We start from the raw sequence: 57,671 nt of genomic DNA on the forward strand, positions 1-57,671 counted from the left end.
CAGCGGAATCCTTTAATGCCAAAATTAAAGCGTTTAGAATGCAACTTAGAGGTGTAAGAAATAAAGAGTTCTTCCTGTTCAGATTAACTCAAGTTTATGCTTAGTCCCCAACTTTTGTACTTGATCCGATTTTTGCCCTTTAAAAATAAGTGACTCCACCAGGATTCGAACCTGGATCTAAAGTTTAGGAAACTTTTGTTCTATCCCTTGAACTATGGAGCCTTTGCATAAAACAAAAAAGACCTTACATTTCTGTAAAGTCTTTGTTTGCTCCTCAGGCTGGGCTCGAACCAGCGACCCTCTGATTAACAGTCAGATGCTCTAACCAACTGAGCTACTGAGGAAGGTTTTGTTTCGCTTTTGCGAGCGCAAAGATATATATTATTTTAGTTCTCGCAATACTTTTTAAAAAAAATTTTAATTAAAAATCGCTTTATAAATATCATTGCCATTTGCAAACAACACTAAGGCTATTAAAATAAAGAAACCAACCATTTGGGCATACTCCATAAACTTATCGCCCGGCTTTCTTCCAGAAACCATTTCGTAAAGTAAAAACATCACGTGGCCGCCATCCAAGGCCGGAATAGGCAACAAGTTCAACACACCCAACATAATCGACAAAAAGGCTGTAATGCTCCAAAATGCTTGCCAGCTCCAAAAACTAGGGAAGATATCGTAAATGGCCTTAAAGCCTCCTACGCCTTTGTAAGCCCCTGTACTTGGCGTAAAAATAGCTCCTAATTGGTCCCAATATGATGCCACACGTTCTTTGGCTTTATGCATTCCAACCGGAATAGCTTCAAAAAATCCGTAATCTTTAGTTTGGTAATCGTAATAACCCAAAGCCTCTAAAGTTTCTGGGGTTGATGCCGCAGCATACACAACCCCCAATTTCCCTTCGTCATTTACTTTTAAGGGTAACGTTAAACTCTGGTTTTCGCGTTTTACGGTAGCAGTTACTTCCTGACCTTTAAACTGCTCTAAACCATCTCTAACCTGATCGGCATATTTGGTTTTATAATCGTTAAGCGCTAAAAGTATGTCGCCTTTCTGCAATCCACTGGCCTTGTTGTAAGACGTATCCGGAACTTGCATCACAATAAATGGCTGTCTTAAGCTTATAAAACCACGTTCTTTCGAGTCCATCAATTGTGCTAAAAAATCTTCCGGCATCGTGATTGTAGATTGCACCCCATCGCGCTCAATCAACACTTCCTTTCCAAATAATACCTTTTCAGAAATCTGCGAAAAGGTCTCAATTTTTTCGCCATCAACAGCTAAAATCTTGTCACCGGTTTGTAAACCTGCTTTGTTGGCTACGGTACTTTCTACGGCCAATCCGTCTTTTATATTTTCAATCGGCAATACGCTTTCTCCGTAAAAAAAGCTCATGCCGATGTAAATTAAAATCGCCAAAAGAAAGTTTACGGTAACGCCTCCCAACATAATAATTAATCGTTGCCAAGCCGGCTTCGAACGGAATTCCCAAGGCTGCGGTTCTTGTGCCATTTGCTCGGTATCCATACTTTCATCAATCATTCCAGAAATCTTCACATACCCTCCAAGCGGCAGCCAACCAATACCATATACGGTTTCACCAATCTTCTTTTTGAACAATGAAAATTTCACATCAAAAAACAGGTAAAACTTTTCAACTCTAGTTTTAAAAGCCTTTGCCGGTATAAAATGCCCCAACTCGTGCAGGACTATAAGCAATGAAAGGCTTAACAAAAACTGCGATATTTTTATAACAAACTCCATAAATAGTGTGTAACAATTTTTTTTACAATCGCACAAAAGTAAGGTTTTAAACCAACTTTATAAAAGACAATTACGGAATGGCCGTTTTTTTAACTGTAATTTAAGATGGCGCAACGCGTTTTCAACAGAAAAATCATTGTATTTTTGCTAAAATTATATTTTCAATGCTATCTTTTTTTAAGGAATACAAGCGGTTCGCCATTGTTTTTTTGGCCATTTCAATCATTATCGTTTTTATCATTTACAATACATTGAACGTGTACCAGCCCTTGCCCATTTACCAACCTACCATGGTGAGTACCGAGCTTGTTGACAGCACCCTACAGTACAAAAAGAAATACCACAAAATAGCTGATTTTAGTTTAATCAACCAAAACGGAAAAACCATTACCCAAGCCGATTATAAAGACAAAATTTATGTGGCCGATTTCTTTTTTACCACTTGCCAGACCATTTGCCCCATTATGACCGACCACATGGCTAAAATTCAAAAGGAAATTTTGAACGACAACGACGTTATGCTGCTTTCGCATTCGGTAACGCCAGAAATTGATACCGTAGCACAACTAAAACGCTATGCCAAAAAGAAAGGCGTAAACGATAAAAAATGGAACTTGGTTACGGGCGACAAAAAACAAATTTACGATTTGGCCCGAAAGAGCTATTTGGCGGTAAAAGACAATCCGTTTGACGGCCCGTACGATATGATTCATACCGAAAACTTCATGCTCATTGATAAAAAACGACAAATCCGCGGATTTTACGACGGCACCGACCCCGCTGAAATTGAACGTTTACTAAATGAAATTGAAATTTTAAAGGAAGAATACAACCGTTAAAATAGTTAATATTCACAACAATTTTTTTAGCCTAAATTTTTCCCTTACTTTTGCCTCTTTAAAATCAATCTAAATAAGCTTGCAGAATACCTTAGCACATTTAAAACGAGGCGAAATAGCAGTAATTACAGATGTTTCGTCCATCCATATTCCTTTAAAATTACTGGAAATGGGTTGCCTTCCCGGTAATACTGTACAGCTTGTTCAAGTGGCGCCTTTTCAAGACCCCATGTATCTTAACATTAATGGCTCGCATTTGGCTATTAGAAAGGAAACCGCCGCACACATACTAATAGAAAAAGTGTCGCATGGGTAAACAAATTAACGTTGCCCTTATCGGCAATCCCAATACCGGAAAAACATCTGTATTTAACGCCCTTACCGGATTAAACCAAAAGGTAGGAAACTATCCGGGTATTACCGTCGAAAAAAAAGAAGGGGTTTGCAAACTGTCGCGTGGCTTAAAAGCCCACATTATCGATTTACCCGGAACGTACAGTCTTAATGCTTCGTCGCTGGACGAAAGCGTTGTAATCGAACTCCTTTTAAATAAAAACGATAAAGATTTTCCTGATGTAGCAGTAGTGGTTAGCGACGTGGAAAACCTAAAGCGCAACCTGCTTATTTTCACTCAAATCAAGGATTTAGAAATTCCCACCCTGTTGGTCATTAACATGGCCGACCGCATGGCCTACAAAGGTATTTCGTTGGATATTCCACATCTGGAAGAACAACTCAACACAAAAATCGCTTTAGTTAGCACCCGAAAAAAACAGGGCATCGACGAACTTAAGCAGCTTATTGAAGGCTACAAAGACCTTTCGACAAAACCATGTTTGGACACCGCCGAAATCGACAAGGATTACTTCAGCAGTTTACACAAAGCCTTCCCCAATCAGCTATTGTATAAACTTTGGCTGGTAATAACACAAGATGTTAACTTCGGAAAAACCGACCGAAATGAAATTGAAGCGGTCGCCAATTTTAAAACCAAAAACAAAGCAGACCTTAAGCGCTTACAGCAAAAGGAAACCATAAAACGTTACCAGTTTATAAACAACGCCTTAAAAAAGGGGCATGCCATTGATGCTACCAAAGCGAAAGATTTGCGCTCTAAACTCGATAGGGTGCTAACGCATAAAATTTGGGGCTATGCCATTTTCTTTTTTATACTCCTGCTCATGTTTCAGGCCATATACGATTGGTCGGCAGTTCCTATGGACTTTATTGACGAAACTTTTGCTTCATTGAGCGAATGGATAAAAAACATGTTGCCAGCCGGAGCATTTACCGATTTACTCACCGAAGGCATCATTCCCGGGCTAGGCGGCATCGTTATTTTCATCCCGCAGATTGCCTTTTTGTTTTTGTTCATTTCAGTTCTCGAAGAAAGTGGCTATATGAGCCGTGTAGTGTTTTTAATGGACCGCGTTATGCGTCGTTTTGGCCTTAGCGGAAAAAGTGTGGTACCGCTAATATCGGGCACAGCCTGTGCCATTCCAGCCGTTATGGCCACACGGAACATTGAAAGCTGGAAAGAACGGCTTATCACTATTTTGGTTACGCCATTTACCACCTGTTCGGCAAGGCTTCCGGTGTATTTAATTATCATTTCGTTGGTCATCCCTGAAGATAGATTTTTAGGGTTGAGCTACCAAGCTTTAACCTTAATGCTGCTATACCTTTTGGGCTTTGGTACAGCCGTGGGTTCCGCATATATTTTAAACCGGGTTTTAAAAATTAGAAGCAAATCGTTTTTTGTGGTTGAAATGCCCAATTACAAACTGCCGCTGTTTAAAAATGTGACCTTAACCGTGGTTGAAAAAACCAAATCGTTTGTTTTTGGCGCGGGAAAGATCATTTTGGCCATCTCCATCATTCTTTGGTTTTTGGCATCCTATGGCCCGGGCGATGATTTTAATAATGCCGAAGACATTATCACTAACGAATACGCTTCACAGAACCTTTCGGAAGACGAACTGCAACAACACATCGCTTCATATAAATTAGAAAATTCCTTTATTGGAATAACGGGTCATGCCATCGAACCCATTATCCGTCCTTTGGGCTACGATTGGAAAATTGGTATTGCCATAGTAAGCAGTTTTGCCGCACGCGAAGTGTTTGTGGGCACGTTAGCAACCATCTATAGCGTTGGCAGCGACGACGAAGCCACCATAAAAAACCGAATGGCTGCCGAAATCAATCCAATTTTGGGTGGGCCGCTGTTCAATTTTGCTTCAGGAATTTCGTTGCTCTTGTTTTATGCTTTTGCCATGCAGTGCATGAGTACCTTGGCCATTGTAAAAAAAGAAACCAACAGCTGGAAATGGCCCGTACTGCAATTGGTAATAATGAGTTCGTTTGCGTATATTGTAGCTTTAATGGCTTTTCAATTTTTGAAATAGAAAAAAAAATCACCCTCCAATGAACACAATAATCCAAAATACCCTTGTAATTGCGGCCGTAGGTTTTGCCATTATATTTTTGGTTAAAAAGTTCTTTTGGAAAAAGCCGAAAAAAAAAAGGCCTGCGGAAGCAACGGCGATTGTGGCTGCCATTAATTAATTTATCTATATTTGGTTTCATGAAAACCAACAAACTAGATAATGAAACAAAAACATGTATTATTAGCCTGCTTACTTTCTGCATTTACCTTAGTGTCTTTTTCTCAAAGCTCCAAAAAACCCATCAGTTTACTCGACAAAGATTTAAGTCATTTTGATATATGGCTGAGCATTCCTCACTCAACCGTAAAAGGACTCCCCGAAGGAACTTACCAATCAGACAAAATGAATTCAGGCAATCCCATTGGACTGAACAACAATCTAAAAAACGTATTTTCTGTAATTGAACAAGATGGCGAACCTGTATTAAAAATTACCGGTGAAATTTTTGGCGGACTCACCACCAAAAAAGAATATGCCAACTACCATTTAAGTGCTATGTTTAAATGGGGCGACAAAAAGTGGGAACCAAGGTTAGACCAAAAAAGAGACAGTGGCATTTTGTACCATTGCTACGGTCCACATGGCCGGTTTTGGAACACATGGAAAACAAGTTTGGAATACCAAGTTCAGGAAACCGATTTTGGCGATTTTATTCCTTTAGGTGGTAATACAGCAAAGCCTAAAATAGGTGCTCCCATTGTTGAAATTCGTGGTGATTTTAGTAAAGAAAAAAAATACAACCCCGAAAGCGATGTTTATTCTATTGGCAAAGGCTATATTCATGCCGCTTCAGAACACGATGCCCCGCATGGCGAATGGAACCATTTAGAAATTTACGTAGTGGGGAATGATGCCGTGCACCTTATTAACGGACACATTGTAATGGTAGTTGAAAACGCCAAGAAACACGACGGCTCTATTTTAGACAAAGGCCAGATTCAAATACAAAGCGAAGCGGCCGAGTGCTATTACAAGCAAATTAATTTAACGCCCATCAAAAAATTCCCGAAAGCCATTAAAAAGCAAGTACGTTTTAAAAAATAAACTTTAGCCGATTTTACAAATCTAGAGGCTGTCTAAAAAGTCCAAATTGAACTAATTTGTCAAATTGAGCGCAGTCGAAATGCATTAAAGATAAAAAGCTCATGTTTTTTGATTTCGCTCCAACCCACTATGTTCAAGACTTTCCAGACAGCCTCTGGTTTTACTTATTCTTCTATAACAAACAAATTATTGGCCACAGTTTGTGAAATACTCATTTCGGTACCGTTTATTTTAATCACCATAGAATCGTCAAAATCTTCGCGCGACACCACGCTAATTTCCGAACCCAAAGCAATTTTATGTTTGTCTAAATATTTTAAAAAAGCCGAAGACGTATCTTTTACACCTACACAAACCCCTTTGGCATTTTCAGTTAAACTGAACAGCAACACTTTATCAGATTTTTTTATATCACCCGATTTATCCGGAATTGGGTCGCCATGTGGGTCGTGGGTGGGGTAATCCAGTAATTTATCGAGTTCGTTAATTAACTTTTCCGATTTTATGTGCTCCAATTGTTCGGCAATATCGTGCACCTCATCCCAAGAAAAATTGAGCTTTTCAACCAAAAACACCTCCCACAACCTATGTTTTCTAACCACATCGGCCGCTATTTTTTTTCCTTTGGACGTTAAAGTCGCTCCTTGATAACGCTTGTAATTTACATAGCCCTTTTCGGCCAACTTTTTTACCATATCGGTTACCGACGAAGCTTTAGTTTCTATAGCCTCGGCAATACTATTGGTGCTTACCGTTAAAGTGCCGTATTTACCCAACTGATAAATGGTTTTAATGTAATTCTCTTCTGTTAGCGTTATCATGCTCTTTTTAATTAGAACACAAATATAGTTTAATCATTATTTTAAATCTATTTTTAGATTAATCTAAATTAATATTTATATTTGCACAAAAATAAAAACTACAGATACATAAAAATAATACAGTGAAACATCTAATATTATTAATTAACCTGGTCTCATTCTCTTTATTCGGACAAAACATAAGCGGCCGCGTATTTTCCAATGGCGAGCCTTTGGCCTTTGCCAACGTGTACTTAACAGAAATTTCAAAAGGTGCCACAGCCAACGAAAATGGTGTTTTTAACATCAGCGGAATTGAGCCCGGACAATACCATATTTCGGCATCGTTTACGGGATACAAAACCCAAACGAAACCAATTTCGGTAAAGGACGAAAATTTAACATTGAATTTTTATCTCGAAGAATCTCAGATGCTCGACGAAGTGGTGGTTACCGGAACTTTAAAAGCGGTTTCTCGACTGGAAAGCCCCGTGCCCGTTGAAGTGTATTCACCCACTTTTTTAAAGAAAAACCCAACACCCAATATTTTTGAAGCCTTGCAAAATGTAAACGGCGTTCGTCCACAAATTAACTGCAACGTTTGCAACACCGGCGATATCCATATTAACGGACTCGAAGGCCCTTACACGCTTGTACTTATTGATGGCATGCCCATTGTTAGTGGTTTATCCACGGTTTATGGCTTATCTGGAATCCCTAATTCACTTATCGAACAGGTGGAAATCGTGAAAGGTCCCGCCTCGTCACTTTATGGTAGTGAGGCTGTTGGCGGACTCATAAATATTATCACCAAACTGCCCGAACATGCCCCTATTGTGTTCGCAGATAGCTACGTTTCCGGTTGGGGCGAAGTCAATACCGATTTAGGTTTTAAAGCCAGATTGGGAGCAAAAACTGACATATTAACTGGAATCAACTATTTTAATTACAGTAATCCTGTTGATAATAACAACGATAATTTTACCGATTTAACCCTACAAGATCGCATTTCGGTATTTCAAAAATGGAATTTCAAACGAGCAAACCATCGCGTATTTTCTTTGGCCGGCCGTTATTTCTACGAAGACCGTTGGGGTGGCGAAATGCAATGGAATCCATCCTTCCGTGGTGGCGACCAAATTTACGGCGAAAGCATTTACACCAGCCGTTTTGAGGTGCTAGGAAAATACCAACTACCCATCTCCGAAAAAGTGTTGTTCCAATTTTCATATACCGACCACCATCAAAATTCGGTATATGGCGACACCCCATATATTGCCGACCAACGTATTGGCTTCGGGCAGTTCACTTGGGATAAACCCGTAAAAAATCACGATTTATTGTTCGGTGCTGCTGCCCGTTATAATTTTTATAACGACAACACCCCTGCTACTGTTGAAGCGGACGAACTGGTAATCCCGTCCCTTTTTGTTCAGGACGAAATAAAACTGAACGAAAAACACAACCTCCTTTTGGGCGCACGTTATGACTACGACAAAAGGCACGGTAACATTTTTACACCAAGAGTGGCTTACAAATTTAAACCCACAAAAAACGATATTTTCCGTGTAAACGCCGGCACCGGGTTTAGGGTAGTGAATTTATTTACCGAAGAACATGCCGCACTCACCGGAGCTCGAGATGTGATTATTGCTGAAGCTCTAAAACCCGAACGCTCATATAACGTCAACCTCAATTATATGACGAAAATTTTCACCAAAGGCGGTGTGATTATCGGGTTGGATGCCTCAACGTGGTACACCCATTTCAACAATATCATTTTACCAAATTACGACACCAACCCCAACCAAATTATTTATGATAATTTAGACGGAAAAGCCATCAGCAAAGGGGTTAGTTTGAATATCGATGCTATGTTTTCCAACGGTATAAAACTTTTGGCGGGAGCTACTCTTCAGGATGTATCGAAAACTGAAAATGGCGTAACCGAACGCCAAATTTTAACCGAAAGTTTTACGGGCACCTGGGCTGCTTCATACAAAACACACAAATACAACCTATTACTAGATTATACCGGAAACCTTTACGGCCCCATGCGTTTACCGCTTTTAGGCGATTTAGACCCAAGGCAGCCCGAATCGCCATATTGGAGCATTCAAAATATTCAACTCACTTTTGATGGTCTCAAGAATTTCGAAATTTACGGTGGTGTGAAAAACTTACTGAACTGGACGCCCAATAAAGGCAACCCCTTTATTATTGCCCGGGCCCACGACCCTTTTGATGAAAACGTACAATTTGACAACCAAGGCAATGCCTTGGCTACTAACGATAATCCGTATGCCTTAACTTTCGACCCCTCATACGTTTACGCCCCCAACCAAGGAAGACGACTATTTTTTGGTTTACGCTATACTTTAAATTAAATTTGGCAAAATGAAACCCATAAGAGGCGTTTGGCAAGCTAAAGGCAACTTCAACAATCACTAGTAAGCTACCTAAAAAAATGTGCCATAAACTTTACACATGAAAAAACATTTACTCATTTTATCCCTTGTCGTATTTACATTCAGCTGTAAAAGCGAAAAAAAATCGAACGATAAGCTTAACGTAATCACCACAACCACCATGATTACCGATTTGGTTAAAAACATCGGCGGCGGCGACATCAATCTTCAAGGGTTGATGGGCAGTGGTGTAGACCCGCATCTATATAAAGCTAGCGAGGGCGACGTTACCAAATTGGCCAGTGCCGATATCATTTTTTACAACGGCCTGCACCTAGAAGGCAAATTGGTAGAGGTATTCGAAAAAATGAAAACCCAGAAAACGGTGGCCATATCGGATGCTTTAGACAAAAGCACACTTATCGGTTCGGAATATTTCGCTTCAAATTACGATCCGCATATTTGGTTTAATATTGATTACTGGATTCAAGCTACCCATTTTGTGGCCAACACCCTTTCAGAAGCGGTTCCAGAAAAAAGAGAAGCCTTTCAATTAAATGCCGCAAAATATGCTGAGCAATTAAAAAATTTAAAAACCAATTTAACCACTACCGTAAATACGTTACCCAAAGACAAACGCATTTTGGTTACGGCCCACGATGCCTTTAATTATTTTGGTAAAGCTTTCGGGTTTGAAGTAGTGGGATTACAAGGCATTTCAACCGCCACCGAGGCCGGCGTTCAAGATGTTCAAAAGCTATCGGCCTTCATTATTGAAAATAAAGTAAAAGCTATATTTATAGAAAGTTCTGTACCCAAACGCACCATCGAGGCGTTGCAGGCCGCAGTGAATTCTAAAAACCATCATGTTGAGATTGGTGGCGAGTTATTCTCGGATGCACTGGGAACCTCAGGCACAAAGGAAGGCACCTATATTGGTATGTTTGAACACAACGTGAATACTATTGTAAATGCGTTGAAGTGAAAAAAGCGAAAAACTAATTTTGTATTGAATAAAATAGCATAAAGTCAAGTCCCAAATTCGGACGCAGTCCGAATCATCAATCTGCAGAAATAATGCGCGAAGAAACGGAAGTGCGATGCGAAGCATCAGGCATGGAGTTTCTAGAGCGAATGATCCGTAGGAATTTCCTCAGATTGAATTGATTTTTTGGTTCGTTTTGCATTAAGGCAAAATGAACATATAAACAAAAGAGATGGAAAACAAGATAGCCGTACAAGTAGATGATTTAACGGTTGCATACAATTACAAACCCGTACTTTGGGATATCGATTTGGAAATCCCCGAAGGTGTGCTCATGGCTATAGTTGGCCCAAATGGCGCAGGAAAATCTACCCTTATTAAATCTATTTTAGGTATTTTAAAACCCATTGCCGGAAGTGTTAGCATTTACGGAAAACCCTACGACAAACAGCGCGACCAAGTGGCCTACGTCCCCCAAAAAGGCAGTGTGGACTGGGATTTTCCAACCACGGCACTTGATGTGGTGATGATGGGCACTTACGGTAGTTTGGGCTGGATAAAACGCCCCGGACAAAAAGAAAAAAAAGCAGCCTTGGAAGCTCTTGAAAAAGTGGGTATGCTGCCATTTAAAAACCGACAAATCAGTCAGCTTTCGGGCGGGCAACAACAACGTATATTTTTGGCCAGGGCATTGGTACAAAATGCTTCCATTTATTTTATGGACGAACCTTTTCAAGGCGTTGATGCTTCCACCGAAATAGCCATTATCAATATTTTAAAAGCCTTAAGAAAAGCAGGAAAAACGGTTATTGTGGTGCATCACGATTTACAGACCGTGCCCGAGTATTTCGATTGGGTAACCTTTTTAAACGTAAAGAAAATTGCCACTGGCCCAGTTAAGGATATTTTTAACGATGATAATTTAACCAAAACCTACGGCATCAATTATAAAGTGAGTGTTCAGGAGTAAGCTTTGTTTACAGTCTCAGTTACAGTAAACAGTACTGAATCACAATGAATATAATTTAAAAGTAAAACGGAAATAACAGAAAAAAGAAGTCACGATTCAATACGGTAGAATTGAACGTCAAGAGGAAGAATAGATGAAAAAAGCTCCGAAAACAGGACAAGATTCCAGCTTTCGCAGAAATTATGGACCTAACAGAATACATAAAACTCGTTTTTAGCGATTACACCCTTCGCACCATCACCCTTGGCACGGCTATTTTGGGAGCTGTAACTGGTATGTTGGGCAGTTTTGCCGTGCTGAGAAAACAAAGTCTTTTGGGTGATGCGATTTCGCATGCGGCTCTTCCAGGTATTGCCATTGCTTTTTTAATTTCTGGAACCAAAGACAGTAATATTTTATTACTAGGTGCATTGGTCAGCGGATTAATTGGTACCTTTTGGATTCGCGGTATCATCAAAAAAACTCATTTAAAATCAGATACTGCCTTGGGTCTTATTTTATCGTTGTTTTTCGGTTTTGGCATGTTGCTGCTCACCTTCATTCAAAAGCAACCCAATGCCAACCAAGCGGGATTGGACACTTACCTGTTTGGACAAGCAGCCACTTTGGTGGAAAGCGACGTATGGCTCATGGCCACAATAACAGGCATTTGTCTTTTGGTTTTATTACTATTCTGGAAAGAATTTAAAATCCTACTTTTCGATGCCGACTACACCAAAACGCTCGGCTTCAACACCAAATTTATTGATATTTTAATTACCTCATTTATTGTGCTGGCTATTGTTTTAGGCTTACAAACCGTTGGGGTTGTTTTGATGAGCGCCATGCTTTTAGCTCCGGCGGCGGCAGCCCGGCAATGGACTAACAGCCTCGGAAACATGGTAATTCTGTCGGCTGTATTTGGAGCATTTTCCGGAGTGTTTGGTACGGCCGTTAGTGCGAGTCAAAACAATTTATCAACCGGCCCAGTAATCGTTATTGTAGCAGGTGTTTTTGTTTTGGTATCCTTTATTTTCTCACCCAGTAGGGGGCTACTTTTCAAACAAATCCGTTTTATAAAAAACCGTCGCGACCTGCAGCTTCATAAAACCTTGGCGTTTATGTACCGCATCGCATCAACGCACGATGATATTTCGCATCCGCACACCATCAAAATCCTGAATAACTTTCAAGGCTACACCAAAGGGACTTTGCAAAAATTGGTCAATAAAAACTATGTGGTTTTAGAGGGGAACATGTGGAGCTTAACTGAAGAAGGTTTTAAAACGGCCACCAATTTGTACAACCAACAAAATAAAACCGATGAGTAGTACACAAATAGAAATACAGCTAGTAGCTTGTTTGGTGGCCGTAGCTTGTGCCATTCCGGGCACTTTTTTAGTGTTGCGAAAAATGGCCATGATTAGTGACGCCATAAGTCATTCCATTTTGCCGGGCATTGTTGTGGGCTTCTTTATTACACAAGATTTAAACTCACCGCTACTCATTCTTTTAGCGGCTTTAACAGGCATTATCACTGTAGTTTTGGTGGAATACATCCAAAAAACCGGATTGGTAAAAGAAGACACCGCCATAGGGCTAGTGTTTCCGGTATTGTTTAGTATTGGAGTGATTCTAATTGCAAAACATGCCAACGATGTGCATTTGGATGTTGATGCCGTATTGTTGGGTGAACTGGCCTTTGCTCCATTCGACCGCATGATTATAGCTGGCACCGATATCGGACCAAAATCACTATGGATTATTAGTTGTATTTTAAGCCTCACCCTTATTTTATTAACCACATTTTTTAAAGAATTAAAGGTGAGTACTTTTGATGCCGGATTATCTGCTTCATTGGGGTTTTCGCCCGCCATAATTCATTACGGTTTAATGACGGTATCCTCTGTAACTACGGTAGGCGCTTTTGATGCCGTAGGCGCTATTTTAGTGGTCGCGCTCATGATTGCCCCGGCCGCTGCGGCCTATTTGCTTACCACCGATTTAAAACGTATGATATTTTATGCCTGTGGCTTCGGAATTTTTAGTGCCATTGCCGGATATTGGTTGGCTCATGCGCTCGATGCTTCCATTGCGGGATCCATTACCACAGTTTTAGGGCTATTATTTTTAATCATATATTTATTTGCACCAAGCAAAGGCATCGTTGCCGTATTATATCGAGAAAAACAGCAACGCATTGAAGTGTCCCTATTAACCTTTTTACTTCATTTAAAAAACCATACCGAAGAAAGTGAACGCCATGTAAACCACCTCAACGAACATATCAATTGGCAAAAAGTACGTAGCAAAACGGTGTTGAACCTTGCCCTTAAAAACAATATGATTTCTATTGAAAACCGAGTGGTTTCACTTACCAAAAAAGGCAATGCCTTTACCTCGCAGGCCATTGACTACATTATGACCAACGAGCACGCCCAAATTGAAGGCATGAAAGACGATTTCTTTTTGTTTAGAGGCTAATCTTGTTTCAAGTTCCAGATTCCGAATTTTGTGTGGTAACACTTTCAAAAAATGCTTAAATTGTAAACTCAACTTTCGGCAATATTCGGCATGGCGCAACACAATCAACTTGGTAAAAAAGGAGAACAATTGGCAGTCGATTTTCTTTTGAAAAACGGCTACGATATTATAGAACGCAATTACCGTTTCGATAAAGCCGAGGTAGATATAATTGCCCAAAAAGATGACGTTTTAGCGGTGATTGAAGTAAAAACGCGTTCATCAACCGATTTTGGCAATCCGCAAGATTTTGTAAAACCTAAGCAAATTCAGCGTTTGGTAAAAGCCGTGGACGAATACGTTACCACCAACGCACTGGATGTTGAAGTACGATTTGATATTATTGCTATTGTGAAAGAAGACAAACATTTTAAAATCGAGCATTTAGAGAATGCTTTTTATCATTTTTAATAGTTAACAGCCTTCTGCAGAAAAGAGGAATTTTATGTTTTTAGAAGGACCGTATCGCGCTTCAAATGGCGACTTTGATAGCAATACTATTTCAGCATTACAAATTAGTGAAGGGTATAATACTGAAGCATTTGAGCAAGATGACTTCTCTGCTTATTCAATAGTACCTCAAACTGGAGATATTATTTGTTTGGACAATTTAGTTTAACGGCACAATTAGCTCCCTTATAGTTAAAGAAGCACACTATCTATTCTATTAAAAATATTAATTTAACTGGAAAAATTATTAAAACCCACCACAGCGAAACCCAAAAAACTCTACGTTTCCAACTTAACTCCTGGTCTTTATATGCTATAAATAAGATTTACGTAACTAGCAAGATAATAAAAGAATAGTCTTAACAGGCAAGACTCGCTGTATCGAACTGTATCAGCACAATTCCGAGTGAATGCAGGAAGATTCAATATCACTCGGCATTAGCTCTATCAATACCCTTACGTAAAAATAATTCTTTTAATAAATAATTTAAAAATACCATACAAACAACCCATGTTTTGCAAAGCCTATAACTCTATATCCAGAGCTGTTATTAGAAACAACTCGTGGGCTAAAGTAAGGTTATAATTTGCCAAGCGGTATTCCATGCCTAAGGTAAAATTAGTTTTAGAATTGATACTAAAGCCCAAAACTGTGCTTAGCCGTTGCTCTAGCTCAGGTTTCTGCGTTGCTGCAACTTCAAACAAAGCTTCTGTTTCAGCTATAAAAAAACGGTTAGCGCTTAAAGGTTTTTCTACTCCTAATTGATAACGGAACCTATACTTGGTTGTCAATTTATAAAAACGTTGCTCAAAAGCGAAATTATGATATCTAATACCCTTATTTATTGGAGAACCCAAAGTAAACTCTTGTGCTAATCTAAACTCGTTTTCCTCTTTATTCTTAAAGTTTTCTTCAAACCGGTACTGCATACCTAAACCCAAAGTACCTCTTTCGGATAAGTCAATTTTTGAAGCATGTGCAATTTCCAAATGTTTTACGGTATATATAAAATTGTTATCAGAATATATTAGGTTTCTATTCTCGAGGCTAAACTCCTGTGTGTAATTTGAACCCACTTTATATTCGAAATTCACCTCAGGTTCAAAAAACGTAGAATAACCGTCCTGACACAGTACAGATAGCGGAAACAAAACACACAAATTTAATAGTACACTGAATTTACCCTTAACCCTCATTTGTAAGCAAGAATTATATTAATCATAAAAAATGTTAAACTGCAAGAACCTCATTTTAAACCCTATAACTTTATAAACTAGGACAAGTACTTCTTGTAAAATGACCTATTTAAAATTTTGATTGCCTCAGATGAAAAAAAACCCTCCTCAGAAAAGCAATTTAACTTTATATGTTTCTCTATGTATTTTAGGATGTATTTTAGCGAGTTATTTTTTAGTTCCGGATGTAGAAATTTTTTTAAACGAAAGTTGGGATGTTTTAACAAGCGATGATGAAACCAGAATAAAAAATTGGATAAAAAACTTCGGATGGTTAGGTCCAATTGTATTGATTGCAGCCATGATTCTTCAGATGTTTTTACTGGTAATACCTTCAGTACTGCTTATGGTAGTATCCATTTTAGCCTATGGCCCATTTTGGGGCAGTTCTATTGTTTTAGCGTCAGTTTTTACGGCTTCAACAATAGGCTACATTATTGGAAAATATCTTGGAGAAAATTTTATTTTAAAGTTTCTAGGCAGAAAAACGGAAAACAAAATAAAATCGTTTATAGATAATTACGGGGTTTGGGCTGTATTTATTACGAGGCTTAATCCGTTTTTATCGAACGATGCGGTTAGTTTCATAGGTGGCTTGCTTAAAATGAACTATTGGAAATTTATAGGCGCCACCCTTGGCGGAATTTTACCCTTAACCATTTTTATAGCCGTTATTGGTAGAAACACGCAAAGTTTAAAATCTGGGCTTTTATGGGGATCACTAATTTGTTTGCTTCTATTAGGAATCTACATCTTTTGGGATAAAAAGAAAAAACAATAGCTATTCATAAATAGTTTAAAAAATATTCTAGCAACAACTAATGTTCTAATAACATCTTTAAACCCTCCAAATCCTGTGGTTTGGCTATAATTTCTTTGTTTTTGTTTAACACAAAGTAAGACGGGGTAGCAGTAACGCCATAGCTATCACCAATGGGGTTATCCCATTTTCCTTCGCCGTAAACATGTATAAAATTGGGAAACTTGGCAATAAGCTTTTTCCATTGGGCAGGTTCGTCTTCTAAAGCTACAGCAACCACTTTTAGATTTCCCGGTTTTTGGAGTTTTACGAACTCATACAACTGCGGAATTTCCTCCAAGCAATGCGAACAAGTACTGCTCCAAAATACAATTATGTATTGTTTTGCCACATTCAAAGCACTTAGCTTTTTACTTACCAGCTGCCCATTTTCCTTTATTTTCAGATTAAAATCTGGCGCTGTGCTCCCAACCGATAGGTCTTTATAGAGGATGAGCGTATGCAACAACTCTTGATCGTTTAGCGCCACAGCAATATCCATTAGGTAATTTTCGGCTATGTGGTTTGCCACGGCCTCGTGACCTAAATCGGCCATTTGTTGCCACAAATCCACCAATAAAATACGTTTTACTTTGGCAGGAGCCGCTTTCATTTTTCCACAAAACACGTCAATATTACTAATGTATGTTTCGGTGTCGTCTTTGGTTTCTGAGGATTTTCCAAAAACAAAATTCAGCATTTTTTCCTGCAACAAATTGGAGCTTTGTAATGTCTTGTTTGTAAAATCAACATGGTCAAAGTAATGCGCTTCCAGCTTTTTAACATAGGTTTCAACATCCAAAGCTTTATTGGGGATAAACGGCTTGTTGGCCTTAATAAATTCGAGGGCAATCATACCTTTGGCCGCCTTTTCGAAGTTTAGCTGTGCTTCCCGTTGCGTTTTAAAAATAGCTTTTAAAGCTAGGGTGTCTTTACTTTTTTTTCGGTAGTAATTCCCAATGCTTTGGGTGATTTTAGACATGCTGCTAGTGTAAGATTCCAACAGTTTATTTTCAACCGATTTGATGAATTTTACGCCCGTTTCGGAATTAAAAACCAACTCGACACTTTCCTTTCCATTGTAAATAATATCGAAATTGTAATCCTCTTGCGGAATGGCATATACCAAACGGTACACCCCTTTAGCCGCTGTGGAATCTAATTTAATTTCGAAATGCCCATCTTTGCTATTTATCTCGGAGTTGCCCACGTATTCTGAAATGGTTGGCGTCACTTTGTACAACAATGCCACGTTATAATCTTCGGGAGGAGAAAACACACCTTTTATAGCATGTTGCGCCAGAATAACATGGGGAAATATGAGGGCTAATAGTAGTAATCGTTTCAATTTTTTTAAATTGTTTTGATTAAGTTTTTAAATTTTGAGATGCTGAAACCGCGTTCAGTCTGATATAAATTTTACGTCAATAATCAAGCCATAATGGGCTTAAGCGCATTTAAAGCTTGTTTTACAGTTTTTATATTATCAAAAGTAAGCAATAAGCGCAGGCCGTTTCGGGTTTGTTTTTCTTTCATTTTACAAACGCCAGGGTTTGTTTGCACAAATTGCAATACCTTGGTGAAATTTTTGCTTTGATAAAAACGACTTTGCTGATCGTTTATAAAATACCCAATCAATTTGCCTTTTTTCATAACTACTTTTTCAAAACCTATTTTTGTAGCCAACCATTTAATTTGGACACTATCAAGCAAATCAGTTACTTGTTTTGGCAACTCCCCAAATCGGTCTACTAAATCCTTTTCGAAGGTTTTCAGTTCCTCTTCTTTGTTCAAATTATTGAGTTGGGTGTAAAGATTCAATCGTTCTGCAATGTTATTGATATAATCGTCTGGGAACAGCAATTCGAAATCGGTATCGATAGTAACATCCTTCACATAAACTTTATCATCTTCCGATTCGTTGTACAACTCTTTGAACTCATTTTCTTTGAGTTCTTCAATAGCTTCATTCAATATTTTTTGATAGGTATCGAACCCAATTTCATTAATAAAACCACTTTGTTCGCCACCCAATAAATCACCGGCTCCACGAATTTCCAAATCCTTCATCGCGATATTGAAACCGCTTCCTAATTCGGTAAACTGCTCGAGTGCCGTGATTCGTTTTCGGGCATCATCGGTCATGGCAGAATACTCGGGGGTTATAAAATAGCAGAAAGCTTTTTTGTTGCTTCGGCCTACACGGCCACGCATTTGATGCAGATCACTCAAACCGAAATTATTGGCATTGTTTATAAAAATGGTGTTGGCGTTGGGCACGTCTAATCCGCTTTCAATAATAGTGGTGCTTACCAACACATCGAAAGCACCATCCATGAATTGCAACATGAGCTGCTCCAGTTTTTTTCCCTCCATTTGGCCATGACCAATACCTATTTTGGCATCGGGCACTAATCGCTGTATCATCCCGGCAATTTCCTTGATATTCTCAATACGGTTGTGGATGAAAAAGACTTGTCCGCCGCGTTCAATTTCGTAGCTCACCGCATCACGAATCGTTTCCTCGCTAAAACGGATAACATGACTCTCAATAGGGTAACGGTTAGGCGGCGGGGTAGTGATAACCGACAAATCGCGGGCAGCCATTAAACTGAATTGTAAGGTTCGCGGAATGGGCGTTGCCGTTAAGGTGAGTACATCCACATTGTCCTTTAACGTTTTCAGTTTTTCCTTTACGGCCACGCCAAATTTTTGCTCCTCATCAACAATCAACAAACCTAAATCCTTAAACTTTACATTTTTATTGACCAGTTGATGCGTACCGATTATGATATCCACCTTGCCTTCACCCAACGCTTCTAGAGTTTCGCGTTTTTCTTTGGCGGTCCTGAATCGGTTGAGATAATCGACCGTTACCGGGAAATCCTTTAAACGCTCGCGAAAGGTTCGGTAATGCTGATAAGCCAAAATGGTAGTAGGCACCAAAACAGCTACTTGTTTTCCGTTATCAACGGCTTTAAAAGCACCACGAATGGCCACTTCGGTTTTTCCAAACCCCACATCGCCACAAACCAGTCGGTCCATAGGGCGCTCGCTTTCCATATCGGCTTTAATATCGGCCGTTGCGGTACTTTGGTCGGGCGTGTCTTCGTAAATAAAAGAAGCTTCCAACTCGTGTTGCATATAGCTATCGGGGTTGTATTGATAGCCTTTTTCGGTTTTGCGTTTGGCGTAAAGTTTTATCAAGTTGAAGGCCACGTGTTTTACACGGGCCTTTGTTTTTTGCTTTAAAGTTTTCCAGGCTTTACTACCCAGTTTGTACACTTTGGGCGGTTTGCCATCCTTGCCGTTAAACTTGGTGATTTTATGTAATGAATGAATACTCAAATACAACACATCGCGTTCGCCATACACCAATTTTATAGCTTCCTGCTTTTTGCCTTCCACATCAATTTTTTGGAGCCCACCGAAACGTCCGATTCCGTGGTCGATGTGGGTTACGTAATCGCCAATATCCAAATTGGTAAGTTCCTTTAAAGTGATGGCTTGCTTTTTAGCATAACCATTTTTAAGGTGGAATTTGTGGTAACGTTCAAAAATTTGATGATCGGTATAGCAGACTATTTTCGCATCGTGGTCTATAAACCCTTGGTGGAGCGACAAAATAACCGTGTTGTACGGACTTACCTCTAAGTTTGAATCGTCGAAAATATCGTGGAAACGCTTGGCTTGCTGCTCACTTACACAGGCAATATAATTGGTATAACCCTTGTTGTGGTTTTTGTTTAAATCTTCAATCAATAGATTGAATTGTTTATTGAAGGCGGGTTGTGGGGTGGTGTTAAATTCTACAATTTGATTATGGGATGTCTCGACTCTGCTCGACATGACAGCCGAGGCACCAAACTCAACCATGGTAAAATCCAATAACTGCTTTTTCAACAAAGTGGAATCGCAAAACAATTCGCTGGGCTCGGCATGTTTTATTTCAGATGAAAGCGACTTAAAAGCTTCCTCCGCTTTAGTATAAAAATCATCAACTCTTGAAAACAGTAAATCGGCATTTTTTATTCCTATTACCGTTTTTTGGGCAATGTATTTTAAAAAACTCTGGCGTTTTTCTTCCACCAACTTATTGGCCACATTGGGAATGATGTTGATTTTTTTAATCTGTTCGATAGAGAGTTGGTTTTCCACATCGAAAGTACGGATGCTATCCACCTCATCACCGAAAAACTCAATTCGGTAAGGCTGGTCGTGCGAAAACGAAAACACATCCACAATGCCTCCACGCACCGAAAACTCCCCCGGTTCGGTAACAAAATCCACCCGTTTGAATTTATACTCAAACAGGACTTCGTTCACAAAATCGATGGAAACCTTATCGCCTACTGACACTTTTAAAGTGTTTCGTTCTAACTCCTTTCGGGTAACCACCTGCTCGAAAAGCGCATCGGGATAGGTTACGATTATGGCCGGCTTCTTTTGCGAATTGATACGGTTCAACACCTCGGCACGCAATAGCACATTGGCGTTGTCGGTTTCTTCAATATCGTAAGGCCTGCGGTAACTTCCCGGATAAAATAGCACGTCTTTTTCGCTACAAAGTTGCTCCAAGTCGTTTAGGTAGTGTGCCGCTTCCTCTTTATCGTTAAAAACCAACAAAAACGGTTTTTGCGTTTCCTTAAAAACACTGGAGATTACAAATGACAATGAAGAACCTACAAGTCCTTTTAAATGATTTTTTGATCCGGTTTGGGCAATAGTGTCCTGCAATTTTTGCGTTTGCAAAAGCTGTGCATAGGTTTGCGAGAGGGTAGATTGACTCACCTAATTTTGTTTTGTGATGCAAATATAATATTTGCTATGCTTTTTATTAAAACCTTTTTATAAATCTGTAGTTTATAAGATCTACAAATAAAAAAGGAGACTAGTTTTTAAAAACCCGCCTCCTTTTTAGCATATTTTATTGGAAATTCCTGTTTACCAGGCTCCGATAAAGTGGCTTCCCTCAACGTTTACCAGTTCAGCTCCTTTTGTTACTGCACCAGTTTCTGTATCTACAACATAAATGTTTCCGTTTTTTCCAACAGGAGCTTGGGTTAGGTAAATTTCGCTACCATCAACCGCATAACTTTGGTATTGGAACAGGTAGAAATCTGGCTCATAAGGAATATCCTCGATTTTTGTAGCAGTTTTTGCTTCTAAATCCACCAAAGCAAAGAAGCCTTGTTGCCCAGCTACGCCTTCAGCCGAACCATCGTGACGGTAGGCCAATACAGCTTTTCCGTTGGCAGCAGGTCTCCAAGCCAATACATAAGCACCTGTTACCCCTAATTCTTCATCTAGATTAAACACATAAGAATCGTCGTACTGATTATTGGTACCTATTTTTAAAATATGAGACCCACTAGGGTCACCTTGGTTTGCTTGGTAAACACTTCCGTTGTATTCAAAAGCATTAATACTGCGGTATCCGTTAGTGTTTCCGTGGCCAACTTCAGAAGAAATAATTTGTGGGTTCAATAAAGAGGGATAATCCAAAACAATGGTTTTAGAACCTAAAATTTCGTAATCACTATCTCTTTCCACAGTTGTAGGGTCTACTTTGCTTAAACGCGCGCCAATATACAATTTGTCGCCAGCTGCATTTAAGGTAGGCATATCTATTCTAGAAATGTAGTAGCCATTAGCCTCTTCTTCAGCTGTTAAAGCCACACTGTGCTCCTGGAAGTTTTTAATTGAAGAGTTTACCAAATCTAAGGTTACAATGCCCATAGTGGCTTCGGTACGCAAATAAGTATCGTCTGTTGCGTCATCAGGAGTACCGTTATCATCAATTTGGTGTTCTGTATTCACATATACTGCAGCTCCTGTTTTGTCGCCGTCAAATAATTTGATCCATCTTGGGGCCGTTCCAACGTAAGGAGCGATGCTAATTTCTGAACCTGTTTGAACAAAATTTTGACCACCATTTACCGTATATTTTGAATAATTTCCACCGGTATCTCCAGCATAGCTAATGTTAAAAATGGTTTTTCCGTCTTCAGAAGCTTGTAATCTCGCCGTTCTGTTTGATGGCACTATAAACCCATTATCAAAAGGCTCGATAGAAACCGTTGGGTCTTTGGCATCTTCACTACTAAGCGAGTAAATTAAGGTACCTCCGTTACCATCACCAGGGTTTTCGCCCATTCTGGCAGCGGCTATGGTAATCCATCGGTCAACTTCCTGTTCTTCTTCTTCAGATGGTGTTGCGTTATCGTCACTACAACTTACCGTAAGCACCAAAGCACTTAGCGCGAATGATAAAGTGATTAGATTAAAAAATCGATTTTTCATATTGATTGTTTTTAGAATTTGTTAATAAAATAATTCAGTTTTAAATAAAATGCCCTTCCAGGCTTTTGCACCGAACGGTTGTCGTATGCCGCTTGGTTAAAAATATTTTTGGCGTCAAAGCTCACTACAATTTTTTCGTTAGGAAACGAATAGCTGCAACCTAAATCTTGTATAAACTGGGTAGGAACCAAAAACGCATCCAAACCACTTACGTTGGTGCCTTGCGCCGTTTTATACGAAAACTCATCGGTGAAATAGGCGTTATAGAAGAGGTTTAGGCGTGCACTTTTTTGAATAAAGTTTTTGATGGAATAACGCAATGCACCGTTGATTGTAAACAAGGGGGTGTTGGGCACATCGACGACTTGCCCTCTTCTGTTTCTGGTTTTTAATTTTAGGCGTGAAAAATTAAAATTAAGCCCAAAGTTATTGTCGTAGGAATAATCAAGTTGTAATTCAATACCTTTTGAAGTAGTGCCTTCATCAAAATTGGCATATTGCACCAGCTCGTCGTTTTCCCATGAATCGTCGGCATTTGCAGGCAAGCCAATTAAATCCTGAATATTTCGAGAAAACAGGTTGGTAGAAACCGAAAAACCATGATTTTGCAAATAGAACTTTCCGAAGCGAAACCCTAAATTGTAATTATCGCTAATTTCGGGCCTAACGTTGAGGTTGGCGATTAGGTTTTCTCCAGCATCACCAAAAACTTCTCTTTCGCTGGGTAAACGAATGGCCCGCTCTGCCGAGGTTAGTACAATAGCCTTTGGGAAAATGGCGTAAGATGCCGCCAAACCATAACCATTATAATCTTTATCGCTTTTATAAACCTCGTCGATTACCTCCGATTGGTCATCATTGTAAACCGGTTTTGTATTTAATACTTTTTGGCGGTAGTGTTTTCCAAATAAGTTTAGATTCAGTCGTTCGTCAAAAGCATTCAGCTCGTAACTTAGCGAATACACGTTTTTATATAAATCGCTGGTTTGTTGAAAAGTGTTTTCTAACAACGACACCATTTCATCCGTATCCTCTCTGTCCAGTCCGCTGTAAACGTGGTTTAGTAAAATTTTATGGCTGCTGTTGATTTTATAAGACACCCCGGTTCGCATTGAGGCCACTTTCCTGTTGATGTGTAATAAGGTTGGCCCACCTTCCTGTTGAGATCCCCACGGATATTTATGGTCAATGACTTCACCTGGGTTATTGAAATCTGGGCGTTGAAGTTTTACACCTTTCCAAGTATAGGCTTGATCAACGGTATCGTTTACAATTCTGTTTCTTTCGCCAATTAGGCCGTTAAAATTAACGTCCAAGCCTTTTACAAAAAGGTCTTTCTTTAAATAGGTTAAATTGGCCAGCAGGGCATCAGATTCCAAAAACCGGCCTTTATACGGACTTATGGTCATAAAAGCACCGTGCTGAACTTCTTTAAAATCGTCGGAACCGGTTACACCCACTAAAAATTGGTCGGCCCATGTTACATCGGTAAAACCAATTTGTGCCATCCCGCCTGTAGATTGGTAGGCATCATGAAACCTTCTGGCGGTAATGGGGGTCTGGCTTCCATCTATTTCAATGTGCTTTACTTGACCGCCCCAAACCTTATAATCGTTATCGGAATAATTATGGAAACCCGACGCTTTAACGGTAAAACCTGATTTTTCGAAACGGTATAACCCATTTACACTAGCCTGAAACGTATTAAAAGAGCCATAGGAAGTAGAGGCGTTAAAGTTACTTTTGGTACCGTCGTGCAATATAACGTTGATAGCACCTCCAAGAGCATCGTCGGCCAAATGCCCGGGCACAACCCCTTTGTACACCTCAATCCGTTTAATCATGGACGGCGGAATACTGTTCAAACTAAATGAAGAACCATAAATAGAAATAGGAATACCATCAATAAAAATACGTACGGAACTGCCCGACAAACCATTCAACATATATTGAACATTAGAGCCCAAACCTCCATTTTGGCGCAGTTTTACGCCAACAGTGGTGTTTAAAAGTTCGTTGGTTTGAATATTTCTGAGGCTGGCTTCCTTCGTTTCTACAACGTTTACCGCAAAACCTTCAGTTTCTATTTTGGCTTTTTCGGTTTTCCCTTGAATATTAACCTGCTGTAAAGACTCTAGTTTTTCGGATAATGAAAAGTCTATAGTAAGGTTTTTGTTTGTGGTTTTACGGCTAAAAACAACTTCGGCAGATTTAGACTCGAACCCTAAATAAGAGGTTTCAACCACATTTTTTCCTTCAGGGATATTTTTAAGCGTATACGCACCATCTTCGTTTGTTATCGTTGCCAGAGAAACACTAGCAATGCCCACAGTAGCCCCAAATAGTGGATGCCCCGAACTATCTACAACCTTTCCGGAAATAGAATTTTGCGCGTATGCCGACAGTGTGACTACGAATGATATCAACAATAATTTTATCTTCACTTATTTAGATTTAATAAAAATAAACTCTACTTTTGGCAAAAGTATTTTGTTTAGACTGATTCTTATTAACGCAAAAAGATATTTTTATAACGTAAAAGGAAGTAATGGAAATTCGATTTGAAAGCTCAGAGTGTAACGGTGAGGAATTGGTCAAGAATTTTGAAAAAGATTTTGAAACTTCTTCGTTGATAGAGGCGGAGTATTCTGAGTTTAAAGAAGGCGTAACGGGTACGGTAAAAGAAATTCATTTGAATAATGCCTTCGTACTTTGCCAAGATTACAAAAATACCAACACAGAATGTTACACTTTAAAGGTGTCCCATAACCATCCCGTATTTTTACTCCAGTTTTCAATGGAGGGCGGGTTATCTTTTTTTTCAAACCATAGTCCTGATAAAAAATTTATTCTGAATAAAAACGCCTATAATTTATTTTTCATTCCCGCTTCAACATACACATATAATTATCACAGCGATAAAAAACATTTTTTAAATATTTATTTCACCGAGTCCTATTTACTGAGTAAAATGGGGTTTTGTTTTATTCGAAGTTTAAAAAAATATCAAAAAGCTAAAAAAGAAAACAATCTGTCTGCTCTTTTTGACGATGGATTAATTCTTAACGCAAAACTGAGAAATATTGTTAATGAATTTCTAAATTGTTCCTTCGATGGAATGACCAGGCAATCGTACTTAGAATCCAAATTAACCGAATTGGTATTGACAGCCTTAATGTCAACACCTTCAAAAAAGGATTCAAACAAATTGAGAAATGAAGAAATAGAGGCTTTAACCAATATTGAAAATTATATTCAAAACCATTTAAAAGAAGAATTGACCATAGAAAAACTGTCCTTAAAAGCTGGTTTTAACACATCAAAATTCAAAAAAGTTTTCAAACAGGTTTATGGAATGCCAGTGTTTAAATACATTACCGCTCTAAGAATTGAAAAAGCAAAACAACTCATTGAAGAGTACAATTACACGATTGCCCAAGCATCCTACAAGGTAGGATACAAAAACCCGCAACACTTTACGGTAGCATTTAAAAAGAAAATGGGATATCTACCCAGCGAACTGATTAAATAATTCGGGTACAACCTTTTTAATTTCTTGAAAAGTTATGCTCAACACAAAAAGCAGGTACATTATACATTGCACCTGCTTTTTGGTTTATTTAAAAAGTCTTTTGGACTTCAGTTTGAGATAATTAACTACACGTTACACGTTTCAATCTCGGTAACTCGTAGCGTATTTACCATACCTTTCGCTTGGATAGGCATGGCCGCCAAGCTAATTACCATATCGCCCACGTCTAAATAACCTTGCTTACAAGCAATAGCGTTAACGTCTTCAATGGTTTCATCGGTACTTACAAACTTATCGTAATAAAACGCACGAACGCCCCACAATAAACTCAATCGTGTTAAAATACGCTCGTTCGATGTGAATACTAAAATATGGCACGACGGTCTCCAAGCCGAAATCTGGAATGCCGTGTACCCACTATTGGTAAGGGTAGAAATGGCTTTGGCATTTATTTCGTTGGCCATATTTGCCGCGTGATAACAAATCGATTTAGTAATGTAACGATTAGTACGGATGTGCGGTGGCAACTGCGGCACCTTGATCAATTCTGAATTTTCAACGCTTCTTAAAATATCGGCCATTTGTTTGATAACCTGCACCGGATATTTACCAACCGAAGTTTCACCAGAAAGCATAACGGCATCGGCACCGTCCATTACCGAGTTGGCCACGTCGTTCACCTCGGCACGAGTAGGTGTTAAACTGGAAATCATGGTTTCCATCATTTGCGTAGCAATAATTACCGGAATTCTAGCTTTTTTGGCACGAAGTACCAATTGCTTTTGGATAAGCGGTACTTCCTGTGCGGGCACTTCAACACCTAAATCGCCACGCGCCACCATTAAACCATCGCAGTGCGCTACAATTTTATCGATATTTTCTACCGCTTCCGGCTTTTCAATCTTGGCTACAATCGGGATTTTATAATCGCTGTGCTGGTTGATTAAATCGCGTAATTGCATTAAATCTTCAGCATGGCGCACAAACGAAAGCGCTATCCAATCTACATCTTGCTTTATGGCGAAAATGGCATCTTCAATATCCTTTTCGGTCAATGCCGGTTGCGAAATATTGGTATTGGGCAGGTTTACCCCTTTTTTAGATTTTAATGGCCCACCTTGAATTACTCTAGCAACTACTTCAGATTTTTTATCGGTTGAAACCACTTCGAAAATAAGTTTTCCATCATCCAAAAGGATGCGCTCGCCTGGTTTGGCATCTTGCGGAAAACTGTCGTAGGTCATGTAAACGCGTTCTTTGGTGCCTTCAAAGCGCTCTCCGGTGGCAAAAATAATTTCGTCACCAGGGCTTACCACCACTTCTTCCTTCATTACGCCAACACGTAGTTTCGGACCTTGTAAATCGGCCAATATGGCTGCGGTAAATCCATGTTCTTTATTAAGCTCGCGTATCATATCGATACGTTCTTTTACATCATCGTAATTGGCGTGCGAAAAGTTAATTCTAAATACGTTTACGCCTTCTTCAAGCATGCCCTTTAAAACTTCTTTCGTACTTGTAGCAGGGCCTAGGGTAGCCACTATTTTGGTTTTCTTTTGTGCTGCTGACATTAGTTAAAAATTAAATTGTCCTTAGATTTTAATTGCCCCGAATCAATACTGTAAGCCGTGGCTAGCTGTGGTATGTTTAAAATAGCCTCTGTAATAGACCGCTCTTTCTTTATTGAAAGTTCGCCTTCTATTTTCAGAAAATAATTTACAGTTTTAAATTCTGGCAATAAGTGAAATGTTTTAGTTATCTTTTCTTGGTTGTCGAATAACGACTTATAATCTGATTCCTGAATTTCTTCAGTTTTACAGATATTGGACACCAAACTCCATGTTATGAGTTGTTTTTCATCCTCCCATTCAAATATGGAGTAAGATGCTTGTCCGTTTTTGGCATCGAGATCTGAAGCTTTCCGGCATAAGCATATCCCTAAATGTTTATTTAGAAGATAGGCCAAACGAAAATCTTCAAGCCCACAATGTATCGCTGTTAAAGTATAAACCGAATCATCAAAAGTATCGTCAAGAATAAGTTTGTGAACAGCCATAACTCATGATAAAAATTTCGTAAATATAATATTTAAAAAGTTGTATCGTGTTAAGTTAACACTATTCTTAAGAATAAAAACGACTAAAACGTTGTAGTAAAAACGTTTTAATTCTAAAAGCCCTAAATGATTTTAGATATTTTACTTTGAAAGGCAAAAAAGGCACGTTTCGAGGCTTTTTCTTCGGCCTTTTTCTTTGATGTTGCCCTCGCTTTTGCCACAACTTTATTGTCTATAGAAAGCTTTACGGAGAAATGCCTAACATCATCATTTCCGGTATCTTCATAAACGTTGTAGCCAAATGTTTTCTTTTCTTTTTGGCACCATTCAATAAGAAGGCTTTTATAACTAATGACCTTGCCCTCCAGTTTTTCGATATCTACATGCGGAATAATAACCCGTTTGTAAATAAACTTTTCGCAGTATTTGTAACCACGGTCTAAAAAAATGGCACCAACCAATGCTTCAAATAAATTGCCGTGAATATTATCACCAAACTGCCCTGACGGGATTTTACTCTTTACTAAATCGATAAGATTCAACTCTTTACCGAGTTCATTTAAATGCTCCCTACTCACAATTTTAGAGCGCATTTTGGTTAAGTAGCCTTCGTCCCCACTAGGAGCTTCAACGTAAAGGTGGGATGCAATAACCGAACTGAGCATGGAATCACCTAAAAACTCTAAACGCTCGTAATTGAAAGGGTTTCCACTATCGTCCTTAATATTCATAGAACGATGGGTAAAAGCTTTTCTGTAGTATTTAATCTCTTTTGGCTTAAACCCCAGAATTTTAGTTAATTCCATAAAAAAATTCCCGTTGCGTTTAAAACGGGAATTTAATATGTTACGAATGTTTTTCATTCGGGATTTAGTCTAATTTCTTAAACAACACACAAGCGTTATGTCCGCCAAATCCAAATGTGTTGCTCATTGCTACTTTTATGTCGCGCTTTTGTGCCTTGTTTAAGGTTAAATTTAATTCTGGATCAATGTTCTCATCAACTACTTCGTGGTTAATGGTAGGTGGCACAATGCCGTTTTCCATAGCTAAAATAGCCGAGATTGCCTCAATAGCTCCGGCCGCACCAAGTAAGTGCCCCGTCATTGATTTTGTTGAATTGATATTTATATTTTTTGCGTGACTGCCAAATACTTCTGTAATTGCTTTTAGCTCGGCTACATCACCTAAAGGTGTCGATGTTCCATGGGTATTAATATGGTCTACATCTTCTGGGTTTAAGCCTGCATTCTCCAAGCAATTTTTCATTACTGCCATTACACCAATACCATCTGGGTGAGGCGCCGTCATATGGTGAGCATCAGAAGACAAACCTCCTCCAATAAACTCGGCATATATTTTTGCCCCTCTAGCCTTAGCATGCTCGTATTCTTCTAAAACCAAAGCCCCTGCACCTTCACCTAGAACAAAACCATCTCTGGTAGCGTCGAATGGTCGGGATGCCGTTTCCGGACTCTCGTTTCTTGTAGATAAGGCATGCATAGCGTTAAAACCGCCCATACCAGCAATGGTAACCGCTGCTTCACTTCCACCTGTAACCACTACATCGGTGTGCCCTAAACGAATAGAGTTTAGCGCATCGAACATAGCGTTTGCAGAAGAGGCACAAGCCGAAACCGTTGTATAGTTTGGCCCCATAAAGCCATGCTTTATAGAGATGTTGCCCGGTGCAATATCAGCAATCATTTTAGGAATAAAGAAAGGGTTGAATCTTGGAGTTCCGTCCCCTTCCGAAAAGTTCATGACTTCGTTTTGAAACGTTTCCAATCCTCCAATACCAGCACCCCATATAACACCAACACGTAACTTGTTAACTTCATCGAGGTTAAGTTTGGCATCGGCAATGGCTTCATCTGCAGCTACCATAGCGTACTGGGCAAACTTGTCCATTTTACGGGCCTCTTTTCTATCGATAAAATCGGTAACGTTAAAGTTTTTCAGCTCGCAAGCGAACTTGGTTTTAAACTTTTCGGTGTCATAGTATGTTATAGGCGCAGCACCGCTTTTTCCACTAACCAAGCCATCCCAATATTCGTCTTTGGTATTGCCAATAGGTGTTAAAGCCCCTAATCCTGTGACTACAACTCGCTTTAATTCCATAAAGTATTTTGCTTATTTTGCTTCTTCTATATAAGATATAGCTTGACCAACTGTTGCGATGTTCTCTGCTTGGTCGTCAGGAATTTGGATATCGAATTCTTTTTCGAACTCCATGATTAATTCTACAGTATCCAAAGAGTCTGCTCCTAAATCGTTAGTGAAGCTAGCTTCAGTTACTACTTCGTTTTCATCAACTCCTAATTTGTCTACGATAATCGCTTTTACTCTTGATGCAATGTCTGACATAATCTTTTAATTTTAAGTTTTAATTAGTTGGCAAAAATAAAAAACTTTATTTTAAAACACACTTTTACTCGAAAAATGTGTTCGTAATTTACTAAAATTACTTGTAAGTATTTATATAATACCTTCTAATTGTTAATAATTATTCTTTTTTTTGTTCGAATAATCAATAACACTATAGTCTGTAAATGAAACGTATTGTAATTTTTGCGTCCGGAAGTGGTACTAATGCTGAAAATTTAATTAAGTTTTTTCAAAACAGCGATAATGCGTCTGTTATTCAGATACTTACCAACAATCCGCATGCCAAAGTTTTAGATCGGGCAAAAAAACTAAATGTTAGCGCATTGTCGTTCAATAGAGTAGAACTTTCAAAAACCGATGATGTGCTTAATATTTTAAGAGCCTCGAAACCCGACTTAATTGTTCTGGCTGGCTTTTTATGGAAATTCCCTGAATTCATTCTAAACGAATTTCCCAATAAAGTGATTAATGTACACCCGGCGCTATTGCCCAAATTTGGCGGAAAAGGGATGTACGGCATGCACGTGCACAAGGCGGTGGTTGAAAACAAAGAAACCGAAACGGGCATTACCATACACTATGTAAACGAAAATTACGACGAAGGCGCCATTATTTTTCAGGCGAAATGCGAGGTAACTCCCGCCGATACGGCTGATGACGTGGCAGCCAAAATCCATAAATTGGAAATGGAGCATTTCCCGAAGGTGGTTGATGAAATACTCAATAAACAAATTCCAAATTCTAAATAATTAACTGGCATGTCACGCTGAGCACTGTCGAAGCGCCTCACCTACATAACACGAAAAGATTTAATTCATGAGATTTCCGCTTTTTGGGGAAATAAGAAAATGAGCAAAAAAAAGAAAAAATACTATACCGTTTGGAAAGGCCATAAAACGGGCGTTTTTGATAATTGGAACGATTGCAAAGCCCAAATCACCAATTTCGATGGGGCACAGTACAAATCCTTCCCCACTTTCGATGCCGCAAAAGCCGCTTTAAAAGGCAATTACTTTGATTACGTTGGAAAAAACAAAAGCTTTAAAAGCGAACTTTCTGCCGAACAACTTAAAAAAATAGGCCAACCCAACTACAACTCCATTTCGGTTGATGCCGCCTCCAGCGGAAACCCCGGCAAAATGGAATACCGCGGCGTGGACACCAAAACCCAAAAACAACTGTTCATTCAAGGCCCTTTTGAAGAAGGCACCAATAACATCGGTGAGTTTTTGGCTATTGTACACGGTTTGGCACTATTGAAAAAAAACAACAGTAACCGTATTATTTACACCGATTCGCGAACCGCCATAAGTTGGGTTAAAAAGAAAACCTGCAATACCAAATTGGAGCGAAACGCCAAAAACAAAGTCCTTTTTGAACTCGTAGACAGAGCGGTCGATTGGCTAAAAAACAACAGTTACAGCACCGTAATTGTGAAATGGGAAACCAAGGCCTGGGGGGAAATACCAGCCGATTTTGGAAGAAAATAATGCTTTCAAAAAAAATTAGGGATTACCATAATGGCACCCCCAATTTTAGAATTGATAATAGCATTTAACGTTAAGACACTTCATTTTTCAATTAGTCACATTTTTTCTGAAAAAAAATTAACATTAAAAGTTAATGCCACCAATAAATAGCCAATTTAGTCTTCAAAAGGCTTATATTTGCAAAAAAATTTCAACTCCTTTCATGGGTAAATTAGTAATAGTGGGCACCGTAGCTTTTGATGCTATTGAAACCCCGTTCGGTAAAACCGACAAAATTCTTGGTGGAGCCGCAACCTTTATAGGTTTGGCCGCTTCACATTTTAATGTTGACGTCGCAGCCGTTTCAGTGGTTGGAGGCGATTTTCCACAGGAATATTTAGACCTACTTTCCGAAAAAAACATCGACATCTCTGGTATTGAAATTGTAAAAGAAGGCAAAACTTTTTTTTGGAGCGGGCGCTACCATAATGACATGAACTCGCGCGACACTTTGGTTACCGAGCTTAACACCCTTGCCGATTTCAACCCCGTTGTTCCAGAAGATTATCGAGATGCCGAAGTAGTCATGCTGGGCAACCTACACCCTCTGGTACAGTCTAGTGTTCTGGATCAAATGGAAAAAACACCAAAACTCGTGGTTTTAGACACCATGAACTTTTGGATGGATTGCGCTTTAGAGGATTTAAAAAACGTTATAAAGCGTGTTGACGTTATCACGATAAACGACGAGGAAGCCCGACAATTAACCGGCGAATACTCCCTAGTTGTGGCGGCAAGAAAAATTCATGCCATGGGGCCAAAATACGTGGTTATAAAAAAAGGAGAACACGGTGCACTGTTGTTTCATGACGACCATGTGTTCTATGCACCAGCTCTACCATTAGAGGAAGTGTTCGACCCCACCGGAGCTGGCGACACCTTTGCAGGAGGCTTTACGGGCTATCTAGTCAAAACCAACGATTTTTCATTTGAAAACATGAAAAATGCCGTTATTTATGGCTCGACACTGGCTTCGTTCTGTGTAGAAAAATTTGGCACCGAACGCATGCAAAATTTAACAAACTCCGAAGTGCATAAACGTTTGTTACAGTTTAAACAGCTAACACAATTTGATATAGAGTTAACATAAAACCACGCGCCCTTAAATCGGGTGCGTTTTAGTTTAAAATAAAAAAATAATTCCCTTGAAATCAATTTATTAAAAATCCGACTAAGGGAAATATAATTAAAGAAAAGCGAAAACATTTTTTTATGAGTGATGCTATAAAACACGAATGTGGAATTGCCATGATAAGGCTTTTAAAGCCTTTGGAATATTACAAAGAAAAATACGGCAGTGCCTTTTATGGGGTAAACAAAATGTACCTCATGATGGAGAAACAGCACAATCGTGGACAAGACGGTGCCGGTTTTGCCAGCATAAAACTGGACACTAAACCGGGCGAGCGCTACATAAGCCGAGTACGGTCAATAGCCCAACAACCTATTCAAGACATTTTTGCACAAATTAACGACCGCATCAATAAGGAGTTTGAAAACCACCCCGAATATAAAGATGATGTCGCCGCCCAAAAGAAAAACATCCCCTACATAGGCGAAGTGTTACTCGGACATGTACGCTACGGTACTTTCGGTAAAAATAGCGTGGAAAGTGTTCATCCGTTTTTAAGACAAAACAACTGGATGCACCGAAACCTAATTATGGCCGGAAACTTTAACATGACCAATGTTAAAGAGCTTTTCTCTAACCTTATTGAATTAGGACAGCACCCGAAAGAATATACCGACACCATTACTATTATGGAAAAAATTGGTCACTTTTTAGATGATGCTGTTAGCAAAATTTATAAAGACTTAAAAAAAGAAGGCTATAATAAGCGCCAAGCCTCGCCACTCATTGCAGAACGATTAAAAGTAGCAAAAATACTTAAACGCGCTGCTAAAAACTGGGATGGTGGTTATGCTATGGCAGGACTTATTGGGCATGGCGATTCGTTTGTTTTACGCGATCCTGCTGGAATTCGTCCAGCTTATTATTATAAGGACGACGAAGTGGTCGTAATCGCATCTGAACGTCCGGTAATCCAAACTGTTTTCAATGTTAAGTTTGAGGATATAAAAGAACTGGAACCGGGGCAAGCCATTATCACTAAAAAATCGGGCGAAGTTAGGCTGAAGCAAATTTTACAGCCATTAGAGAAAAAATCGTGTTCGTTTGAGCGCATCTATTTTTCAAGAGGAAGTGATGCCGAAATTTATCATGAACGAAAAATGCTTGGTAAATTAGTCATGCCAAAAGTACTTGAGACCATTAATTACGACACCAAAAATACGGTGTTCTCATACATTCCCAATACGGCGGAAACCTCGTTTTTCGGCATGATTGAAACTGCTGAGGCTTTTATCAATAAAACCAAAACAGCCAAAATTTTAAACGGCCAGCGCTCATTGTCTTCAGAAAAAGTTACAGAAATACTTTCTGAGCGTACCAGGATTGAAAAAATAGCCATAAAAGATGTTAAACTGCGTACCTTTATCACTGAAGATAGTAGTCGAGACGACTTAGTGGCCCACGTTTACGACATTACCTATGGTGTAATTAAGCCCAACGACAACCTTGTAATTATAGACGACAGTATTGTTCGCGGTACAACACTTAAAAAGAGCATCCTGAAAATGCTAGACCGCCTTAATCCTAAAAAGATTATTGTGGTGTCTTCGGCTCCTCAAATTCGTTACCCCGATTGTTACGGTATCGATATGGCTCGTTTAGAAGATTTAATTGCATTTAGAGCTGCGTTGGAACTGCTAAAAGAAGCTGGAAAATATGATGTTGTAAAAGACGTGTACCATAAATGTATCGAGCAAACAGATTTGGACGACAAGCATGTACAAAACTTTGTAAAGGAAATTTACGACCCGTTTACAGATGAACAGATTTCAGACAAAATTTCGGAATTACTAAGCGACACTTCTATTAATGCAGAGGTGAAAATCATTTTCCAATCGGTTGAAAACCTACATAAAGCCTGCCCCGAGCATTTGGGCGACTGGTATTTTACTGGTGATTACCCAACTGTTGGAGGAAACCGGGTAGTAAACCGAGCTTTTATAAACTTTTACGAAGGCAATAAAGAACGTGCCTATTAATTACGACATTAACAATTTAAGCACTGGTAATCCGCAAATAATGCATTTTGACTTAAAAAAATGCATTTCATCTAAAAAATATTCAGATTATCTAAAATACGCATAAATTGGTCTCACCATAACATAAGTAGGTTAAGTTCATGGTAGATTTGGGGCAAAAAAAGGTGAACATCTGTTCGCCTTTTTTTATGCGCTTTACTTTCCCGGCCAGATGTTTTCCACATAAAATCATTTCACCCCAATTAATAGTTTTATCCCGTTTAAGCCAATATATATGTCGTTTAACTAAAATATTTCGGCAGCCTCTTTTATAGCAATATCTTTGAGCCACCATAACATAAGTAGGTTAAGTTTATGGTAGATTTGGGGCAAAAAGGTGAACATTTCTTGTTCACCTTTTTCATTTTATATATTATATCCCTTCGGATTAAAGCATAAAAAAATCGCTTGAATTCCTTCAAGCGATTTTTATTTTTTATACGGCTCGATAAGCCAAACCGTCCTTAAATTATTTTCCGAAGAAAACTTTTAAGCTAATTATTTAGATTCAGCGTATCTTCTTTCAACTTCATTCCAGTTAATTACGTTAAAGAATGCTTTAATGTAATCTGGACGACGGTTTTGGTAGTTTAGGTAATAAGCATGTTCCCAAACATCCAATCCTAAAATTGGAGTTCCACCACAACCAACGCCTGGCATTAATGGGTTATCTTGGTTAGGAGATGAACATACTTCAACTTTTCCTCCTTTGTGTACGCAAAGCCAAGCCCAACCAGACCCGAAACGAGTGGCGGCCGCTTTACTAAAGGCTTCAATAAACGCTTCCTTAGAACCGTAAGCCGCTTCAATCGCGTCTTTTAATTCTCCAGAAAGATACCCTCTTCCCTCTGGGTTTATTACATCCCAAAATAAAGAGTGGTTATAAAATCCGCCACCATTATTTCTTACAGCAGCATTGTCCATATCAAGATTTGTTAAGATATCTTCAATAGATTTTCCTTCCAAATCGGTACCTTCAATAGCCGCGTTCAAGTTGTTGGTGTACCCTTGGTGGTGCTTGCTATGGTGTATCTCCATAGTACGGGCATCAATGTGCGGTTCTAAAGCATCATAATCGTATCCTAATTTCGGTAATTCGAAAGCCATAATTTTATTGTTTTTTAGTGTTAATATTTAATTTCTTTCAAATTTAGGCATTATACGGGGCAATAAAAAATATTAAAAATAATAAATTGCTATAGAATGATTGTTTGTTTTTATCTTGTAAACAAATAAAACAAAATGCCTAAAAAATCGCCGTTTACCATATATAATGCCTCTGCCGGAAGTGGCAAAACCTATACCCTTGTAAAAGAATATTTAAAGATTTTATTTAGCTCAAATAGCCCGTTTGAATTCAGGCGCATTTTGGCTATAACCTTTACCAATAAAGCGGTCGCCAAAATGAAAGAACGTATTGTTGATACGCTTAAAATTTTTTCCGATGAAAACATACTAACGGCAAACCACACTATGTTCCAATCCATTTGCGAAGAATTGGAAATAGCTCCTGAATCACTTCACGAAAAATCAGGCAAACTCCTCAATACCATTTTGCACAATTATGCCGCGTTCGATATTTCGACCATCGATGGGTTTACCCATAAAATTATCCGCACTTTTGCCCACGACCTCAAATTACCGTTGAATTTTGAAGTGGAACTGGATCAAGAGGCACTTTTGAATGAAGCAGTAGATAGCCTTATTGCCAAGGCCGGCACAAACGACGTCTTGACCCAAATTCTGGTAGATTTTGCCATTGAAAAGGCCGATGACGACAAAAGTTGGGACGTTACCATTGATTTTAATAAAATAGCTAAACTTTTGGTGAATGAAAACGACATTCCGTTTTTAGAAACTTTAAAGGACAAGACCCTAGCAGATTTCAATGCGTTAAAAAAGCAATTAAAGAGCGATATAAAACAGGCCGAAAATGCGATTACCGAAGCGGCTCAAAATGTGTTAACCACTATTGAAAACGCTGGCGTAGATTTTAAAGACTTCTCACGTGGCACCTTACCCAATCATTTTATAAAAGCGGCCAAGTTAGACTTCAACAGGCTATACGACAACAAGCTAGAAGAAAACATAGCCGAAGGGAAGAGCATTTACAACAAAACCCTAAACCCACAAACAGCCCAAACCATCGATTCTATTTTACCAGAAATTGAAGTTGCGTTTAAAACGGTAAAAAAGCGCGTGTTTAAACTAAAATTTTTACGAGCTTTTTACAAAAACATCACTCCAATTTCCGTGCTGAACGCCATAAACCAAGAGCTTATCGCCTTAAAGGAAGAGCAAAATAAAATGCTTATTTCAGAATTCAACAGCATTATTAATAACGAAATTAAGGCACAACCTACTCCTTTTATATACGAGCGCATTGGAGAAAAATTTAAGCACTATTTTATAGACGAATTCCAGGACACCTCGGTGGTACAATGGCAAAATTTGGTACCACTGCTTGGCAACTCCCTATCGGCCGAAAACGGCAGCACCATGTTGGTTGGCGATGCCAAACAAGCCATTTACCGGTGGCGTGGCGGTAAGGCCGAGCAATTTATTGACCTATTTAACGACGAGAACCCGTTTTACGTTGAAAAATCGGTAAGAAACCTCCCGGCCAACTTTAGAAGCTTTAAAGAGGTGGTGAGTTTTAACAACGGCCTTTTCAGTTTTTTGGCGCATCAAGTTTTTAATAATGACATGTATAGTCAGCTGTACAATCTCGCCCAACAAGACATCACCAAAACCAACGATGGTTATGTAGAATTAGAGTTTTTGGATCTCGCCAAAGATGACGACAGAGACGCTGAATACACCGAAAAAGTACTAGAAAAAATAAACACCTGCCTAAACAATGGTTATAACCTAGCAGATATTTGTGTGTTAGTACGAAAGAAAAAAGACGGCGTGGCGGTGGCCAATTATTTAAGCCAAAACAACATCCCCATTATATCCTCGGAGACCCTCCTTTTGAACAACGCTCCCGAAGTACAGTTTATCAACCATTTTTTAGGCTTATTGCTACAGCCCAAAAACAAAGAGATAAAAATTAAGGTGCTTCAATTTTTGGCCAAACATTTTAACGTTGAAGACCAGCACAACTTTTTTGAAGAAAATATAAACTTATCCGTTTCAGAACTAATGAAAAAACTGGAACCCTTTGATGTGTTTATAAAAGCCGAAGGCCTATTGCAACTACCTCTTTTCGATTTGGCCGAAACCATTGTTCGTCAATTTAATTTGGTGCAAAACAGCAATGCCTATATTCAATTCTATTTGGATGTTGTTTTGGATTTTACGCAGAAAAAAGGTTCTGACATTTCTGGATTTTTAGAGTATTTCGATAAGAAAAAAGACAACCTGAGCATCGTTTCTCCTTTGGGACAAAACGCGGTACAGATTATGACTATTCACAAATCGAAAGGTTTGGAATTTCCAGTAGTTATTTTTCCTTATGCGGATTTGGACATTTACCGCGAAAAAGAGCCTAAAGAATGGTTTGCCATCAACAAAGAGCAATATCAGGGTTTTACGCATACGCTGCTTAATTACAACAAGGATTTTGAATATTTTGGTGATGAAGGTCAACAGATTTACGACAAGCACCAAGCAGAACTGGAGTTGGATAACATCAATCTACTCTACGTAGCTTTAACCCGTGCTGCAGAGCAACTTTACATTGTTTCTGCAAAAGATATTTCAACAAAAGGCGAAGCTAACACCAAAAAATATTCAGGATTATTAATTAGCTACCTTCAGCATTTGTGTCTGTGGGAAGATTCAAAATTGATATATAGTTTTGGAAGCTCAAAAAAGGCCTCAACAACTTCCGAAGAAAAACAAACCAACACCCAATTGCAGGACGAATTCATTTCAACGGCAAAAGAGCAACACCATATAAAAGTAGTGATCAAATCGAGCTTTTTATGGGATACTGCACAAAAGGAAGCTATTGAAAGGGGGAATTTGATTCACGATATTATGGCCCAAATTAAAACCAAATCCGATATTGATTTTGTAATTGATGATTTTTTAGGCGCTTCCATTATTGATGATTTACAAGCTTCAGCGCTGAAAGAAACCGTTGTTCAAATTATCAACCATCCCATACTCAGCGACTATTTTGCCAAAACCTCCACCATTTATAACGAGCGGGACATTATTACTAAACAGGGTGTTATTCTTAGGCCAGATAAAGTCGCTGTAAACAAAAAAAACGAAGCCGTTATTATTGATTACAAAACGGGAGTCGAGGATAAAAAACACATACAACAGCTACAACTTTACCAAGACGTTTTGGAAGAAATGGGCATTGTCATCAAAAAGAGAATCTTGGTCTATATAAATGACGACATTAAAATAAAACAGGTTTAAATCTGTCAAAATAGCTGATATTATGGCCTGTTTCACAGAATTGTATTCGGGCAAATGCGCCATAACCTTGGCTAAAGCAAGTTATACTCTGAAAATAATCTAAATTGAATCTGAACTATCGACGAATGGTACATTTGTACTATTTTTTTTTATATTTGTCTTTGTTAATAACATTTAACAACTTACTTTTGTTCACAATTAACACTTAAAAATTAAACTTTTGAATATGAAAAATCTTAGCAGATTACTGTTCGCTATGTTGCTTGTACTTGGTTATAGCAACGCTAATGCGCAAGACGAAAACAATCCGTGGCAAATCAACATTGGAGTAAATGCTGTTGATGCTTTCCCTTCTGGTGACGGCGTACAAGGCAATGCTTACCTTGGTAGCGGGTTCGGTGATGAATTTTTTAACGCCAGCGACCACTGGAACATCTTACCTTCACTATCAACTATTTCGGTTTCGAAATACTTAAGCAGTGGATTTTCTTTTGGTATTACTGGTTCTTTAAATAAAATTGAAAACTGGGGAGACAAAGCTAACACTTTCCCAGAAGAAGTAAACAAAGTTGACGACTGGTCTTACTATGGTGTAGACGGTACTATTAAGTACAACTTTTTACAAGGAACAACTATCGACCCATTCGTTGGTGTAGGTGGTGGTTACACTTGGGTTGATGAAATTGGTGCTGGTACCGTAAACGGAACTTTAGGTGTAAACGTTTGGTTTAACGACAACATTGGTTTAACACTTCAAACTGCTTATAAGCACGCTTTTGAAGACTACTTACAAACTCATTTCCAACACAGTGCTGGTATCTCTATTAAATTTGGAGGAACAGACACAGATGGTGACGGTATCTACGACAAAGATGATGCTTGTCCAGACGTTGCTGGTTTAGAAGCTTTCAACGGTTGTCCTGATACTGACGGTGACGGTATTGAAGATAGCAAAGACGATTGTCCTAACGAAGCTGGTTTAGCTGAGCTTAACGGTTGCCCAGACCAAGATGGTGACGGTGTTGCCGATAACAAAGATAACTGCCCAACTGTAGCTGGTATAGCTGCTTTAGCTGGTTGTCCAGATGCTGACGGTGACGGTGTAACTGACGCTGACGACAAATGTCCTAACCAAGCTGGTCCTTCTGCAAACAACGGTTGCCCATGGCCAGATACTGATGGTGACGGCGTATTAGACAAAGATGATAAGTGCCCAGAAATTAAAGGTACTGTTGCAAACGCTGGTTGTCCTGAAGTAACTGCTGAAGTTCAAAAGCAACTTAACGAGTATGCTAAAACCATCTTGTTCGATACTGGAAAATCAACTATCAAATCTCAGTCTGCTGAAGTTTTATCAGACATCATAAAAATCTTAAACGAGTATCCTAACTCTAAGTTTACAGTTGAAGGTCACACTGATAGCGTTGGCAGCGAAAGCTTGAACCAAAGATTATCTGACGCTAGAGCTAACGCTGTAAAAGAGTACTTAGTTGAGAATGGTATCGACGCCTTCAGACTTTCTGCTCTTGGTTACGGAGAATCTAAACCAATCGATTCTAACAAAACTAGAGCTGGTAGAGCTAACAACAGACGTGTAGAAATTAACTTGGCTAAATAATTTACAGCCCAGATAATTTTCAAATAATAAGTAAAAAAACGCTTCGGAAATCCGAAGCGTTTTTTATTTTTATAACATGACGACTTTTATTTTTGATGTTCTAAAAGACCTAAAAAACAGCACACAATCTTTTTCCGAACTCACCTTCATTGTTCCCAGTAAACGCGCAGGGTTATTCTTAAAACATCAACTGCCGCAAGTTTTAAATCAAACTATTTTTTCACCAGAAATTATAAGCATTGAAGAATTTGTTGGGCAACTTTCCCAACTCAAAACCATCTCGAACACCGAATTGCTTTTTGAGTTTTACCACAGCTATTCACAGTTAACCAAACCCCAAAAACGCGATTCATTCGACACCTTTACCAAATGGGCGCAAATACTGCTGCAAGATTTTAACGAGATTGACCGTTACCTGATTCCACAGAAAAAGATTTTTAATTACTTAGGTGCTATCCAAGATTTAAATCATTGGTCGCTAGAGATTAACAAAACCGATTTCGTAAAAAACTATCTTTCGTTTTGGAACAAGCTTTACAGTTATTACGAACATTTTCATGAAGCTTTGTTGGCCAAAGGCTTGGGCTACCAAGGATTGGTTTACAGGGAAGCGGTTGAAAACCTGGAATCCTACATTCAAAACAATTCGAAAAAACAACATGTTTTTTTAGGGTTCAATGCACTGAACACTTCGGAATCTACCATCATTCAAGAATTGCTTCAAAATGAAATGGCAAAAGTATATTGGGATATTGATGCTGAATTTTTCAATAACAAAAACCACGATGCGGGATTATTTACTAGACAGTACAAAAACAACTGGAAACACTTTAAAACCCATCCGTTTAATTGGGTAACAAAGCATTATTCCGAAGAAAAAAACATATCGGTTTTTGGCATTCCTAAAAATATAGGCCAAGCCAAATACATCGGTTCAATCTTAAAAAAATTACAAGGTAACAATCCCTCGTTGCAAAATACTGCGGTAGTTTTGGGCGACGAAAACTTACTTGTCCCGGTGCTCAACTCCATTCCGCCAAACGTTGATGCGCTAAACATCACCATGGGGTTTCCGTTAAAATCCATTCCTTTGGCTACTTTGTTCGAATCACTATTCCTTTTACACAAACATTCACCAACAACGTTTTACTATAAAGATGTAGTTAAAATCATTTCGCATCAATTTATAAAACCATTGTTTTTTGTTGAAAACATAGATTACTCATCGATAATAGCCGAAACCATCGACCATAACAATTTAGTGTATTTAAAAAAGGAAAAACTCAACGAAATAGCTCCTAAAAGTGAAAATATTATCGATTTACTATTTTCAAAATGGGGAATGTCGGTTGAAAATACTTTAGAAAACTGCACTAATTTAATCCTACTTATAAAACAGCATTTAGACAAAAACAAAACCGCTAATTTACTTGCTCTGGAATATTTGTACCGATTCAGTACGCTTTTCAAGGAAATATCAAGATTAAATTCAGAGCATCCGTATATCGACAACGTGTCAACCCTGCACGGCATTTACAAAGAGCTTTTAAGTTCAGAAACTCTCGATTTTCAAGGTGAACCATTACAAGGTTTACAAATTATGGGGATGTTGGAATCGCGTGTTCTCGATTTTGAAACCGTTATCATTTCTTCGGTTAACGAAGGCATTCTTCCATCAGGAAAAACCCAAAATTCGTTCATTCCGTTTGATGTCAAATTAGAAAACCAGCTCCCAACTTACAAAGAAAAAGACGCCGTTTACACCTACCATTTTTATAGACTTTTACAGCGCGCTAAAAACATGTATATTTTATACAACACAGAGGCTGATGTGTTGACCGGCGGCGAAAAAAGTCGGTTTATCACGCAGCTGGAATTGGAGGGCAAACACCAAATCAACCACAAAATATTAGCGCCAAACGTGCCGGTAATCCCCGCAAAATTGGAATGCATCAAAAAAACACCCGACCTACAAAAGAAATTAATTGCATTAGCCGGAAAAGGATTTTCGCCCTCATCGCTCACCAATTACGTCAGGAATCCCATTGATTTTTACTTCCAAAGCATCCTAAAAATTCGTGAACACAACGATGTTGAAGAAACCGTGGCGGCCAACACTTTAGGAACAGTAGTTCATAATACTTTGGAAGATTTTTACAAACCGCTTACTGGAACGATTTTAACCATTGAAACTATAAAGCAACTCAAAACAAATATTGAAGAAAGAGTAACCTACCATTTTAAAAACGAATACAAACAAGGTGATATTTCAACCGGAAAAAACCTGATTATTTTTGAAATTGCCAAACGCTATGTGTCCAATTTTCTTAAATTAGAGATGCAAGCACTCAAAGCAGGAAATGAGATTAAAATATTAGCCATTGAAGCCGATAATAAAATAGAAATCCATATCCCTGAACTCGATTTTCCTATAAAATTAAAAGGAAAGGTAGATCGTGTGGATGAGTGCAACGGAACAATTAGGATTATTGACTACAAAACCGGAAAGGTAGAACAAAATCAAGTGGAAATTGTGGATTGGCAAGACATTACAACCGATTATAAAAAACACAGCAAAAGTTTCCAAGTGCTTTGTTATGCCTACATGATGCAAGCCTCACAAAATCTGAAGTTCCCTATTGAAGCGGGCATTATTTCGTTTAAAAACCTTAGTTCGGGGTTTTTAAAATTCGCCCAAAAAGAATCATCATCCAGCCGAAAGAAAGACAGCCTGATAACCCAAAATACGTTGTTGGACTTCGAAGCAGAACTTAAAAAGTTGATAATTGAAATTTGCAATCCGAACATCGATTTCATAGAAAAACAAGTTTAAAATGACCATTGAAAAAAACATTGTACTAGAAGGAAAACACGGCAAACCCATTTTGGCCGATGTCTTTTTTAAAGAAAACAACACGCCAAAACCCATTATCATTTTTTGCCACGGCTATAAAGGTTTTAAAGATTGGGGTGCGTGGAATTTAATGGCAAAAGCATTCGCAGCATCCGGTTTTTTCTTTATAAAATTCAATTTTTCGCATAATGGCGGCACAGTAGAGCAATCTATTGATTTCCCTGATTTGGAAGCCTTCGGAAACAATAATTACACTAAAGAATTGGATGATTTACAAACCGTTATAGAATGGGTTTCTAACGGTTTTCCATTTAAAAACGAAGCAAACACTGGCAATATTAACTTACTAGGCCATAGTAGAGCTGGCGGTATCGTAACGATTAAAGCCGAAGAAGACCACCGTATAAAACGGGTAATAAGTTTGGCTGGCGTTTCAGACTATGCCAATCGGGCGCCCATTTCAAGTGATGTCGAGCAATGGAAAAAAGATGGCGTGAAATATGTTGTAAACGGGCGCACCAAACAAAACATGCCCCATTATTACCAATTTTACGAAGATTATAAAAACAATGAAGAACGACTAACTATTAAACGCGCAGTTTCAAAATTGAATATTCCATTTTTAATTATCCATGGTAATGAAGACCCGACAGTTCTAGTGAGCGAAGCCCACAATCTTAAACGTTGGAAACCCGATAGCACGCTTAAAATCATTGAAGGTGCCGACCATGTTTTTGGAGCCTCGCACCCTTACGAAAAAGACCAACTGCCAAACCACCTGAATGAGGCCATAGAAGAAGCTATTTCATTTTTGAAAGTTATTGAATGACAGCCTAACACCGCTTGCGATTTACTGTTGAAAATTACACAGCACTACATTCAATCTGTCCACAAAAGTTAGTTACATAAACAAAAAAAGCTCCCAAATACTTGGAAGCTTTTCTGTGGAGAAGAGCGGACTCGAACCGCCGACCTCTTGACTGCCAGTCAAGCGCTCTAGCCAACTGAGCTACATCCCCATTACTGTTGTTCACCTCAAAATCATGCTGCATGGACAATCATAATTTTGAACGGCAAATATATACAATTATCCACATAGCTACACATAATGCTGTAAATTATTTCGCCTACCCAATAAAAATTAAAATATTCTACTTCCTAAAAAGGGTAAAACACAAATTTAAAATACCTTTGAGCCCGAAAATCCTCAGTATGAGCATCGATATTAGTTTAAAGCACATCAACAAGTTGGCTATTCCGGCATTAATTGCAGGAGTGGCCGAACCTATTTTATCGATGACCGATGCCGCCATTGTGGGGCATATTGAATTTAACGCCACCGAATCGTTAGCCGCAGTGGGTATTGTTTCCACATTTTTATCCATGCTCATTTGGGTCTTGGGGCAAACCCGAAGTGCCATTTCGTCGTTAGTTTCGCAATACCTAGGCGCTAACAAATTAGGGCAAATCAAAGATTTACCCGCTCAGGCCATTTTCATAATCACCTCATTAAGTTTGTTGATTATTGCTACTACCTACCCATTCGCCCAATACATTTTTAAACTGTATAATGCTTCTGGGTTAATTTTAGATTACACCGTGTTATATTACAAAATTAGGGTACTCGGGTTTCCGTTCACTTTGTTTACAATAGCTGTTTTTGGGGCTTTCCGTGGATTGCAAAACACCTACCACCCCATGATTATTGCCATAATTGGAGCGGCTGTAAATATTGTATTGGACGTCATTTTGGTCTATGGTATCGATGGCTATATTGCTCCACTAAATCTTGAGGGTGCGGCTTATGCTAGTGTGATTGCCCAAATGCTTATGGCAGGCTTATCGGCTTACTTTTTATTGAAAAAAACCACTATTCCTTTAAAAGTGGAGTTGCCTTTCAATCCAGAAATGAGACGTTTTATTTTTATGATTCTCAATTTATTTGTGCGTACCGTAGCCCTAAATGTCACTTTATATTTTGCCAGTTCGTTTGCTACTGGTTACGGTGCCAATTACATTGCCGCTTATACCATTGCCATAAATTTATGGTTTTTCGGAGCCTTTGTTGTTGATGGTTATGCTGGTGCTGGAAACATTCTTTCCGGAAAACTTTATGGTGCCGAAGCCTACAGCACATTAATTGCACTAAGTAACAAACTCATTAAATACGGATTGATTATCGGTGTCATTCTGGCTGTTATTGGCGCTGTTTTATACTATCCCATTGGACGCGTTTTCACTAAAGAACCCGAAGTTTTAGAAGCATTTTACAGCATATTTTGGATTATATTGGCCATGCAGCCACTGTGTACTTTAGCCTTTATTCTCGACGGTATGTTTAAGGGTCTCGGAAAAATGGAATACCTGCGTAATGTGTTGCTATTTTCAACCTTTATCGTGTTTATCCCCATCCTTTTTGCACTCGATGGGTTGGGTTATAAACTACATGCCATTTTTATGGCCATGACCTTTTGGATGCTGGCACGAGGCATTCCACTAATTGTAAAATTCAGAAAGACTTTTTTACCATTGTCTGAAAAACAATAACTTTACCACCCTAAAAAACAAAACCATGGGAAACAGACTTTTTCTAATTTTAGCTATAGTGCTAATCATCATCTATTTTTATAACCGATACCGAGGCCGCCGATAGTTTATCGGGTTTTTAACCAACCCGTAATACTTAAACGCGCTGTGTTTACGGGCCTCACTTCGTGTTCAATAATTTGGCTTTCAAAAATTACAATTCGCCCCGGAAACGGATAGATTACCTTTTCCATTTCTTCGCCGTTTTCGTTTAAATACAACACCAATTCACCGCCATTTTCCGGCAACCAATCTTCTTCGTTTAAATAGCAAACCAACGAGAGTTTTCGTCTGTCATCATTTTGAAATGTATCGATATGCCTTTTATAAAATGTCCCTTTGGGGTAAAGCGCATAATGGAACTCCTTTTGTAAAATACCCAAAAAACAAGTGCGATTTAGGTAATCCACCAAATGGTTTATTCTGTTAAAAAACAATTGCTCTACCGTATTGGCTTTGCGTTCATCCATCCAAAGAATAAAATCGCCACGAATGGATTTTTCAATGGTTTCATTTACGCGGTTACCAATGGCCGCCTTTTTAAAAGCATCGGCTTGGTGCTTTTCTTGAAGCATTTGCCTTAATAAGGCAACCTCATCTTGAATGAAGAAATTTTCAACAATACTGTATTGCTGTTTCCCAATATCAGCAATCAATTGCTCGTAAACTGGGTTTTCTTCAAAACCTACAGATTCAAAAAGTGGGTTCATTTAGTTAAAATCAAAACGGTATCTATTTAAAATTGAACAACTTAAACACTTTTAAATCTCGATTATCGAGTAAAAAGCGCGCAAATGTAATGTAAAAATCAATTGCTCGTACAAAATCAATATATTTGCAGCATAATTTTTAATCACCCATGGGGAACAACATTCGCATCACCAAAAAATTCGATTTTGAAACCGCCCACGCCCTTTACGGCTACGACGGAAAATGCAAAAACATACACGGCCATAGCTACAAACTTTTTGTTACTGTTATTGGAAAACCTATAACCGACAAATCGAACGTGAAGTACGGTATGGTTATCGATTTTGGCGACCTCAAAAAAATTGTAAAAGAAGAAATTGTAAACGTTTTCGACCACGCCACGGTGTTCAACAAAAACACTCCGCACGTAGAGCTGGCAAAAGATCTTGAAGCCCTTGGACACAATATTTTGTTGGTCGATTACCAACCCACCAGCGAAATGATGGTGCTCGATTTTGCAAAAAAAATAAGCAAGCGGCTGCCCAAACAAATCATGCTGCACAGCTTAAAACTTCAAGAAACCGAAACCGCATTTGCCGAATGGTTCGCATACGATAACAATTAGGGCGTTACCTTTCAGGTCGGGCTTTACGCGCTACACGGTAGCTTGCTTCAATCCCTAACGCAGTTGTGTGCCTGGAGCTAGGCTTATCCTATGGTTTTTTTGCACCACAAAAATAGAAGTATGGGATTCCAGCCTTCAAAGGAATTAACTTATATTTACGGCATGCAAATCCAAAAAGGAAAAAAAATATATTTCGCCTCCGATAACCACTTGGGCGCACCAACGGCCGAAGCCTCCCGCCCGCGCGAAAAAAAATTCGTGGCTTGGCTGGACGAGGTAAAGCACGATGCCGCCGCTATTTTTCTACTGGGCGATATGTTCGATTTTTGGATGGAATTTAAAACCGTAGTGCCGCGTGGCTTTACACGAACCCTCGGCAAACTCGCTGAAATTAGCGATTCGGGCATTCCTATTTACTATTTTGTGGGCAACCACGACCTCTGGATGAACGGCTATTTTGAGGAAGAACTGAATATTCCCGTATTCCACAAACCCAAAGAATTCACCTTTAACAACAAAACCTTTTTTATTGGTCACGGCGATGGTTTAGGGCCGGGCGACAAAGGCTATAAACGCATGAAAAAGGTATTTACCAACCCGTTTTGCAAATGGTTGTTCCGTTGGCTGCATCCCGATTTGGGCGTGCGCATGGCACAGTACCTTTCGGTAAAAAACAAGATGATTTCAGGCGATGAAGACGCCCAATTTTTGGGTGAGGACAATGAGTGGCTGGTGCAATACTGTAAGCGCAAATTAGAGGGCAAACACCGTGATTACTTCGTGTTTGGCCACCGTCATTTACCTTTGAACATTGACCTTAACGAACGTTCAAAATACATCAACTTGGGCGATTGGATATCATATTTTACTTATGGCGTTTTTGATGGGGAAACCTTGGAGTTAAAGGAGTATTAAGTCAAGACTATTTCCCTTCAATGGCCTCGATTTCTTTAGTCAAATCCAAATTCCTGAGCGTATGATTTTTGGCTCCAATAGTGGTAACGGTAATTAAAGTCATAGTCCCACCAAAAATCACTGCGGCCACAGGGCCAATTAATTTGGCTGCGAGTCCGCTTTCAAAAGCGCCCAATTCATTTGAAGACCCCACAAACATTGAATTTACCGCCGATACCCGCCCACGCATATCATCGGGGGTTTTTAGCTGTAAAATGGTTTGCCTAATTACCATGGAAACCCCATCGGTTGCGCCACTTAAAAACAGTGCCACAACACTTACCCAAAAGCTATTCGACAGCCCAAAAGCTATAATGCAGAGTCCGAAACCGAAAATAGTAGCCAGCAGTTTTTTTCCTGCATTTCTACTTATCGGCATGTAAGTGGTCATAAACATGCTAAAGATACTTCCCAATGAAATGGAGGCATTTAAAATGCCAAAACCCTTCGAACCGACTTCCAAAATATCTTGAGCAAAAACAGACAATAGCGCTACCGTTCCTCCAAATAAAACCGCAATCATATCTAAAGTCAAGGCACCTAAAATGGCTTTATCGCTAAACACAAAGCGTACACCCACTTTCAAACTTTCTTTTACCGGCTCTCCAATTTTCGGATTTAAAATGGGTTTTTTCTTGATTAAAAACGTAAGTCCGAAAGAAATACTCACCAAAATAAATATTAAACATAATGTTTTGGGAACTCCCATCCAATGGATAGAAAAACCACCCAAAAGTGCTCCTAAAACGGCCGCTGCTTTCCAAGTACTGGTGCTCCATGTGGCGGCGTTGGGATATATTTTCTTCGGGACAATGAGCGCCACCAACGAAAAAATAGTGGGGCCGAAAAACGAACGTAGAAACCCTCCAAAAAACACTAGTGCATAAATGGCGTATAAGATGGACTGGGTATTCCAATCGCCAACAATTTTGTCAGAAGTCAGTAAAAAAAGGCCTAAGCTCATCAATGAAAATGCCGCTATGCAAAGCGCCAACAGATCCCGTTTTTCCTTTTGATCCACAATGTGTCCGGCAAACAGTGCCATAGTAAACGCAGGGATGATTTCCATCAACCCAATCAAACCTAAATACAGTGGGTCTTTGGTAAGACTATACACTTCCCATTCAATCACTATAAATTGCATGGACCAACCAAATACCAATACAAAACGTACCAATAAAAAAATATTGAACTCCTTAATTCGTAATGCCGCATAAGGGTCTGTTCTTGCCATAAAACAACAATTAAGGTTTAATATCCCTAAGATTCAATTGCAAACTCACATTGCCGCGCCATTCGTTTTCATCAATGGAATACACCGCTTTAAACGGCTTTCCTTCAGAAATAATTTCGAATTTATCGCCCATACTAAACCCAATGCCTACAAATCGGTCTGGTGAGGTAGGTTGTGTGGCGGTTAACCTTAAATGGGTTTTGTCTTCGCCCACGCACTTTCCGTAACCTGTGTCTATTAAGTTATCGGACATAAAAACAGGTGTCATGTTATTCGGGCCGTAGGGGGCAAATTGTTTTAAAATCCTGTAAAATTTGGGCGTAATATTCTTTAAATCGATTTGGGCATCAATTTTAATTTCGGGCGTCAATAAGTTCCTGTCTATGGTTTTTGAAACTACCTCTTCAAAGGCCTGCTTAAAGGCTTCATAGTTTTTTTCTTCGAGCGTTAAACCCGCTGCATATTTATGTCCGCCAAATTGCTCGATATGCTCTTTACAGGCTTCCAAGGCATTGTAAACATCGAATCCCCTAACCGAGCGTGCAGAAGCGGCCAATTTATTGCCACTTTTGGTAAATACTAAAGTTGGGCGATAGTACGTTTCGGTTAACCGCGAAGCCACAATGCCAATAACACCTTTATGCCATTGGGGATGGTAAACCACAGTAGTTAGCCTATCTTGCTCGTTATTTTCTTCAATCTGTTGGAGTGCTTCCTCAGTAATTTGTTTATCGGTTTCGCGACGTTCTAAATTATAATTATTGATTTCTTCGGCGTATTTGGCCGCCAAATCGTCTTCTTCTTCCGCCAATAGCGTTACGGCATAATTACCATGTTCCATCCGCCCAGCGGCATTGATTCTTGGTGCCACAACAAACACCACATCGGTGATGGTCAGCTCGGTTTTTTCAACCTGATTTAAAATGGCTTTTATGCCGGGACGTGGATTGGTATTGATAACCAACAACCCAAAATAAGCCAACACGCGGTTTTCCCCATCAATGGGAACGATATCCGCACCAATGGCCGTGGCCACCAAATCGAGATACTCAGTTAAATCGGCCGCCGTTTTTCCCTCTTTTGAAGACAAAGCCTGGACGAGCTTAAAACCAACGCCACAACCACACAATTCTTTGTACGGGTAATTACAATCTTCTCGTTTGGGATCTAAAACCGCAACGGCATCGGGAATTTCGTCTCCCGGACGGTGGTGATCACAAATAATAAAATCGATTCCCAACGATTTGGCATGTGCTACTTTTTCAACCGATTTAATACCACAATCGAGCGCTATTATTAACGTAAAATCATTTTCCAAAGCAAAGTTGATGCCTTTATAAGAGACTCCGTAACCTTCGTCGTACCGGTTCGGGATATAAGTATAAACCAAATTGTGCCTTGTTTTTAGGTAGGTGGACATAAGTGCCACCGCTGTAGTGCCATCCACATCGTAGTCGCCGTACACCAAAATATTTTCGTTATTGGCAAAAGCCTTTTCTATTCGGGCTACAGCCTTATCCATATCTTTCATCAAGAACGGATCGTGCAAGTGCTTCAATTTGGGCCTAAAAAAACGTTTGGCTTCCTCGAAGGTTTCAACGCCACGTTGTAATAGCAAAGTCGCAATGTGTTCGTCAACCTGAAGCGCCTTTTGCAAGGTCTTTACTTTTTTAGGTTCCGGTTGTGGTTTTATGGTCCAGCGCATAAAAATAGCTTAACTACTCGGTAGGGAAAAAATCGACTTTATCGTAATGAAAATGGGTTTGAACATCCAATTCTGAAAACTTGCGGAACATTTCCATAACACCACAATATTTTTCAATGGACAAATCGACAGCGCGTTGTAATTTCTTTTCGCTTAAATTTTCGCCGTAAAAATGAAAATGCATCGCTACTTTATCGTAATACTTGGGATGCTCTTCGGTTAGATTGGCTTCAATTTCAATATTGAATTCATCCACCTCTAATTTCATTTTCTTGATTAAAGCTGCAACATCCAACCCAGAACAACCGGCCAAACCAGAAAGCATCAATGCTTTGGGGCGGTAGCCTTCGCCTTTTCCGCCATTTTCTTCTCCGGCATCAATAAATAAATGGTGCCCCGATGGATTTGTACTTTCAAACCGCATTTCGCCTAACCACTTTGTAGAAACTTTAACTGACATTGCTTTAAACTATTTTTTGTTACTTGTAGTTGTCAAAAATACTACAAAATTCACAACTATGCCTTTAGTAACGCCTTTATCTGCAAATCATGATTTGGAAACCAAAAAATTAGCCGAATTTTTTAATGAAACCTTAGGCTTTTGTCCCAATTCGGTACTTACCATGCAACACCGACCTGCGATAAGCAAAGCGTTTATAAATTTAAATAAAGCTGTTATGGCCAATGAAGGGCGGGTTACCTCTGCACTAAAACGCATGATGGCTTGGGTAAGCAGCAATGCCGCTAGCTGCCGTTATTGCCAAGCGCATGCTATTCGTGCCGCCGAACGCTACAGAGCCAAACCAGAACAGCTTGATAATATTTGGGACTACCGCACCCACCCTGCCTTTAGTGAAGCAGAACGCGCCGCCTTAGATTTTAGTTTGGCGGCCAGCCAGGTGCCCAATGCTGTTGATGAAGATTTAAAAAAGCGTTTACATCAATATTGGGACGATGGCGAAATTGTGGAAATTCTTGGGGTGATTTCGCTATTTGGGTATTTAAACCGCTGGAACGACAGCATGGCGACCACCATTGAAGATGGCGCTGTTGAAAGTGGGGAAAAGTATTTGGGCAAACATGGTTGGGAACGGGGGAAGCATGGCTAATATACTATTCCTGTGAAGACAGGAATCTCATTATTTTTATCTTTTATGTGTTTTTTTGTTGCCACTAATATAGAAATAGTTTAAATTTAAACCTTACAAATCCTGTGTGAAAACACTTCATATAATGCCAAAAAAGTTCGTTTTAATTTCCACATTAGTCTCTTTATTTGTCCTGAGTTGCAAGAAAGATCAACAAACCGACAACAACAACTTTAAGCTAGTTGAACGAAACTCCTATTTTGTAGACTCGTATAACAATATAAGCATATACAGAAGCAATGAAGACCGTAAACCTTTAAACGGTTATTACATAGTTGGCGATAAATTTAAAAAGTGGGAAGAATTTAATGTAAAAAATGGCATACTCAATGGCACATACATTGTTTTCCACAGTAACGGAGAGATTTTTTCCCAATCTAATTATTTAAACGGAAAATTGCATGGTGAGGAGAAAAAATATGACCTTGCTGGGCACCTATCTAAAGTAAACACTTATAAACATGGTGTTCTCTACGGAAAAAGCATTTCTTATTTTGATAATGGCAACATTAAATCGGAATCTAAAATAAAGGACGAAAAAGTAATTGAATCTGTATCATTCGACTTAATAGGCAATATTGAATCCCAAATGTTTATAAAGGAAGGCCGTAGCATCACCCAAACCATAAAAAACGGAAAAGTGTTTTCTGAACAAATCTCTTCAAATTATGATGACTTTGAAGCCGTTAAGTTTTACAACCCTGATGGTTCACTAAAAATGTTCTTGAGAATGTTGGAGGATGGTGATACCGCATATTTAATTGAACTCGACAAAAATAACGAGGAGATGAAACGAATAAATCTAAAAGAAAATCCGCAAGAAATATTTAAATATCAAGAATACTTAAAGGCATTCTAAATGAGTTTCTTTACCACCTCTTGCAATCGTGGCAACACCTCAACTTCAAACCACGGATTTTTAGCCAACCAAAACCGATTTCTTGGAGACGGATGCGGTAGCGGTAGATATTTGGGCAAGTAGTCGTTATAATTTTTAACCGTTTCGGTGAGCGTTTTTTTAGCTGCTTTTCCCAAATAGTAGTTTTGGGCGTACATGCCTATTAAAAGCACAAGCTCCACTTGACTCATCCCGTCAAACAACTTTTGGTGCCACTGTGGCGCGCATTCGGGACGTGGAGGCAAATCGCCGCTTTTTCCTTTTCCTGGATAACAAAACCCCATGGGGATTATGGCAAAATTTTCAGGATTGTAAAACACCTCTGGAATAACATCTAGCCATTTTCGCAATTGTTTGCCACTGGCATCATCCCACGGAATACCAGATGCATGTACCTTGGTGCCGGGGGCTTGCCCCACAATAACAATTTTTGAATTTGGGTGCGCTGAAACAACAGGTCGCGGGCCAAGTGGCAGATCCGCTTCGCAAATGGTACATTGTTTTATATTTTCAAGCAACTGTTGCATTGAATATTGCCGCTCACAGAACCCACTTTTGGGGAGATACTCAAACGGCACGTTTACTTTGCTTTTAATGGCTCGCCTTCAAACGACACTCCATCAAAACCCGTTTTCATAAAATTACGAATATTTTGGTGGCCATTACCGTTGGGATCGTTCAATACCTCATCGAAATAAAACTGACCGAAACAAGCCAAAGTTTCTTCTTTTGATAAGTCCTGTAGCTTTGCAAAAGCCAACAATTTGCACGACCCAGAGTTTTCACCTGCTTTATTTTCTAAATCTCCATTTTTAAATGCTGTGGGTGTAAATTCGTAGTTTGCTTCAATTACATCCATCGTTTCAGAAAACACTATGGATTCTGGTGTGGTTTTTAGTTTATCTTTAAAAGTTTCAATAGTCATTTTTTAATTTTATTTATTCGTTCCAGCCACCACAATAACAATTTCGCCTTTGGGTGGTTTTTGGGTATAATATTCTAATACTTCACGGGCTGTTCCACGGATGGTTTCTTCGTACAATTTGGTCAATTCGCGAGACACCGACAATTGTCGGTCATCACCAAAATACTCACAAAAATGCCCCAGAGTTTTCACTAATTTATGCGGACTTTCATAAAAAATCATGGTTCGCGGCTCTTGTGCCAAAAGCAGCAATCGGGTTTGGCGACCTTTTTTTACGGGTAAAAAACCTTCGAATACAAATTTATCGTTGGGCAGCCCAGAATTGACCAAAGCAGGCACAAAAGCCGTTGCTCCGGGTAAACATTCCACTTCAATATTATTCTCGATACAGGCGCGCGAAAGCAAAAAACCAGGGTCGGAAATTGCCGGCGTACCCGCATCACTAATTAATGCTACGGTCCTTCCACCTTTTATTTTCTGAACAATGGCATCAACGGTTTTATGTTCGTTGTGCATGTGATGCGACTGCATGGGGGTTGAAATCTCGAAATGCTTTAGGAGTTTTCCCGAGGTCCGGGTATCTTCAGCCAGAATTAAATCGGCTGTTTTCAAAACGTCTATGGCGCGAAAGGTGATGTCTTTTAAATTACCTATGGGTGTAGGCACGATGTAGAGTTTACTCATGGGTTAGTTAAACTTGGCTGCGATAATTTCCATAAAACGCGCTTCAAACTCCTCTTTATCCTTCCAATTGTTGTAATCGGGTTTTACCATGGTTTCAATAAAATTCTTGGCATTGGCAAAGGTTTGAAAGGTGTTTAATTGCGAAATAACGCGAATATAATCTTCATTTTGTCCATCAAAAAGGTGCTTTATAAACGCTATTTTGTCATTCAGCCCAATGTTGAATCCACCAATTTTCAATTTATCGTTCAATGATTTTTTTTCATTTGGCACACCGTTTTGGCTGCTCGTCACAGGCTCGAATATGGGAGTTTCATCAAAGCCGGCTGTAATATCGTCCAAGCTGTATTGTGGTTTTGGCGGTTCGGGCCTAGTGTCTTTAACAACAGGTTCTTGTTCCTCATCATCATCCGGCATAAAAGCCACCATATCTTTTATTTTATTCATAACGGGCTCCATAATGGCCTCGTTTTCATTTTCATCTAAATTGACATAAATCTTATCCTCAACCTCAATATTATCACTTATTTTATTGTTGAAAGCTTTATCCAACATTCCAAAAAAGGAAGTGTCGCTACCTATGGTTGGGAGATCTTCTCCAAAATGGTCGTGGGCAAATTTTAAAACCGATAATTTTTCATAAAGCAAGGACACTTCGGTATGCATTTTAAGCACATCTTCCTTTCCTTTTAACTTAAGAACTCGGTGTGCAATGGCTATAAGTTCAGCCTCTATCTTCTTCTTCATGGTTTAAAACTTTAAAAAATTATGCTCGGTAGGCTTTTGTTTTTTCCTAAATTTACGCCACCTTTATGCAAACGAATAGTCGCTTTGTTTTAGTGCTAAAATTACGAAATGTTTCTCGAAAATACGGTAAATCATAAAGAACAATTTGGTTGGATTGAAGTCATCTGTGGTTCAATGTTTTCGGGAAAAACCGAAGAACTCATCAGAAGATTGAAGCGTGCCCAATTTGCCCGCCAAAAAGTAGAAATCTTTAAACCGGCTTTAGATGTGCGCTACGATGAAGACATGGTAGTATCGCACGATGCCAACGAAATACGCTCAACGCCCGTTCCTGCTGCCGCCAATATTCCTATTTTGGCCGATGGATGCGATGTGGTAGGCATTGATGAAGCCCAGTTTTTTGACGAAGAGATTGTTAGAATTTGCAACGATTTAGCTAACAAAGGTGTTCGGGTTATAGTGGCCGGACTTGATATGGACTTTAAAGGCAACCCCTTTGGCCCCATGCCCAATTTAATGGCCACGGCCGAATATGTTACCAAAGTGCACGCCGTTTGTACCCGTACCGGAAATTTGGCGCAATACAGCTACCGAAAATCAAAAAGCGACAATTTGGTACTTTTGGGCGAAGTGGAAGAATACGAACCATTGAGCAGAGCGGCTTACTACAAGGCCATGCTGCGCGACAAAGTACGGAACATGAAGGTTAATGATGCCGAAGAAATAATAAACAAACCCAAAGACCCCAATGCCTAAAGCACAACAAACGGTGCTAGAAATTAACCTAAAGGCACTTTCGCAAAACTTAAAACATTTACAATCTAAACTACAGCCCAATACCAAATTTATGGCCGTAGTTAAGGCTTTTGCATACGGCAACGACCCTTGTGAAATTGCGCACTTTTTAGAAAATCTAAATGTAGATTATTTTGCTGTAGCCTATACTAACGAAGGGGTTGCTTTACGAGAATCTGGAATCACCAAACCTATTTTGGTGCTTCATCCGCAAACCGTAAATTTTAAGGAACTCATTGAGCACTGTTTGGAACCCGCCCTTTACAACAACAAAATATTAGATGAGTTTTTAGAAGTCGCTTCCGCGGAAAAACTGAATCATTACCCCGTCCATATCAAATTCAACACCGGATTGAATCGATTGGGTTTCAGTGAAAACGACGTAAATAGTATTGCTTCAAAATTAAAAAATACCGAAGCTGTAAAGGTTGAATCCATTTTTTCACATTTAGCCGCCAGTGAAGATTTAAATGAAAAAGCCTTCACCCAAAACCAAATTGAGCGTTTTAATAATATCTCAAACCGTTTTACGGAAGCCATTGGTTACCAGCCCATCCTTCACATGTGCAATACTTCGGGCATTTTAAACTATCCGGAAGCACATTTCGATATGGTGAGAAGCG

At 39.1% G+C, this 57,671-nt stretch carries 50 protein-coding genes, 3 tRNA genes and 1 pseudogene (1 of these 54 running past the window's edge); 30 read left to right on the top strand and 24 right to left on the bottom strand.

The window, feature by feature from the left end; all coding sequences use genetic code 11:
* Nucleotides 1–104 (top strand): annotated as a pseudogene (locus HC176_RS19935) (ISAon1 family transposase); the annotation flags it as partial.
* 46 nt (nt 105–150) lie between these two features.
* On the opposite strand, the gene HC176_RS00010 reads toward HC176_RS19935, so the two are convergent.
* The 3 genes from HC176_RS00010 to rseP form a co-directional block, all read right to left on the bottom strand.
* Nucleotides 151–222 (bottom strand) — tRNA-Arg (locus HC176_RS00010).
* Between the two features lie 48 nt (nt 223–270).
* A tRNA-Asn gene (locus tag HC176_RS00015) sits at nt 271–344 on the bottom strand.
* Between the two features lie 73 nt (nt 345–417).
* Nucleotides 418–1,764, bottom strand: coding sequence for an RIP metalloprotease RseP (rseP, locus tag HC176_RS00020; RefSeq protein WP_167916135.1), 1,347 nt, complete (start codon nt 1,762–1,764; stop codon nt 418–420).
* Between the two features lie 164 nt (nt 1,765–1,928).
* On the opposite strand from rseP, the gene HC176_RS00025 reads away from it, so the two are divergent.
* From HC176_RS00025 to HC176_RS00045, 5 genes are all read left to right on the top strand, one after another.
* A complete protein-coding gene (locus HC176_RS00025) occupies nt 1,929–2,603 on the top strand; it encodes an SCO family protein (protein WP_167916136.1) in 675 nt (224 codons plus the stop codon).
* 79 nt (nt 2,604–2,682) lie between these two features.
* Entirely contained in the window at nt 2,683–2,919 is a 237-nt protein-coding gene (locus HC176_RS00030; protein ID WP_167916137.1) for a FeoA family protein, read from the top strand.
* A complete protein-coding gene (gene feoB, locus HC176_RS00035; RefSeq protein ID WP_167916138.1) occupies nt 2,912–5,011 on the top strand; it encodes a ferrous iron transport protein B in 2,100 nt (699 codons plus the stop codon). The genes HC176_RS00030 and feoB overlap by 8 nt, the downstream gene beginning before the upstream one ends.
* A 19-nt stretch (nt 5,012–5,030) precedes the next feature.
* Complete coding sequence (locus HC176_RS00040; protein WP_245234798.1) at nt 5,031–5,171, top strand: FeoB-associated Cys-rich membrane protein; 141 nt, start codon at nt 5,031–5,033, stop codon at nt 5,169–5,171.
* A 41-nt stretch (nt 5,172–5,212) separates the two neighbouring features.
* Entirely contained in the window at nt 5,213–6,097 is an 885-nt protein-coding gene (locus HC176_RS00045) for a 3-keto-disaccharide hydrolase (protein WP_209309619.1), read from the top strand.
* A 164-nt stretch (nt 6,098–6,261) separates the two neighbouring features.
* On the opposite strand, the gene HC176_RS00050 is transcribed toward HC176_RS00045, so the two are convergent.
* On the bottom strand, nt 6,262–6,915 hold the full coding sequence (locus HC176_RS00050; protein ID WP_342448656.1) for a metal-dependent transcriptional regulator: 654 nt from the start codon (nt 6,913–6,915) through the stop codon (nt 6,262–6,264).
* A 125-nt stretch (nt 6,916–7,040) separates the two neighbouring features.
* Here HC176_RS00050 and HC176_RS00055 point away from each other — a divergent pair, with 125 nt between their 5' ends.
* From HC176_RS00055 to HC176_RS00085, 7 genes are all read left to right on the top strand, one after another.
* Complete coding sequence (locus HC176_RS00055; RefSeq protein WP_342448652.1) at nt 7,041–9,284, top strand: TonB-dependent receptor; 2,244 nt, start codon at nt 7,041–7,043, stop codon at nt 9,282–9,284.
* Between the two features lie 100 nt (nt 9,285–9,384).
* Nucleotides 9,385–10,290 (top strand): metal ABC transporter solute-binding protein, Zn/Mn family, encoded by a 906-nt coding sequence (locus tag HC176_RS00060; RefSeq protein WP_167916140.1) that lies wholly within the window; start codon nt 9,385–9,387, stop codon nt 10,288–10,290.
* Between the two features lie 232 nt (nt 10,291–10,522).
* Nucleotides 10,523–11,260, top strand: coding sequence for a metal ABC transporter ATP-binding protein (locus tag HC176_RS00065; protein ID WP_167916141.1), 738 nt, complete (start codon nt 10,523–10,525; stop codon nt 11,258–11,260).
* Between the two features lie 182 nt (nt 11,261–11,442).
* Nucleotides 11,443–12,570: a metal ABC transporter permease gene (locus HC176_RS00070; protein WP_167916142.1), complete on the top strand. Its 1,128-nt coding sequence runs from the start codon at nt 11,443–11,445 to the stop codon at nt 12,568–12,570.
* Entirely contained in the window at nt 12,563–13,723 is a 1,161-nt protein-coding gene (locus HC176_RS00075) for a metal ABC transporter permease (protein ID WP_167916143.1), read from the top strand. The genes HC176_RS00070 and HC176_RS00075 overlap by 8 nt, the downstream gene beginning before the upstream one ends.
* A gap of 90 nt (nt 13,724–13,813) precedes the next feature.
* The gene (locus HC176_RS00080) at nt 13,814–14,173 is read left to right on the top strand and encodes a YraN family protein (protein WP_167916144.1); all 360 of its coding nucleotides are present in this window, start codon (nt 13,814–13,816) and stop codon (nt 14,171–14,173) included.
* A gap of 34 nt (nt 14,174–14,207) precedes the next feature.
* Nucleotides 14,208–14,381: a hypothetical protein gene (locus HC176_RS00085; protein ID WP_167916145.1), complete on the top strand. Its 174-nt coding sequence runs from the start codon at nt 14,208–14,210 to the stop codon at nt 14,379–14,381.
* 356 nt (nt 14,382–14,737) lie between these two features.
* On the opposite strand, the gene HC176_RS00090 is transcribed toward HC176_RS00085, so the two are convergent.
* Nucleotides 14,738–15,364 (bottom strand): DUF2490 domain-containing protein, encoded by a 627-nt coding sequence (locus HC176_RS00090; RefSeq protein WP_167916146.1) that lies wholly within the window; start codon nt 15,362–15,364, stop codon nt 14,738–14,740.
* A 175-nt stretch (nt 15,365–15,539) separates the two neighbouring features.
* On the opposite strand from HC176_RS00090, the gene HC176_RS00095 reads away from it, so the two are divergent.
* Nucleotides 15,540–16,229, top strand: a complete 690-nt coding sequence (locus HC176_RS00095; protein ID WP_167916147.1) for a TVP38/TMEM64 family protein — start codon at nt 15,540–15,542, stop codon at nt 16,227–16,229.
* Between the two features lie 37 nt (nt 16,230–16,266).
* On the opposite strand, the gene HC176_RS00100 is transcribed toward HC176_RS00095, so the two are convergent.
* The 4 genes from HC176_RS00100 to HC176_RS00115 all read right to left on the bottom strand — a co-directional run bounded on the left by HC176_RS00100 (nt 16,267) and on the right by HC176_RS00115 (nt 24,994).
* A complete protein-coding gene (locus HC176_RS00100; RefSeq protein ID WP_167916148.1) occupies nt 16,267–17,595 on the bottom strand; it encodes a TlpA family protein disulfide reductase in 1,329 nt (442 codons plus the stop codon).
* 83 nt (nt 17,596–17,678) lie between these two features.
* Entirely contained in the window at nt 17,679–21,038 is a 3,360-nt protein-coding gene (mfd, locus tag HC176_RS00105; protein ID WP_167916149.1) for a transcription-repair coupling factor, read from the bottom strand.
* A gap of 153 nt (nt 21,039–21,191) precedes the next feature.
* Nucleotides 21,192–22,550 carry a hypothetical protein gene (locus HC176_RS00110; RefSeq protein ID WP_167916150.1) on the bottom strand — a complete coding sequence of 453 codons (1,359 nt, stop codon included), beginning with the start codon at nt 22,548–22,550 and terminating at the stop codon, nt 21,192–21,194.
* A gap of 11 nt (nt 22,551–22,561) precedes the next feature.
* Nucleotides 22,562–24,994, bottom strand: a complete 2,433-nt coding sequence (locus HC176_RS00115) for a TonB-dependent receptor (protein ID WP_342448653.1) — start codon at nt 24,992–24,994, stop codon at nt 22,562–22,564.
* A gap of 104 nt (nt 24,995–25,098) precedes the next feature.
* Here HC176_RS00115 and HC176_RS00120 point away from each other — a divergent pair, with 104 nt between their 5' ends.
* Complete coding sequence (locus tag HC176_RS00120; protein ID WP_167916151.1) at nt 25,099–26,082, top strand: helix-turn-helix domain-containing protein; 984 nt, start codon at nt 25,099–25,101, stop codon at nt 26,080–26,082.
* A gap of 125 nt (nt 26,083–26,207) precedes the next feature.
* Here HC176_RS00120 and pyk read toward each other — a convergent pair whose 3' ends face one another.
* From pyk to HC176_RS00145, 5 genes are all read right to left on the bottom strand, one after another.
* Complete coding sequence (gene pyk / locus HC176_RS00125; protein WP_167916152.1) at nt 26,208–27,653, bottom strand: pyruvate kinase; 1,446 nt, start codon at nt 27,651–27,653, stop codon at nt 26,208–26,210.
* Nucleotides 27,653–28,138 carry an IPExxxVDY family protein gene (locus tag HC176_RS00130; protein ID WP_167916153.1) on the bottom strand — a complete coding sequence of 162 codons (486 nt, stop codon included), beginning with the start codon at nt 28,136–28,138 and terminating at the stop codon, nt 27,653–27,655. Before HC176_RS00130 ends, pyk begins: the two co-directional genes overlap by 1 nt.
* A gap of 122 nt (nt 28,139–28,260) precedes the next feature.
* The gene (rnc, locus tag HC176_RS00135; RefSeq protein ID WP_167916154.1) at nt 28,261–29,001 is read right to left on the bottom strand and encodes a ribonuclease III; all 741 of its coding nucleotides are present in this window, start codon (nt 28,999–29,001) and stop codon (nt 28,261–28,263) included.
* Nucleotides 29,002–29,008: 7 nt separating this feature from the next.
* On the bottom strand, nt 29,009–30,259 hold the full coding sequence (gene fabF, locus HC176_RS00140; RefSeq protein ID WP_167916155.1) for a beta-ketoacyl-ACP synthase II: 1,251 nt from the start codon (nt 30,257–30,259) through the stop codon (nt 29,009–29,011).
* 12 nt (nt 30,260–30,271) lie between these two features.
* The gene (locus tag HC176_RS00145; protein WP_008269813.1) at nt 30,272–30,505 is read right to left on the bottom strand and encodes an acyl carrier protein; all 234 of its coding nucleotides are present in this window, start codon (nt 30,503–30,505) and stop codon (nt 30,272–30,274) included.
* 185 nt (nt 30,506–30,690) lie between these two features.
* Here HC176_RS00145 and purN point away from each other — a divergent pair, with 185 nt between their 5' ends.
* The 4 genes from purN (at nt 30,691) to HC176_RS00165 (ending at nt 35,166) form a co-directional block, all read left to right on the top strand.
* Nucleotides 30,691–31,275, top strand: coding sequence for a phosphoribosylglycinamide formyltransferase (purN, locus tag HC176_RS00150; protein WP_167916156.1), 585 nt, complete (start codon nt 30,691–30,693; stop codon nt 31,273–31,275).
* Nucleotides 31,276–31,374: 99 nt separating this feature from the next.
* A complete protein-coding gene (locus HC176_RS00155) occupies nt 31,375–32,016 on the top strand; it encodes a ribonuclease H1 domain-containing protein (RefSeq protein WP_167916157.1) in 642 nt (213 codons plus the stop codon).
* A gap of 202 nt (nt 32,017–32,218) precedes the next feature.
* A complete protein-coding gene (locus tag HC176_RS00160; protein WP_167916158.1) occupies nt 32,219–33,145 on the top strand; it encodes a PfkB family carbohydrate kinase in 927 nt (308 codons plus the stop codon).
* 122 nt (nt 33,146–33,267) lie between these two features.
* Nucleotides 33,268–35,166, top strand: a complete 1,899-nt coding sequence (locus HC176_RS00165) for an amidophosphoribosyltransferase (RefSeq protein ID WP_167916159.1) — start codon at nt 33,268–33,270, stop codon at nt 35,164–35,166.
* Between the two features lie 537 nt (nt 35,167–35,703).
* On the opposite strand, the gene HC176_RS00170 is transcribed toward HC176_RS00165, so the two are convergent.
* Complete coding sequence (locus HC176_RS00170; RefSeq protein ID WP_167916160.1) at nt 35,704–36,312, bottom strand: superoxide dismutase; 609 nt, start codon at nt 36,310–36,312, stop codon at nt 35,704–35,706.
* 135 nt (nt 36,313–36,447) lie between these two features.
* Between HC176_RS00170 and HC176_RS00175 the strand changes: the two genes are divergently transcribed.
* From HC176_RS00175 to HC176_RS00190, 4 genes are all read left to right on the top strand, one after another.
* A complete protein-coding gene (locus HC176_RS00175) occupies nt 36,448–39,585 on the top strand; it encodes a UvrD-helicase domain-containing protein (protein ID WP_167916161.1) in 3,138 nt (1,045 codons plus the stop codon).
* A gap of 226 nt (nt 39,586–39,811) precedes the next feature.
* Complete coding sequence (locus tag HC176_RS00180) at nt 39,812–41,203, top strand: OmpA family protein (protein WP_167916162.1); 1,392 nt, start codon at nt 39,812–39,814, stop codon at nt 41,201–41,203.
* A gap of 76 nt (nt 41,204–41,279) precedes the next feature.
* Nucleotides 41,280–44,036, top strand: a complete 2,757-nt coding sequence (locus tag HC176_RS00185; RefSeq protein WP_167916163.1) for a PD-(D/E)XK nuclease family protein — start codon at nt 41,280–41,282, stop codon at nt 44,034–44,036.
* Nucleotide 44,037: 1 nt separating this feature from the next.
* Nucleotides 44,038–44,886 carry an alpha/beta hydrolase family protein gene (locus HC176_RS00190; protein ID WP_167916164.1) on the top strand — a complete coding sequence of 283 codons (849 nt, stop codon included), beginning with the start codon at nt 44,038–44,040 and terminating at the stop codon, nt 44,884–44,886.
* 116 nt (nt 44,887–45,002) lie between these two features.
* Here the strand turns inward: HC176_RS00190 and HC176_RS00195 are convergent.
* A tRNA-Ala gene (locus HC176_RS00195) sits at nt 45,003–45,076 on the bottom strand.
* 193 nt (nt 45,077–45,269) lie between these two features.
* Between HC176_RS00195 and HC176_RS00200 the strand changes: the two genes are divergently transcribed.
* Nucleotides 45,270–46,604, top strand: a complete 1,335-nt coding sequence (locus HC176_RS00200; RefSeq protein ID WP_167916165.1) for an MATE family efflux transporter — start codon at nt 45,270–45,272, stop codon at nt 46,602–46,604.
* 107 nt (nt 46,605–46,711) lie between these two features.
* Here the strand turns inward: HC176_RS00200 and HC176_RS00205 are convergent, their stop codons facing one another.
* Entirely contained in the window at nt 46,712–47,353 is a 642-nt protein-coding gene (locus tag HC176_RS00205) for a 2OG-Fe(II) oxygenase (protein ID WP_167916166.1), read from the bottom strand.
* Nucleotides 47,354–47,502: 149 nt separating this feature from the next.
* Between HC176_RS00205 and HC176_RS00210 the strand changes: the two genes are divergently transcribed.
* Nucleotides 47,503–47,958, top strand: a complete 456-nt coding sequence (locus HC176_RS00210) for a 6-pyruvoyl trahydropterin synthase family protein (RefSeq protein WP_167916167.1) — start codon at nt 47,503–47,505, stop codon at nt 47,956–47,958.
* Between the two features lie 162 nt (nt 47,959–48,120).
* Nucleotides 48,121–48,873: a UDP-2,3-diacylglucosamine diphosphatase gene (locus HC176_RS00215; RefSeq protein WP_167916416.1), complete on the top strand. Its 753-nt coding sequence runs from the start codon at nt 48,121–48,123 to the stop codon at nt 48,871–48,873.
* A 7-nt stretch (nt 48,874–48,880) separates the two neighbouring features.
* Here HC176_RS00215 and HC176_RS00220 read toward each other — a convergent pair whose 3' ends face one another.
* The 3 genes from HC176_RS00220 to HC176_RS00230 are packed head-to-tail and all read right to left on the bottom strand — an operon-like array spanning nt 48,881 to nt 52,311.
* Nucleotides 48,881–50,146 carry an MFS transporter gene (locus HC176_RS00220; protein ID WP_167916168.1) on the bottom strand — a complete coding sequence of 422 codons (1,266 nt, stop codon included), beginning with the start codon at nt 50,144–50,146 and terminating at the stop codon, nt 48,881–48,883.
* Nucleotides 50,147–50,156: 10 nt separating this feature from the next.
* Nucleotides 50,157–51,851 (bottom strand): single-stranded-DNA-specific exonuclease RecJ, encoded by a 1,695-nt coding sequence (gene recJ / locus HC176_RS00225; RefSeq protein ID WP_167916169.1) that lies wholly within the window; start codon nt 51,849–51,851, stop codon nt 50,157–50,159.
* A 13-nt stretch (nt 51,852–51,864) separates the two neighbouring features.
* Nucleotides 51,865–52,311: an OsmC family protein gene (locus tag HC176_RS00230; RefSeq protein ID WP_167916170.1), complete on the bottom strand. Its 447-nt coding sequence runs from the start codon at nt 52,309–52,311 to the stop codon at nt 51,865–51,867.
* Between the two features lie 58 nt (nt 52,312–52,369).
* Between HC176_RS00230 and HC176_RS00235 the strand changes: the two genes are divergently transcribed.
* The gene (locus tag HC176_RS00235) at nt 52,370–52,960 is read left to right on the top strand and encodes a carboxymuconolactone decarboxylase family protein (RefSeq protein ID WP_167916171.1); all 591 of its coding nucleotides are present in this window, start codon (nt 52,370–52,372) and stop codon (nt 52,958–52,960) included.
* Between the two features lie 124 nt (nt 52,961–53,084).
* Nucleotides 53,085–53,858, top strand: a complete 774-nt coding sequence (locus tag HC176_RS00240; protein ID WP_167916172.1) for a toxin-antitoxin system YwqK family antitoxin — start codon at nt 53,085–53,087, stop codon at nt 53,856–53,858.
* Here HC176_RS00240 and HC176_RS00245 read toward each other — a convergent pair.
* Genes HC176_RS00245 through HC176_RS00260 form a run of 4 tightly spaced genes read right to left on the bottom strand, consistent with a single transcriptional unit; the run spans nt 53,855 to nt 56,253 of the window.
* Nucleotides 53,855–54,424 (bottom strand): uracil-DNA glycosylase family protein, encoded by a 570-nt coding sequence (locus HC176_RS00245; RefSeq protein WP_167916173.1) that lies wholly within the window; start codon nt 54,422–54,424, stop codon nt 53,855–53,857. The genes HC176_RS00240 and HC176_RS00245 overlap by 4 nt on opposite strands.
* Nucleotides 54,425–54,477: 53 nt before the next feature.
* Nucleotides 54,478–54,822, bottom strand: a complete 345-nt coding sequence (locus tag HC176_RS00250; protein ID WP_167916174.1) for a HopJ type III effector protein — start codon at nt 54,820–54,822, stop codon at nt 54,478–54,480.
* Between the two features lie 9 nt (nt 54,823–54,831).
* Entirely contained in the window at nt 54,832–55,506 is a 675-nt protein-coding gene (gene rsmI / locus HC176_RS00255) for a 16S rRNA (cytidine(1402)-2'-O)-methyltransferase (protein ID WP_167916175.1), read from the bottom strand.
* A gap of 3 nt (nt 55,507–55,509) precedes the next feature.
* Nucleotides 55,510–56,253 (bottom strand): hypothetical protein, encoded by a 744-nt coding sequence (locus tag HC176_RS00260; protein WP_167916176.1) that lies wholly within the window; start codon nt 56,251–56,253, stop codon nt 55,510–55,512.
* Between the two features lie 108 nt (nt 56,254–56,361).
* Between HC176_RS00260 and HC176_RS00265 the strand changes: the two genes are divergently transcribed.
* Both HC176_RS00265 and alr read left to right on the top strand, forming a co-directional pair.
* Nucleotides 56,362–57,009 carry a thymidine kinase gene (locus HC176_RS00265; protein WP_167916177.1) on the top strand — a complete coding sequence of 216 codons (648 nt, stop codon included), beginning with the start codon at nt 56,362–56,364 and terminating at the stop codon, nt 57,007–57,009.
* On the top strand, nt 57,002–57,671 hold the 5' portion of the coding sequence (gene alr, locus HC176_RS00270) for an alanine racemase (RefSeq protein ID WP_167916178.1). Its footprint extends 437 nt past the window's final position; 670 of the gene's 1,107 nt are visible here — the first part of the coding sequence; it begins with the start codon at nt 57,002–57,004; its stop codon lies beyond the right edge, outside the window. The genes HC176_RS00265 and alr overlap by 8 nt, the downstream gene beginning before the upstream one ends.

The organism is Tamlana crocina, from assembly GCF_012037625.1.

Excerpts from the sequence above, each read along its gene's own strand:
- recJ (WP_167916169.1), bottom strand. The coding sequence starts at position 51,851 with ATGCGCTGGACCATAAAACCACAACCGGAACCTAAAAAAGTAAAGACC.
- HC176_RS00130 (WP_167916153.1), bottom strand. The coding sequence starts at position 28,138 with ATGGCTGTTCACAAACTTATTCTTGACGATACTTTTGATGATTCGGTT.
- HC176_RS00040 (WP_245234798.1), top strand. The coding sequence starts at position 5,031 with ATGAACACAATAATCCAAAATACCCTTGTAATTGCGGCCGTAGGTTTT.
- HC176_RS00065 (WP_167916141.1), top strand. The coding sequence starts at position 10,523 with ATGGAAAACAAGATAGCCGTACAAGTAGATGATTTAACGGTTGCATAC.
- HC176_RS00080 (WP_167916144.1), top strand. The coding sequence starts at position 13,814 with ATGGCGCAACACAATCAACTTGGTAAAAAAGGAGAACAATTGGCAGTC.
- HC176_RS00265 (WP_167916177.1), top strand. The coding sequence starts at position 56,362 with ATGTTTCTCGAAAATACGGTAAATCATAAAGAACAATTTGGTTGGATT.
- HC176_RS00210 (WP_167916167.1), top strand. The coding sequence starts at position 47,503 with ATGGGGAACAACATTCGCATCACCAAAAAATTCGATTTTGAAACCGCC.
- feoB (WP_167916138.1), top strand. The coding sequence starts at position 2,912 with ATGGGTAAACAAATTAACGTTGCCCTTATCGGCAATCCCAATACCGGA.
- HC176_RS00245 (WP_167916173.1), bottom strand. The coding sequence starts at position 54,424 with ATGCAACAGTTGCTTGAAAATATAAAACAATGTACCATTTGCGAAGCG.
- HC176_RS00045 (WP_209309619.1), top strand. The coding sequence starts at position 5,213 with ATGAAACAAAAACATGTATTATTAGCCTGCTTACTTTCTGCATTTACC.
- HC176_RS00260 (WP_167916176.1), bottom strand. The coding sequence starts at position 56,253 with ATGAAGAAGAAGATAGAGGCTGAACTTATAGCCATTGCACACCGAGTT.
- rnc (WP_167916154.1), bottom strand. The coding sequence starts at position 29,001 with ATGAAAAACATTCGTAACATATTAAATTCCCGTTTTAAACGCAACGGG.
- HC176_RS00235 (WP_167916171.1), top strand. The coding sequence starts at position 52,370 with ATGCCTTTAGTAACGCCTTTATCTGCAAATCATGATTTGGAAACCAAA.
- HC176_RS00145 (WP_008269813.1), bottom strand. The coding sequence starts at position 30,505 with ATGTCAGACATTGCATCAAGAGTAAAAGCGATTATCGTAGACAAATTA.
- pyk (WP_167916152.1), bottom strand. The coding sequence starts at position 27,653 with ATGTCAGCAGCACAAAAGAAAACCAAAATAGTGGCTACCCTAGGCCCT.
- HC176_RS00175 (WP_167916161.1), top strand. The coding sequence starts at position 36,448 with ATGCCTAAAAAATCGCCGTTTACCATATATAATGCCTCTGCCGGAAGT.
- HC176_RS00095 (WP_167916147.1), top strand. The coding sequence starts at position 15,540 with ATGAAAAAAAACCCTCCTCAGAAAAGCAATTTAACTTTATATGTTTCT.
- HC176_RS00025 (WP_167916136.1), top strand. The coding sequence starts at position 1,929 with ATGCTATCTTTTTTTAAGGAATACAAGCGGTTCGCCATTGTTTTTTTG.
- rseP (WP_167916135.1), bottom strand. The coding sequence starts at position 1,764 with ATGGAGTTTGTTATAAAAATATCGCAGTTTTTGTTAAGCCTTTCATTG.
- fabF (WP_167916155.1), bottom strand. The coding sequence starts at position 30,259 with ATGGAATTAAAGCGAGTTGTAGTCACAGGATTAGGGGCTTTAACACCT.
- HC176_RS00200 (WP_167916165.1), top strand. The coding sequence starts at position 45,270 with ATGAGCATCGATATTAGTTTAAAGCACATCAACAAGTTGGCTATTCCG.
- HC176_RS00110 (WP_167916150.1), bottom strand. The coding sequence starts at position 22,550 with ATGAAAAATCGATTTTTTAATCTAATCACTTTATCATTCGCGCTAAGT.
- HC176_RS00070 (WP_167916142.1), top strand. The coding sequence starts at position 11,443 with ATGGACCTAACAGAATACATAAAACTCGTTTTTAGCGATTACACCCTT.
- HC176_RS00060 (WP_167916140.1), top strand. The coding sequence starts at position 9,385 with ATGAAAAAACATTTACTCATTTTATCCCTTGTCGTATTTACATTCAGC.
- rsmI (WP_167916175.1), bottom strand. The coding sequence starts at position 55,506 with ATGAGTAAACTCTACATCGTGCCTACACCCATAGGTAATTTAAAAGAC.
- HC176_RS00085 (WP_167916145.1), top strand. The coding sequence starts at position 14,208 with ATGTTTTTAGAAGGACCGTATCGCGCTTCAAATGGCGACTTTGATAGC.
- HC176_RS00240 (WP_167916172.1), top strand. The coding sequence starts at position 53,085 with ATGCCAAAAAAGTTCGTTTTAATTTCCACATTAGTCTCTTTATTTGTC.
- HC176_RS00230 (WP_167916170.1), bottom strand. The coding sequence starts at position 52,311 with ATGTCAGTTAAAGTTTCTACAAAGTGGTTAGGCGAAATGCGGTTTGAA.
- HC176_RS00180 (WP_167916162.1), top strand. The coding sequence starts at position 39,812 with ATGAAAAATCTTAGCAGATTACTGTTCGCTATGTTGCTTGTACTTGGT.
- HC176_RS00215 (WP_167916416.1), top strand. The coding sequence starts at position 48,121 with ATGCAAATCCAAAAAGGAAAAAAAATATATTTCGCCTCCGATAACCAC.
- HC176_RS00190 (WP_167916164.1), top strand. The coding sequence starts at position 44,038 with ATGACCATTGAAAAAAACATTGTACTAGAAGGAAAACACGGCAAACCC.
- HC176_RS00220 (WP_167916168.1), bottom strand. The coding sequence starts at position 50,146 with ATGGCAAGAACAGACCCTTATGCGGCATTACGAATTAAGGAGTTCAAT.
- HC176_RS00120 (WP_167916151.1), top strand. The coding sequence starts at position 25,099 with ATGGAAATTCGATTTGAAAGCTCAGAGTGTAACGGTGAGGAATTGGTC.
- HC176_RS00205 (WP_167916166.1), bottom strand. The coding sequence starts at position 47,353 with ATGAACCCACTTTTTGAATCTGTAGGTTTTGAAGAAAACCCAGTTTAC.
- HC176_RS00170 (WP_167916160.1), bottom strand. The coding sequence starts at position 36,312 with ATGGCTTTCGAATTACCGAAATTAGGATACGATTATGATGCTTTAGAA.
- HC176_RS00185 (WP_167916163.1), top strand. The coding sequence starts at position 41,280 with ATGACGACTTTTATTTTTGATGTTCTAAAAGACCTAAAAAACAGCACA.
- HC176_RS00155 (WP_167916157.1), top strand. The coding sequence starts at position 31,375 with ATGAGCAAAAAAAAGAAAAAATACTATACCGTTTGGAAAGGCCATAAA.
- HC176_RS00165 (WP_167916159.1), top strand. The coding sequence starts at position 33,268 with ATGAGTGATGCTATAAAACACGAATGTGGAATTGCCATGATAAGGCTT.
- HC176_RS00250 (WP_167916174.1), bottom strand. The coding sequence starts at position 54,822 with ATGACTATTGAAACTTTTAAAGATAAACTAAAAACCACACCAGAATCC.
- HC176_RS00075 (WP_167916143.1), top strand. The coding sequence starts at position 12,563 with ATGAGTAGTACACAAATAGAAATACAGCTAGTAGCTTGTTTGGTGGCC.
- purN (WP_167916156.1), top strand. The coding sequence starts at position 30,691 with ATGAAACGTATTGTAATTTTTGCGTCCGGAAGTGGTACTAATGCTGAA.
- HC176_RS00160 (WP_167916158.1), top strand. The coding sequence starts at position 32,219 with ATGGGTAAATTAGTAATAGTGGGCACCGTAGCTTTTGATGCTATTGAA.